The following is a 50,574-nucleotide window of genomic DNA, read 5'->3' as shown; positions in this document are numbered from 1 at the left end:
GCACGGCAAAGCCGGGCTCGGCATCGGCGTCGAGCACCGGCGACGCCTTGTCGACAACGGCTTGCTTGCCTTCGTCGATCAGCGCCGAGGCGCCCGATGGCGACAACGGACGCGGCAGATCCTCGAAGGGCGGCAAGGGCCGGAACAGCGTCGCCGGCAAAGGCCCAAAAGCGTCGGCCTGCCGTAGCTGATCGGCGGAACTTGGCGCGACGGGGGGCAGCTTGGTGACATGGAAACGGTGCACCGGCTCGCCGCCGGCGGGATGCGCACGCTGCTCGCTCTCCGGCGCACCGATCAGCGCGCGGCTGACGATTGAGTGCCAGGTGCCGGCGTTCGGCGCCCGCTTGCCATGATAGCCGCAGACGATCAGCCGGTCCTCGGCACGGGTCATGCCGACATAGAGCAGCCGGCGGTATTCGTCGTCGGCGAGTTCCCGTGCCCTTGAGGCCGCCGCTTTCGAAAAACCGTTGGCGACCTCGCTGGCCGAGCGCCAGAGATAGCCCTTGCCGTCCCAGTTCGCGCCGGAGCCATCGAAGGGCATCAGGCGCGGCAAATGCTGGTCGCTGAACGGCGCGGAACCGCCATCGACCAGGAACACGACGGGCGCTTCCAAGCCCTTGGCGGCGTGCACGGTCATGACCCGGACCTCGTCGCGGGTCTGGTCCATCTCGCGCTTGATCTCGGGACCGGCGTTTTCCAGCGTCGACAGGAAGGCTTCGAGCCCCGGCAGGCCGGTTCGCTCCTCGGCAAGACAGAAGCTCAGGAACTCGTCGAGAATATCGCCGGCTTCGGGCCCGAGCCGCGCGATCATCTTGCGGCGCACGCCATCGCGCGCCAGCAGGGCGGCATAGAATTCGAACACCGGCTTAAACGCGGCTTCGTTCGTCCAGATGTCGACCTGGGCGACGATCTTCGCCAGTCTCTCGCTTTCGCCGGCGTGCTGTCGCAGCGATGCGATCAACGACAGACCAGCCGGCCTCTGCGCGGCGAGCGTGAAAAGCGCCTCTTCCGGCAGATCGAAGATCGGGCTGCGCAACACGGCGGCAAGCGACAAATCGTCCTGCGGCTGGATGAGGAGGTGACCGAGCGCAATCAGATCCTTGACCGCGATGTGCCCGGGCAGGCTCAGCCGGTCGGCGCCGGCAACCGGAATGTCGCGGCGTTTGAGTGCGCGGGTCAGGGCATGGACGAAGCGATCGCGCTTGCGCACCAGCACCAGCACATCGCCCGGCCGCAGCCGCTTGCCGCGGCCTTCGATGATTTCGCCACTGCCGATCCAGCCGGCGATTGTGGCGGCGACGTTCTCGGCCACGCGCACCGCCGGCGCGTGCGCATGGTCGATGGCTTGTGTCCAGTCATCTGGCTCATCGACGGCTTCAGCGCCGACCGACGGCCACACCTCGACATAGCCCGGCGCGTCGGTGCGGATCGCCTGGTGGCGAAGCGGATCGGGATCATGACTGATGCCGCGCCGCACGGCTGGATCGGCGAAGACGCGGTCGACCGCGGTCAGAACATCGTCGGTCGAGCGGAACGACCAGGTCAGCTTGAGATCGGCGAAGGACGCCTCGGCGTCACGCACTCGTCCGGCAAACAACAGCCGGCTGTCGGCGAAGGAGTCCGGGGCCGCACCCTGGAACGAATAGATCGACTGCTTCTCGTCGCCGACGGCGAACACCGTGCGATGGACCCTGTCGCGTGCGCCAAAGCCGGCAAAGAATTCCTCCGCCAGCCGTTTCACCACTTCCCATTGGTCCGGACTGGTGTCCTGCGCCTCGTCGAGCAGGATGTGGTCGATGCCCTGGTCGAGCTTGTACTGCACCCAGGGGCCGGCGTCCGGCCGCGCCAGCAGGTTGACGGTGCGGGTGATCAGGTCGTTGAAATCGAGGAAGCCGCGGCTGCGCTTCAGCATTTCGTAGCGGGCGATCAGCCAGTCGGCGATGGTCAGCGCGGCAGCCGTGCCTTCAAGCATCCGGAACAGGGCCAGCCGATCGGTGGTTTCGACTATGGCGTTGGCGGCCGAGAGATAACGCTCCGCCAGATTCGGCAACCGGTCGACCAGGGCCCTCTTGAAGGCCTTTGCCGGGTCGTAAGCGTCGCCATCGGTCTTGAGGAAGGCTCGCGCGAGCAGTTGCAGGCGGCGAATGGGATCGCCCTCGGCAAAGGCCTGCCGCGCATAGGGCAGGATGTTGTTCAGTACCGATCTGGCGTCGGTGGCCTCGGCGGCGTGGGCGAAGCCGGCAAAATAGTCGGGCAGGAAGCCCGGCAACGGCCATACCGAAGCGGCTATGCCCTCGGCTGTCTGGCCTGGATGGAAATGGAATTCGTCGAACAGGGCCTGGAAGTGCGTGCCATCGCGCCCGACCGCGTCGATGAAATGGCGCAAGCCGTCGCGCTTGCGCACAATCTCACCCAGCAAGGCGTCGAGCCCGGCTTCGCCGCCCCGATCGAGAATGGCGGCAAAAGCCTCGGCCAGATCCCTGTCACCGGCGGACGTGCCCGAAATCATCTCGCGGCGCGCCGCGGCAAACAGCGATGCCTCCATCTGGCCGTCGAGCATCTCGAAATGGGCCGGGATGTTGGCCTCCAGCGGGAACTGGTGCAGCACCGATTCGCAGAAGGCGTGGATGGTCTGGATCTTCAGCCCGCCGGGCGTTTCCAGCGCCTCGGCGAACAGGCGCCGCGCCCGGCGCATGGTCTCGAGATCGGGCCGGCGCCCCTCCAGCGCCTCGACCTTTGCCGCCAGATCCACGTCACCAAGCGTCGTCCACTCCGACAGTGTCGAAAAGACCCGGTTCGACATGTTGGCGGCGGCGGCGCGCGTATAGGTCAGGCACAGTATCTTCGACGGATCGGTGCCGCGCAGCAGCAGCCGGATGACGCGCTGGGCCAGCACATGGGTCTTGCCGGAGCCGGCATTGGCCGACACCCAGGCGGAATTGCCGGGGTCGGCGGCGCGGGCCTGGCTGGTCGCGGTGTCGCTGGGAATGGGATAGGCCTTCTTCATGCCTCCCCTCCCTCGTCGCCGGCATCCCCGCCTGCCGACCATTCGAGCACGCGGGCAAGATGGTCGTAGTCGCCATCCGTCTCGCCTTCGCGGAACGGCAGCGCGCGCGACAGATACCCGGTCGCAGGGTCTGCATAGTGGATCAGCAGCTTTTCCAGCCGTGCCCAGGCCTCTTCGGCAAGATCGGTCGCGGTTCGCGGCTGGCGGTTGTGTTCGAGGATGGATTCCTCGAACACCTCGCCATTCGGCTTCAGCCTGATGAAAGCCAGTTGAGAGGGCTCACGCACGCCCAAATCCTTGAAGGCGCCGCGCCTGAGCAGCGCGCCCTCGAGCGCCAGTTGCGGCGCAAGCAGTGTGTGCGCCTGCACCTTGGACGGCGAGGAGCCGGTCTTGTAGTCCAGTATGTCGGCCATGCCGCCGGCCAGAAGGTCGACGCGGTCGGCGTAGCCGGACAGCGTCACGCCGGATTGGCCGACAACGGTCTTTCCGGCGCGCTCCTCGGCATGGCGCCTTGTCACAGCATCAGCGCGCGTGCGCTCCCACTCGATGATGTTGGCGGCGAGTTTTTCGAAGCGCGGCCACCACACCGCCTCGACGTCGGCCGGAAGGGCGGCTTCGGCAAAGCAGGCGCGGCCGGCGGCGATGAGGCCGGCAAGCGCATCGGGAGCGCGCGGATCGGCGACGCTGCCTGAGAACAGGTGCAGGATGGCGTGAAACAGCGTGCCGCGCTCGGCCGCACCGGGGTCGCGAATAACCGGATCGAGCGGCATCAGGCCGAGGATGCGTCTTGCATAGACGGCGTAGGGGTCACGGCGCAGGGTCTCGATCTCGGTGACCGAGAAATGCGTCGGGCGCACCGACAGCGGCGGCTGCGGCTGCGGCCGTGGCGCGAAATCCTGCCTTGGGCCGGCATCCAGCGCGCGCGCCCAGGCGAGCAGCTCGTCGCCACGCCGGCGCAGCTCCGCTGCCTGGTCGCTGCCGATGAAGGTCAGCAGCCGCTGAAGCCAGCGCGACGGCACGGCGGGTGCATCGCCGGCACGTGCCGAGCGGGACAGCACCACCTTCCCGGCGCCCATGGCCATCTGGAAATCATGCGCGGCAAGGCCGATACGCCGCTCGGGCGGTTCGAGGTCGATGCCGGTCTTCATCAGCCGCGACATGAAGCGGTCGCTCTCTGGCTTGCGCGGCCATACGCCCTCGTTGAGCCCGCCGATGACCAGCGTGTCGACCGTCTGCAACCGGGCTTCCAGCGCGCCCCAGATGGCGATGTTCCGGTCGGTGCCTTGTGCCGGCTTGACCGTTTCAGGCGCGATCAGCGCCGCCATGATGTCGGGCCACTCGGTCGCCGCGAAGGACAGCGAAGCCGAAGCCGCGACCAGCCCGCGCAGCAGTTCGGCAAGCTTCTCGCCGGCGTCACCGGCATAGAGTTCGCCAAGGCCGCCGTCGGCGGTGCGGCCGAGATTTTCGAGTGTCACGACACTGGCCCTGACAAGCGCGGCAAGGTCGGCGTCATCCCGGCCTCGGAAGGCTGCGAGCGGCGCCAGCGCCTGCTTGAGACGTTCGAGCAAATTCCGCGCAGTTTCGATAGAGCGCACGGTCAGCCGGGAAAACCAGAAGGGCTGCCGGCTGCCGCCGCCCAAGCCGGTGAGGCGGGCTTCGAACAGTTCCGGTAGCGAAACGATGTCGGGGCGGCCGGTCCCGCCGCGCAACGCCACCAGTTCGATCAGCTCCGCCGCGTGGCGCACATCGGCCCGTTCGAGGCCGAGGCCGAGCAGCGGATGCTTGAGCAGCGACAGCAGGCCAACCGGATCGCCTGGCCGGAACAGTGCCTCGAGCGCCAGCCTGAGCAGGCTGGCCGCCGGAGTGTTGGCGAGCGGTGTGCCACCGGAATCGTCGGCAACGACGCCGAAGCGCTGGAGCTCGATCGAGACGCGACGCGCCAGCGCGCGGTCGCCGGTGACGAGAGCCGCCCTTTGGCCGGGCTGTTCGACCGCGCGCCTGAGCGCGACGGCGATGGCGACGGCCTCATCACGTTCGCTGGCGGCTTCGAGCAAGGTCACCTCGGCGAAGGCGCCGGCAATGTCGGACGCCGGGAAACCGGCACGTGTCTCGGCCCAGAGTTCGGTGGTTTCGGCCGGCCGCAGCGCTTCGCCGACAAGGGCAGCGCGAAGCGCACGTCGCGGTTCGGCCACGCCAATCTCCTCGACGTCGCCGCGCAATACGCCGATCTTGCCGATCAGCCTGGCCAAGCCATATTGCGGGTGGCCGAGTACGGCTGGACGCGCGCCAGGCGCGGCAATCGCCTGGAACGACGCTTCGTCCAGCGTCCGGTCGAGACCCGGCAGCACGATGGCGCCGCCGGGCAGGCGCGCGATCGCGGCAAGCAATTCGGCCGTCGCTGGTATCGAGCCGGTCGAGCCTGCGGCGATGACCGGGCCGGCGGGCGGATTGCGCAGCAGCCGCGCCGCCTCGGCGCGGATCAGCGCACTGCGATGCGCGGCCGGATTGGAGCGGTCGCTTTCCGCGAGGAATTTCGGCCAGGCTTCGGTGACGATGCCGAGGAATTCGAGCGTCACCTGCCACCATCCGGCGAGATTGCCGGTCACCAGATCGGTGAGCTTGGCCCAGTCGGTGCCTTCCGTTTCGATCTCGTCCATCAGCCGGGCGAGATCGCGCGCCAGCCAGATCGCGTCGGCGGTGGAAGCCGGGATGACGATCTCCTCGGCGAAAAGGGCGGCGACATGCGCCGGCAGCCGGCGTTTCCAGGCGCGCACCAGCGGCGTCAGCAGCAACAGGCGTTCGGTTGCCGAAATCGGCGGCGCGAGATCGATGGCCGCCGATGCCTCGGTCTCGAACGCGGCCTCATCCTCGTCGAATTCGCCGAGTGGCCGGATGACCGGCAGGATCGCCGAGCCGCCGCCGCCGCGTGCCGCCAGGCTGTCGACGAAGACACCCCGCAAGGCACGCGCGGCACGGCGTGTCGGCACATAGATAGTGACATCGGCCAAAGCGAGCGGGTCGCCGTCGAATCGAAACCCCGGAACAAGACGGCCGGCAAGCAGCGCCTCGGCAAGCGTCGGCAGAAACGGCGCTCCGGGCGGGATCGAGAAGACGCGGCTGGAGCCGCTCATTGCGACTCGATGAGCGCACCGGCGACCGCCGCTTCCGCGAGCGGTACGGCATCGGGCGTGCCGACGGTGATCCAGTGGCCATGCATGGGCATGCCGAACAGGCGCCCTGAGGCGATGGCGGAATCGAAATAGGCGTTGAGCGAGTGCGGCCCGGCCGGTGCGCCCTTGAACAGGCGCGGATCGACGATCGCCGCGCCGGCATAGATCAGCCCCGCCGGATCCCCCTTTGAACGCCGCAAGCCGCCATCCGGCGCCACCAGGAAATCGGTGCTGCCGCAGTGTCCGGTCGCCTGTTGGAGATCCGCCAGCATCAGCAGAATATCCATTTTCGCCGCGTCCCATGCAAGGGCGAGGCGCTGGAGATTGAGAGGACCGTCATCGATCCAGAAGGTGTCGGCATTGAGGATGTAGAAGGGTCGCTCGCCCAGTTCCGGCAGCGCCTTGACGATGCCGCCGGCCGAATCGAGCAGTTGTTCGCTCTCGTCGGAAATGACGATTTTTGGCGCGCGGCGCGCGGCGACATGGGCGACGATCTGTTCGGGAAAATAGTGGACGTTGACCACGGCCTTCGCGACACCGGCGGCAGCCAGGCTGTCGAGGCTCCAGTCGAGCAACGTCTTGCCGGCAATCCTGACCAGCGGCTTGGGAATGGTGTCGGTAATCGGCCGCATGCGTTTGCCAAGGCCGGCGGCAAGTACGATGGCGGTGTCCGGTCCTGCTGTCACAGCGCTCGCTCCTCCAGCAAACCGTGGGCGTCGTAGAACTCGCGCAGGCTTGCCAGCGCCGGATGAGACAAGGCTCGGCGCAGATAATCGCGAATGCGCGGCAGGTGTTTTAGATAATAGGGCTTGCCGTCGCGCTTTTCGAGGCGGACGAAGATGCCGAGGATCTTGGAATTTCGTTGCGCCGCCATGATGGCGTAGGATTCCAGGAAGCTTGCCTCGTCGAAAGCACCGGCTGCGTGGCGCGCCGCGACATAGGCATCCAGCGTCTTTCTCTCGATCTCGGGCGACATCGTAACACGCGCGTCCATGGCCAGCGAGGCGACGTCATAGGCGGACGGGCCGATCAGCGCGTCCTGGAAATCGACGATGCCCAGCCGATCATGCCCTGAACGGTCGCCGCGCCAGATGATGTTGGGCGAATGAAAGTCGCGCAGCATCAGCGTATATTCGCGGCCGTGCAGCCGGTCGAGGAGCGCGCCCCATTGCTTGTGGTAGCCGGCGCGCAAGGCACCGCTTGCCGGGCTGCCCGTTATTGCCGGCACGTACCAGTCGACCAGCAGATCGGCCTCGATCATCATGGCCTCGCGGTCGAAAGGCGGGACATCGTGGAAGCCGCCATGCCCTGTTTCCAGGCGCTGCGGCCAGGTCCTGCCATGCATCATGGCCAGCAGCTCGGCCGCCGCCGCGCAGCGCTCGGGCAGCGGCTGGCCATCGCTGCCGAGGAACCCTTCCGAGCCAAGATGTTCGAGTAGCAGGAATCCCTGCTCCTGGTCCTCGGCATGGATTTCCGGAACGCTGACGCCGCCTGCCTTCAAGGCGCGGTCGATGGCGACGAAAGCGGAAACCGACTGGGCGGTGTGGGCGATCTCGGCATAGGGCTTGCCGTCGCGGACCGGCGGGCCGAGCACCAGCCGTGGCGAGTTCATCAGCACTTGCGGCTTTTGGCCCGGCAGCGAAACGATCTCGTAAGAGCGGGCAGAAGCATCGCCAATGAAATGGCGGCGCTGCGCTTGCGCCCAGCCGGCGCTCACGAGAAAGTCGCGCATGGCCAGCGACCGTGCGGCCCGATCGAAGGCAGGTCCCTGCCCCGACAATCGTGCCAGCCGGCCGTTGCCATGCTGGACGAGCTCGATCAGGACCGTGGTTTTCGGCAGATGGGCTTCCGCCCGCTCCGGCCATTCGACCAAAGCAGCACCTTGCGCCAAGGCTTCGTCGAACCCAAGCTCATCGATCTCGTCGGCCGAGGACAGGCGGTAGAGATCGAAGTGATGCACCGGAATGCGGGTGTCGTAGCTCTGCACCAGCGTGAAGGTCGGGCTCGGAACGTCGAGGCCGGCATCGTCGGCCAAGGTCCTGATCAAGGCCCGCGCCAGCGTCGACTTGCCGGCGCCCAGATCGCCCTTCAGGGCAAGCACGTCGCCTGGGCGCAGCGACAGCGCCAGATCTTCGCCCAGCCGCGCTGTCTGGGTCTCGTCGGCGAGTAATCGCTCCAGCACCAATCCGGTCATCGAACGCGCTACTCGGCCGCGGCACGGATGCCCGGCATGTCTGGAAAGGTGCAGATGACGGTCGTGCCCTTGTCCTTGCCGGTTTCGATGCGAACGCTGCCGCCATGCAGCTCGACGAAGCTCTTGACGATCGACAGGCCGAGGCCGGCGCCGCGCCGGCGGCCACCATTGGCGCGCGGCTCGAAACGGCGGAACACCGAATCGAGCACATCGGGCGGCATGCCGGGACCGTCGTCATGGACCGAGAATTCCACCCCGTCCGCCAGATGGCGGCAGGTGAGCCGGATGGTGCTGGCTTCCGGGGCGTAATTGGCGGCGTTGCTGAGCAGATTGTAGAGGATCTGGCGGACGCGGACCTCATCGCCGTGAAACGTCTTCGGCGCCGAGGCTGCTTCGACCTCGAGCCTGATCGAATGCTCTTCCAGCCGGTCGGCCACCAGTTCGGCCGCAGCGGCGATGGTGCGATCGACCTGCACCTCGGAAATATCGAGCTGCATGATGCCGGCGTCCACCGTCGCCAGGTCGAGTATGTCGTTGACGATGGTGAGCAGGACCGCGGAGGAGGAGCTGACATGCTCGACATATTCCCGCTGCTTCTGCGTCAGCGGACCGGTCGTGGGCTGTGACAGGAGTTCGGTGAAGCCGATGATGTTGGTCAGCGGCGAGCGCAGTTCATAGGAAACATGCTGGACGAATTCGTTCTTGAGCTGGTCGGATTTTTGCAGCGCCTCGTTCTTGTCCTTCAGCGCCCGCTCGACATGGACGCTGTCGGTGACGTCGACGAAGGTCATCATCACCTGCCCGTTGGGCAGCGGGATCATGGCGTAACTCAACACGTTGCCGTTGTTGAGCTCGGTCTGTCCGTGGCGGTCGCGGCGCTCGTCGTCGAAGCCGGTGACGGCGGCAACAAAGCCGGGCCAGGGGCTGTCCGCCGCCTGCCGGTCGCAAAGGTCGCGGATGGTGGAAACATGGACGCTGGGCTTGGCCGCTTCGCCGCTCAATCCCCAGAGCGTGGCAAAGGCAGGATTCGACAGCCGGAGCCTGCCGTCGGGTCCGAACACCGCTACGCCTTCGGCAAGATTGTCGAGCGTCTCGCCCTGGACCCGCACCGCTGTCTGGTAGCGGCTCTCGAGGTCCATCTTCTCGGTGAGGTTCTCGAACACCCAGGTGACGCCGCCCTTGGGCTGCGGGTTGGCGACGACGCGGATGGTCTTGCCATCAGGCAGATGCCACCAATGTTCCTGGGATTCCACAGCGCGATAGGCGCCGAGCAGGCCTTCCTTCCAGCGGCGCCATTCAGGCTGTTCGGCGATCTTGCCTTCGCTGCGCAGCCGGTCGAGCAGCAAGGCATTGTCTGGAGCGCTGTGCAGGAAGCCTGCGTCCAGGCCCCAAAGCTTCTGGAAGGCCTGGTTGAAGAACCGCAGCTTCTCGTCGGTGTCGAAAATGGCGACCGCCGTGTTGAGCTGGTCGAGCGTGTCGGCGTGGCTTCGCACCGTCCGTTCGTATTCGCCGCGAACGGCTTCGATGGCACTGGTGTCGCAGGCAAGGCCGGCCGAGCCATCGCTGCCGGCGAAATCGGTGACCGCGAACACACGGCGATCGCCTTCGATCACGGTGGACAGCGATTGCTCGAAAACCGGATGCGTCCTGTGCTGGGCGGCAATCGCATCGCGCGCCTGGCCGCCGAGGAACTCTTTCTTCTCCCGAACCGCGGCTTCGGCATTTTCGGCTTCGACGGCATCGGCATAGGCGCGGTTGACCCACCTCAGCCCGCCATCCTCGCCGCGGAGCCATGCCGGCATGTTCAGCGCGTCGAGCAGGCCGATCATCGTGTCGTGGTCGGCGGCCAGCCGCTGGTTCTCGATCTTCAGCCTGGCCTGGCTGCGCTGCGTCTCCGAGAGCGAGACGAAACGCACGAGCACATGCGCGGCACTCTTGCGGCCATGCACTTCGAGCGGCGCACCGGCCTGCGATTCGATGACCAGGTCGAAGGGTTTGGCCTTTTCGCGCAATCCCGCGACGGCATGTTCGAGTGCCGCCGCCGAACGCGGCATCAGCCAGCGGCCGAAAGCAAGAAAAGCGGCCCTATCCTCGGGAGCGCCGCTTTCGACGGGCAATGTGCCGATGAGCTCGGGCTTCTTGTTTTCCGCAGCCCAGACGACGACGCGCTGGTCGCGCAGATTGAGCAGCGCCTCGGAACGGCGGAGCGCCGCGTTGATGTCGGCGAGGCGGCTCCTGAGTTCGACATTCTCCGCCGAGGTGCGGGCTCTTTCGCGGATGAGAACGATGGCCGATATCAGTGCGGCACCCGTCACGCCGACGAACACTGCAAGCTGCATGACATCAATGGCACTCACCGACAGTCCGGCGACGCTGGCAACAGCGGTCTCGGCATGCGCGGCGGCGCCGGCCAAGGGCCCCGCGAGCGCGGAGGTGGCAAGGAATGTCGACGCGCGGGCGCGCCAGGACAGGCTCCCCCCTTCCAGGGCGGAGCCAGCAATCCCCGAATCGTCATGGCCGCCGGAAACGGCCCGTCCCGCTATGTGCGGGTGTTGCCCCGGCATGTCTTGGTCCTCTCCGCCGCCTGAATGCAAGACCGCCCTGATGCGTGCCTCTCTTGACCCTCTCGGGCTGGAAGCATCGCCGAATCACCTGACAATAACCCCTCGCCGAATCGGCGTGAAGGCTGATGGCGCGCAAAAATAAGGCCGGGCGAAAAGTCAATCGCCCGGCCTCAATATCTGGTAGTAATTTTAGCTTTGGTTAATAGCGGTAGTGTTCCGGCTTGAACGGACCCTGCGGCGTGACGCCGATATAGGCGGCCTGTTCACCCGACAGTTCGGTCAGGCGGGCGCCGAGCTTGTCGAGATGCAGGCGGGCGACCTTTTCGTCGAGATGCTTGGGCAGGACATAGACCTGGTTCTCGTACTGGCCGGGCTTGGTGTAGAGCTCGATCTGCGCCAGCACCTGGTTGGTGAAGGATGCCGACATGACGAAGCTCGGGTGGCCGGTGGCGTTGCCGAGATTGAGCAGCCGTCCTTCCGACAAAAGGATCATCCGCTTGCCGTCCGCGAAGGTGATCATATCGACCTGCGGCTTGACGTTGGTCCATTTCAAATTGCGCAGCGCGGCGACCTGGATCTCATTATCGAAATGGCCGATGTTGCCGACGATGACCATGTCCTTCATAGAGCGCATATGGTCGAGGGTGACGACATCCTTGTTGCCGGTGGTGGTGATGACGATATCGGCGGTGGGGGCCGCATCTTCCAGCGTGACGACTTCAAAACCGTCCATCGCCGCCTGCAGGGCGCAGATCGGATCGACCTCGGTGACCTTGACGCGGGCGCCGGCGCCCTTGAGCGAGGCCGACGAGCCCTTGCCGACGTCGCCATAACCGCACACGACAGCGACCTTGCCGGCCATCATCGTGTCGGTGCCGCGGCGGATGCCGTCGACCAGCGATTCCTTGCAGCCATACTTGTTGTCGAACTTCGACTTGGTGACCGAGTCGTTGACGTTGATTGCGGGGAAGGGCAGCAGGCCCTTCTTCTGCAGCTGGTAGAGGCGGTTGACGCCGGTGGTCGTCTCTTCGGTGACGCCGCGGATCGCCGCCTTCTGCTTGGTGAAGAAGCCGGGCGAAGCCTTCAGGCGCTTCTTGACCTGGGCGTAGAAATATTCCTCTTCCTCGCTCTGCGGGTTGGACAGCACGTCCTCGCCGGCCTCGGCGCGGGCGCCGATCAGGATGTACATGGTGGCGTCGCCGCCATCATCGAGGATCATGTTGGAGAGGCCGCCATCGGCCCACTGGAAGATCTTGTCGGTGTAGTCCCAATACTCCTCCAGCGACTCGCCCTTGACGGCAAACACCGGGATGCCGGCCTCGGCGATGGCCGCGGCCGCATGGTCCTGGGTCGAGAAGATGTTGCAGGAGGCCCAGCGGATATCGGCGCCAAGCGCCTTCAGCGTCTCGATCAGCACCGCCGTCTGGATGGTCATGTGCAGCGAGCCGGTGATGCGCGCACCCTTGAGCGGCTGCTTGGGGCCGAATTCCTCACGGCAGGCCATCAGGCCCGGCATTTCGGTTTCGGCGATCTCGAGTTCCTTGCGGCCCCAGCCGGCAAGCGAGATGTCGGCGACCACATAGTCCTTGCTACCCGTCATGGCAGTACTCCGATGCGAATGTTGTGCTTGCGAATTTGTTGCGGACACGCCCGCGCCGGTCGGCGCGTCCAAGGGCGCGAATTGCCGGCCTGACTAGCAGATCGGAGCAAGGACGACAATGGGATATAAAGAAATCTTTATCCCTGCATGTCTCTCGGACGCATATCGCGCTCTACCAGATCAGCATTCCTCGCCGAAGCGGGACGCCACCAGTTGCTCCAGGGCGTCGATGACCTGCTGGGCCTCCGGCCCGCTGGCGGTGACGCGGATCGAATAGCCGGGGCTTGCCGCCAGCATCATCAGGCCCATGATCGAGGTGCCGCCAACCTTGACGCCATCCTTCTCGACATGCACCGAGGCATCGAAGCCGCTGGCCAGCTGGACGAACTTCGCCGAAGCGCGCGCATGAAGGCCGCGCTGGTTGATGATGGGAAAATCCCGGACTATCTGATCTTTTTCCGGGGACAGCGCGGTCATTTGCTGCTCAGGAGCTGGCTGGCAACATTGATGTATTTGCGACCGGCGGCCTGGGCCTCATCAAGGGCGGCCGCCATGTTGTCGCCCTTGCGGATCGAGGAAAGCTTGATCAGCATCGGCAGATTCATGCCGGCGATCACCTCGGTGCGGCCGGACTCCATCACCGAGATGGCAAGATTGGAGGGCGTGCCGCCGAACATGTCGGTCAGCACGATGACGCCCGCCCCGGTGTCGACACGGGCAACCGCATCGACAATGTCGCGCCGACGCTGCTCCATATCGTCGTCGGCACCGATCGCCACGGTTTCGAAATTGTCTTGTGGCCCGACGACATGTTCGACGGCATGTCGGAACTCGGTGGCCAGTTGACCGTGCGTTACAAGCACGAGTCCGATCATTCTTTGGTGGCTCCCGTCATCGCCGCTTCACAGGCGCATTTTATGCTCGCCAGCCAATCCAGGCGGCGGGAGCGCTATCTTGTCGACGCGCGGCCCGTTGACAAGCCCAAAATTGCGCAGGCGCATGCCATTTTGACGCATTGCAGCAAAAAACCCGGAGCGGATCATAGAAAAGGCGCGATCGACAGCCGCGCCATCACGACCGGTAAGGCCGCCGGGATATTGCGTTCGACCACATCGACCTGTGGCACCAGACAACCCACGATGCTGCTTGCGGCATCCTCCTGGAAGCGCGGCGCTTCATCGGCCGGCACCAGGTGGACATGCAGGTCGACGAGGCCTGCCGGCTCGAATGGCAGAGGCCGGGGGCCGAGCCCAGGCACCTCGACGAGGCCTTCTATGGCGGCGGGAGCGCGGCACAGAAGCCGCCCGGCATGCGCCTCGACAAAGAGCTGATCGTCACCGACGAGCCGCGCGAACGATCCGCGCTGGCGACAATGATCTATGAGCGCCAGCGCCAGCGCCGTCTTGCCCGAGCCGGAGGCTCCGGTGATGAGAATGCCGCGCTCGCCGATCAAAACCATTGTCGCGTGAATGTTTTCAGGCTGCACGGCTGGACCAGGCATGGTTGGAATTCATGCTCTCAGCCTTCGGCCGGCAACGTCACCACAAAACGCGCGCCCTTGATCTCGCCGGGTTTGGTGCCGGGGATGTTCTCGGCGGTGAGCGTGCCGCCATGGGCCTCGACGATCTGCCTGGATATCGACAGGCCAAGGCCCGAATTCTGGCCGAACGCCTCGCCGGCCGGCCGATCCGTGTAGAAGCGCTCGAAGATGCGGTCGATGTTGTCGGCGCGGATGCCGGGGCCATTGTCGTCGATGGTGACGATGTTGAACTTGCCGGCACGCGCCAGCGACAGGCTGATGTGGCCATGATCCTCGGGAACGAAGGAACGGGCGTTCTCGATCAAATTGGTGATGACCTGGCCGATGCGCAGATCATGGCCGACGACGACATAGCCTTTGACGCCCTGCGGCAGTTTGGCGGCCTTGAACTCGATCTCGACCGCCTTCTTGTTGCGCGTCGCTTCGCGCGAAACGGCGACCAGATCGGTGATGAATTTCTTCAAATCGACCGTTCCCGCATCTTCACGCGCGAGTTCCGCGTCCAGGCGCGATGCGTCGGAAATATCGGTGATGAGCCGGTCCAGCCGCCTGACATCGTGCTGGATGATATCCATCAGCCGGCCGCGCGAATCGTCGTTCTTGGCCAGCGGCAGGGTCTCCACCGCGCTGCGCAGCGACGTCAGCGGGTTCTTCAGCTCGTGCGAGACATCGGCCGCGAAGCTTTCGATCGCCTCGATCCGGGCGTAGAGCGCGTTGGTCATGTCGCGTATGGCGATCGACAGATTGCCGATCTCGTCCTGGCGGTCGGAAAAGTCGGGGATCTCCTCACGGCTCTTGACGCCGCGCCGCACTCGCACCGCCGCCGCCGACAGCCGGCGCAGCGGATTGGCGATGGTCGAGGCGAGCAGCATCGACAGGATGGCGGTGACAAGGGCCGCGATGCCGAAGACGCGCAGGATCGCCTTGCGCTCGGCGGCGACGATCTTGTCGATGTCGCCGCCTTCGGTCGACAGCATCAGCACGCCCAGGACGGCACGAAAGCGCTGGATCGGCACCGCCACCGAAACGATCTGCTCGCCCTGCTCGCTGACGCGCACGATGGTCGAAGGGCTGCCGGTGAGCGCCTTGACCACTTCCGGGAAAGCGGCGCCATTGCCGCCCGGCTGCTCGTGATAGACCGGCAGCTCGGTGTTGCGGAAGAAGTCGAAGACAAATTTCTGGATGCGCTCGACCAGATCGGGCTCTTCTTCCTCGACCGGCGGCAGGTCGTAGCGCAGGATCTGGCCACGCGAATAGAGGTGGCGCGAATCGAGCAGCAGATTGGCGTCGCGGTCATAGATGCGGGCGCGGGTCCTGGTCGGCGAGATCAGCCTTCGCAGCACCGGGGCAACACGCTCCGGGTTGATGGGGAAATCGAGATTGTCGAGCTGGTCGGAGCCCGGCCCCAGGCTTTCGCCGGCCTGCAGTTCAAGCAGCTTTTCCGGGTCGATGCTGATCGAATCCGTCTCGACCGTCGCCGAAGCGGCGATGGCGCCGGCGATGATCTCGCCCTGGGTCATCAGGCTTTCGACGCGGGCGTCGATCAGCCCGTCGCGGAAGGTGTTGAGATAGAGGATGCCGGTCACCAGGACGGCGAGGCCGGCAAGGTTGAGGAACAGGATACGCCGCGTCAGGCTGGAAAAGATGTGATGGCCAAGGAAGCGGCGCATCGGCACCGTGATCTTCGAGACGAAGGACGGCATGATCCGCGACGGCCGCCTGGAGGCGCCCGCCGGTCTTGTTCGCTGTGCTTCCACTGCCATCGAATAGCAGGCCCTGCTACTTATGCTTCGCGGAACCGGTATCCGACTCCGTAAAGGGTTTCGATCATCTCGAAGTCGTCGTCGACGGCCTTGAACTTCTTGCGCAGCCGCTTGATGTGGCTGTCGATGGTGCGGTCGTCGACATAGACCTGTTCATCATAAGCCGAATCCATCAGCGCATCACGGCTTTTTACGACACCGGGACGCTGCGCCAGCGAATGCAGGATCAGGAACTCGGTGACGGTGAGCGTCACCGGCTCGCCCTTCCAGGTGCAGGTGTGGCGCTCCTGGTCCATGACGAGCTGGCCGCGCTCGAGAGAGCGGGCCTGCTGGCTGGGTGTCTTGGCGGCGGCCTCGCGGGCACTGGCGCGGCGCAGCACGGCGCGCACGCGCTCGACCAGCAGGCGCTGTGAGAAGGGTTTGCGGATGAAATCGTCGGCGCCCATCTTGAGGCCGAACAATTCGTCGATCTCGTCGTCCTTGGAGGTCAGGAAGATCACCGGCAGGTCGGACTTCTGGCGCATCCGGCGCAGCAGTTCCATGCCGTCCATGCGCGGCATCTTGATGTCGAGGATGGCAAGGTTCGGCGGGCGTGCCGCCAGGCCTTCCAGCGCCGACGCACCATCCGTGTAGGTCTCGACGCGATACCCCTCGGATTCCAGGGCGATCGACACCGATGTCAGAATGTTGCGGTCGTCATCGACAAGCGCGATTGTTGCCATTTCAAGCGGCTCCCTCATGAGCTGTCCCTTCTGTCGTAGAGAAGGGGCTTTTGCAGGACAAATTAGGTACAAAATGTGGCATAGGCCTTGTCCGCTGTCACGCGCGGCATGCCGGCGGCCACAATCCTACCTCGACAGGGATTGGACGAACGTACATCGCCAATCCTTTGGGCAACCGCCAAACTTTTTGCACATATAAACGATTTAAACAACTTTCAAAATATTTAAATCGATTAATGATTTGATATCATTCGTCTTTTCTGGTTCTGACCATCTCAGCCCGCGTAGTGGGCGTGCCGGGAACGTGCCGGCAAAGATGCGGCAAATCCAAGAGGGACACTCGATGTCGGAAGTCGGCAAACGCAATTCCGCCTGCGCGATCGATCATATCGGCCTGAAAACCACCGGCGTGGTGCGCTATAATTTCGGTGCGGCTGCTCTTTATGAGGACTCGATCCGGCGCGGCGAGGCCCGCTTGACCGCACATGGCGCGTTGGTCGCCGAGACAGGCCAGCATACCGGCCGCTCGCCCAAGGACAAGTTTGTCGTCCGCAACAGCGACACCGAACCGCATGTCTGGTGGGACAACAACAAGGCAATTTCACAAGCCCAGTTCGACACGCTGCTCGCCGATTTCCAGACGCATGCCGCGGACAAGGATCTATACGTCCAGGACCTGATCGGCGGCGCCGATGCGGAGCTGAAGCTGCCGACCAGGGTGATCACCGAATTTGCCTGGCACTCGCTGTTCATCCGCAATCTGCTCATTCGTCCCGATGCCGCCGAGCTCGAGCATTTCGTGCCTGACATGACGATCATCGACCTGCCGTCCTTCCGCGCCGATCCCGCCCGCCACGGCAGCCGCGCTGAAACGGTGATCGCCGTGGATCTCACGCGCAAGATCGTGCTGATCGGCGGCACCTCCTATGCCGGCGAGATGAAGAAGTCGGTGTTCACCATGCTCAACTATCTGCTGCCGGCGAAAGGCGTGATGCCGATGCATTGCTCGGCCAACGAGGGTATGGCCGGCGACGCAGCCATCTTCTTCGGCCTGTCGGGCACCGGCAAGACGACACTCTCGGCCGATCCCTCGCGCACGCTGATCGGCGACGACGAGCATGGCTGGGGACCCCACGGCATCTTCAATTTCGAAGGCGGCTGCTACGCCAAGACGATCAAGCTGTCGGCGGAAGCCGAGCCGGAAATCTTCGCCACCACGCAGCGCTTCGGCACGGTGCTGGAAAATGTCGTGCTCGACGCTGATGGCGTGCCGGATTTCAACGACGGAAGGCTGACCGAAAACACACGCTGCGCCTACCCGCTGGATTTCATCCCCAACGCCAGCAAGACCGGCCGCGCCAACCATCCGAAGAACATCATCATGCTGACCGCCGATGCGTTCGGCGTGATGCCGCCGATCGCGCGGCTGACCCCGGCGCAGGCGATGTATCATTTCCTCTCCGGCTACACCGCCAAGGTGGCCGGAACCGAAAAGGGCGTGACCGAGCCCGAAGCGACGTTTTCGACCTGTTTCGGCGCACCGTTCATGCCGCGCCATCCATCGGAATACGGCAATCTGCTGCGCGAGCTGATTGCCCGCCACGGCGCCGATTGCTGGCTGGTCAACACCGGCTGGACCGGCGGCGCCTACGGCACCGGCAAGCGCATGCCGATCAAGGCGACGCGCGCCTTGCTTGCCGCCGCACTCGACGGCTCGCTCAAGACGGCCGAGTTCCGCACCGACCCTCATTTCGGTTTCGAGGTGCCGGTGGCGGTTCGAGGCGTCGACAGCGCCATTCTCGACCCGCGCTCCACCTGGGCCGACAAGGCCGGCTATGACCGGCAGGCGGCAAGGCTGGTCGGCATGTTCGCCGTCAATTTCGAGAAATTCGAAAGCCATGTCGACGCCGTGGTGCTGGGTGCGGCGCCGCGCATGCAGGAAGCCGCGGAGTAATCGCGCCACAAGGTTCAGCTTCGTTGAAAGGCCCGGTTCGATCGGGCCTTTTCTTTTTCGATCCGCCGCGCCATGACTGCGGCATGGCGAGCGACGACAATATCTTCATATCAGGCGATGCGGTGATCCATCCGGGCGACCTGCACGAGGATTTCATCCGCTCGTCCGGTCCCGGCGGCCAGAACGTCAACAAGGTGGCGACGGCGGTGCAACTGCGCTTCGACGCCGCCAACGCAGCGGGTCTGTCGGAGCGCGTGCGCGAGCGGACGATCAAGCTTGCCGGCCAGCGTGCCACCAAGGACGGCGTCATCGTCATCGAAGCGGGCCGCTTCCGCACCCAGGAACAGAACCGGGCGGATGCGCGGGCACGGCTGACGGCATTGGTCGCCAAGGCCGCCGAGCCGCCACCGCCGCCGCGCAAGAAGACGCGGCCGTCGAAAGGTGCCGTGGAACGGCGGCTGAAGAGCAAGGCCGGGCGCGGCACGATCAAGAAGCTGCGCGGCCGGGTGGAGAACGATTAAGCACCGCGAAGCTGCAACGCGCGGGTGGCTTCCAATTCTGGGTTGCAGATGGCAAGCTGCGATCACCCACCACAGCAATGGAGACCAACGATGGGCATGTTCGATTTCGTCAAGAGTGTCGGCAAGAAACTGGGCATCGGCGGTGACGACGAAGCCGCACCCACGGCCGACACACTCAAGAAGGAGCTCGATTCGCACAAGCTCGGCACCGATGGCGTCGAGGTCGTCGTCAACGGCGATACGGCGGTGCTGAAGGGTGTGGTCAAGGACCAGTCGATTTTCGAGAAGGCGGTCATCGCCGTCGGCAACACGCTCGGCGTCTCCAAGGTGCAGGCGGACGAATTACAGGTCGCGCCAGCACCTGGCACGGCCGCCGCCCCCGCCAAGGAGCCCACCTTTTACACCGTGAAGAAGGGCGACAATCTCTGGAAGATCGCCGAGAAAAGCTACGGCAAGGGCCAAGGCGTCAAGAACACGGTCATATTCGAGGCCAACAAGCCGATGCTGACCCATCCCGACAAGATCTATCCGGGCCAGGTGCTGCGCATCCCCGACCTCGCCTAATCGAGGCTACTGCCAATTCGACAAGAGCGGCGGCTTTCGGGTCGCCGTTTTCATTTGATCGTGACATTTTACGGTTCCGAACCATCCAAAAGGCGATCGAATCCGTGCTCGTTCTGCCCAAAGGCGTCCGCCACATGCCGGCCTACCTGTCACGCACCGTGCAGGAAGAACTGGTCGACGAGGTGAGACGGATCGTGCAGCAGGCGCCGCTGTTCGTGCCGGCCATGCCGCGCACCGGCAAGGAGATGAGCGTGCGCATGACCAATTGCGGGCCGCTGGGCTGGGTTACCGACAAGGAGCACGGCTATCGTTACCAGCCGGCGCATCCGCTAACCGGGGAGCCTTGGCCGCCAATTCCGGATGCGCTGCTCGACCTGTGGCGCGAGGTCTCGGGCTATCCGCATCCGCCGGAAGCGTGCCTGATCAATTTCTACACGGCGGATGCGAAGATGGGCCTGCATCAGGACCGCGACGAGACCGATTTTTCGGCGCCGGTCGTCTCCGTCTCGCTCGGCGACGACTGCCTGTTCCGGGTTGGCCAGACCACGCGTGATGGCGCCACCAAGTCGTTCAGGCTGCAAAGCGGTGACGTCGTGGTGCTCGGCGGTGAGGGGCGGCTGTGCTTTCACGGCGTCGATCGGATCTATCCCTCGACCTCGGCACTGCTGAAAAACGGTGGGCGGATCAATTTGACATTGCGACGGGTGACGAAGCCGGCCGTCACAGCTTCCTGAGCGCCACTTCCTCGATCAGGTGGTCGGCCCCCTTGCGCAGGATCAAGTCGGCGCGGGCCCGCGTCGGCAGGATGTTCTCGCGCAGATTCTTCAAATTGATGTTGGTCCACAGCCCTTCGGCGATGGCGCGCGCCGAACCCTCCGACAGCTGCGAGTAGCGGTGAAAGAAGGAGTCCGGATTGCGGAAGGCGGTCTCACGCAGCCGCATGAAGCGGGAAATGTACCAGTTGTGGATCAGCTTCTCGTCGGCATCGATGTAGATGGCGAAATCGAAGAAGTCCGACAGGAAAGGCACGATCTTGCCGTCCTGCGGCAGCTTGCCGGGCTGCAGGACATTGATGCCTTCGAAGATCAATATGTCGGGCCGGTCGATGGTGACGAACTCGCCGGGAATGACGTCATAGGTGAGGTGCGAATAGACCGGCGCGCGGACATCGGGCAGCGCCGACTTGATGCCCGACAGGAAGCGCAGCAGCGCGCCGACATCGTAACTGTCTGGAAAACCCTTGCGCTCCATCAGGTTCTCGCGGCGCAGGACCTCGTTGGGCAGCAGGAAGCCGTCGGTGGTGATGAGATCGACCTTGGGGCTCGACGGCCAGCGCGCCAAAAGCTCCTTCAGCACGCGTGCGGTCGTCGATTTGCCGACCGCGACGGAACCGGCGATGCCGATGATGAAGGGCGTCTTGACCACGTCGACCGCGTTGAAGAAGGCCTGGCGTTGCCGAAACAGCAGCTGGCTCGCTTCGACATGAGCCGACAACAGCCGCGACAGCGACAGATAGATGCGCGTGACCTCTTCGAGATCGACCGGATCGTTGAGCGAGCGCAGGCGGCGGAATTCGTCCGCGCTCAGCGTCAGCGGCGTGTCGGCGCGGAATTGCGACCATTGCTCGGCGGAGAAGAAGCGAAACGGGGAATACTTCTCGGTCGGCGCGAGCTGATCCATCGAGATACCTGCCCTTCCTCGCGGTCAGCCCTTGGGCCGTGACGCCTTCTCGGCGATGCCCGAACGCCGGGTGCGGCCTTCGAGCTCCTTGAGCACGTCGCTCAGCGAAACCCCCGAGAGGCCGAGAACGACGAGCCAATGATATATAAGATCGGCACTTTCCGAAACGAGGGCCTGTTTGTCGCCCTTGACTGCGGCAATCACCGTCTCGACTGCTTCCTCGCCGAGTTTCTGCGCCGCCTTGTCGATGCCGCGCGCGAACAGTTTTGCCGTCCACGAGTCCGGGTCGCCGGAATGGGCGCGTTCCCTGATGGTTTCTTCAAGATCTGACAGCGAAAACTCAGCCATGGCGCCATCTATCTGCTTGTTTAGGCATGATCTTTTCCGAAAACCGGTTCCCACTTTTCGGGATCATGCTTTAGGGCCGATTATTCACAGAGTCCAGCCGCATCGGCAGCCCTGCGGCGGCCATATGCGCCTTGGCCTGCGCTATCGTGTAGGTACCGAAATGGAAGATGGACGCGGCCAGCACCGCGCCGGCATGGCCGTCGCGAATGCCTTCGACCATGTGGTCGAGCGTGCCGACGCCGCCGGAAGCGATGACCGGCGCACGCACGGCGTCTGATATCGCGCGGGTCAGCGCGATGTCGTAGCCGGCCTTGGTGCCGTCGCGATCCATCGAGGTCAGCAGGATCTCGCCGGCGCCGCGATCGACCATTTTCCGCGCGAACTCGACCGCGTCGATGCCGGTCTTTTCGCGCCCGCCATGGGTGAAGATTTCCCAGCGGTCGGCCTCACCGGTGGCGGACACTTTCTTGGCGTCGATGGCGACGACGATGCACTGGTTGCCGAACTTGTCGGCGGCCTCGGCAACGAAATCCGGGTTCTTCACCGCCGCCGTGTTGATCGACACCTTGTCCGCGCCGGCCAAGAGCAGCTTCCTGATGTCGGCGACCTGGCGCACGCCGCCGCCGACGGTCAGCGGCATGAAGCATTGTTCGGCGGTGCGTGCGATGACGTCGAAGATGGTTTCGCGATTGTCCGACGAAGCAGTGATGTCGAGGAAGCAAAGCTCGTCGGCGCCGGCCGCGTCATAGGCCTTGGCCGCCTCGACCGGATCGCCGGCGTCGACGAGATCGACGAAGTTGACGCCCTTGACGACACGGCCGTTCTTGACGTCGAGACAGGGGATGACACGGGCTTTCAGCATCAGCGGCCCTCTATCGTGGCGATGAGATCGTTCAGCAATTGACCGACCAGCGGCGGCACATCGGCCTGCGCGTCGAAAGCCGGGTCGTAGGCGGAGACGGTGATGCCGACGACCGGCACCGCAATCGCCATGGCGCAAGTGGCGTCGCGCAACTGCTCCGGGCTCGGGCCGCCCGAAGTGATATAGCGGTTGGCCTGCAACTCGCGGGGATCATGCACGTCCATGTCGAGATGCATGTGCACGCGTTTGGCGCCGGCGATCTTCAGTCTTTCGGTCGCCTGGGCCACCCCGGAGCATTCCGTCCGCACGATCGGCAATGTCTCCAGCAGCCGCTTCTCGTCCGGATCGAGATCGCGCGCGTTGACGAGCACGCAACGCGACGGATCGATCGGCTTGAAGCCGGGAATGGCCGAAGCCATCGGCCTCCAGCACAGGCCAAGCACCGTCGCCAGCGCCATGCCGTCGAGAAACCCGTACGCCGATGTCTCGGGCGTGTTGAGGTCGCCATGCTGGTCGGCCCAGATGATCGCATCGGCGTCCTCGCCGGCGACCGCACCGGCTGATGTCAGGCAGTTTCCCGCAAGGACGATGGGAAACCGGCCGGCGTCACGGGCAAGGCGAACCTCGGTCGCAACCGCGTTGCAGACAGCAAAGCCGGTGGCGATCTCGCGCTCCTGGATGTCTCCGACCCTGCCGATGTCTTCCACCGTAACGTCATGGCCGGCCATGGTCAGCGCGTCGACGAGCCCGCCTGATATCAGTGCGTCCGGGCCCTGGCCCATGCCGCCATGGTAATGGCCGCTGTCGTAGGAGGCCAGGATGATGGAGATTTTCACGTCCGCGTCTCCGCCCTGCCCTGCAGGATCGCCAGGGCCTCGGCCGGATCGATGCGGCCGTCATAGAGCGCGCGCCCGGAGATCGCCCCTTCGAGCTTTTGCGCATCGGGCATGGTCATGCGCACGATGTCGGCGATCGAGGCGAGGCCGCCCGACGCGATGACCGGGATCGATACGGCATCGGCGAGATCGATGGTGGCGTCCCAGTTGATGCCGGTCAAAACGCCGTCGCGGTCGATATCGGTGTAGATGATGGCGGCGACTCCGGCGCCCTCGAATTTCCTCGCCAGTTCGACGACGCCGAGGCTCGACGCCTCGGCCCAGCCCTCGACGGCGACCTTGCCGCCCTTGGCGTCGATGCCGACGGCGACCTTGCCCGGAAACGCCTTGCAGGCCTGTCTGACCAGGTCCGGGTCACGCACCGCCACCGTGCCGAGGATGACACGGGCCAGCCCGCGATCGAGCCAGTCCTCGATCTGCGCCAGCGTGCGGATGCCGCCGCCGAGCTGCACAGGGTTCTTCGTCGCCTTGAGGATGGCGCCGACCGCCGCGCTGTTGACGCTCTGGCCCTGGAAAGCGCCGTTGAGGTCGACGACATGCAGCCATTCGAAGCCCTGTTGCTCGAAGGCCCGCGCCTGCGCTGCAGGATCATCGTTGTAGATGGTCGCGGTGGCCATGTCGCCGTGCTTCAGGCGCACGCACTGGCCGTCCTTGAGATCGATGGCGGGGAAAAGGATCATCCGTTCAGGCGCCTTCCACAATGGCGAAATGCGATGTCGAATAGAGACGTCGGAACTTCAGCGCCGCCTGGTATTCGGGCGAATGGAAGCAGGCGAGTGCGACCGCGTAGCTCTCGAACTCGATGATGACATGGCGATTGCCCGACGACCCTTCCGGGCTCGACGACTGACCGCCGCGGGTCAGGAATTTTGCGCCATATTTGTCGAAAGCCGCTTTGTTGGCGGCAATGTATAGCGGATAGTTTTCCGGATCGGTCACCTCGACCATCGCCATCCAGTAACCCTTCTTGCTCATCGGTTTCCCCTTTGCTTGAGCATGATCTCGGGACAAACGGGACCGTTTGTCCGAGAAAACCGGGGTCCACTTTTCGGGATCATGCTCTAGGGCCTCCAGCGCAGGAAATTGGTGATCAGGGCGAGGCCCAGCGCCTGGCTCTTTTCCGGGTGGAATTGCGTGCCGACGAGATTGTCGCGGGCGACGGCCGCCGTCACCGGGCCGCCATAATCGGCGACCGCCAGCACTTCGTCCGGCTTGCGCGCATCGAGGTGGTAGGAGTGCACGAAATAGGCGTGCAGCCCGTTGGTCCCGGTGGGAATGCCGGCAAACAGTGGATGCTGGCGTTTGAGTTCGATCGTGTTCCAGCCGATCTGCGGGATCTTCAGCGCCGGATCGGAAGGCATGATCTCCTTGACGTCGCCCGATATCCAGCCGAAGCCCTCGGTAATTGTCTTTTCAAGGCCGCGCTGCGACATCAGTTGCATGCCGACGCAGATGCCGAGGAAAGGCCGGCCCTTGACGATGGCGACATCTTCGACGGCTTCCCGCATGCCTTCGACGGCCTGCAGGCCGGCCGCGCAATCGGCATAGGCGCCGACGCCGGGCAGGACGATGCGATCGGCCGTGCGCACCCGCTCGGCATCGGCCGTCAGGTCGATCTGCGCCACGATGCCGGCTTCGCGCGCGGCGCGCTCGAAAGCCTTGGTGGCCGAGCGCAGATTGCCCGAGCCGTAGTCGATGATCGCAACCCGCATATCAGCTTCTTCCCGGAATCATGTCAGTTTCTTCCCGGTATGTGGGTCAGCCCCAGCGCAATGCCCGGCTGCGCTGGCCGCGCGAAGGCAGCATCGGGGACCATGCGCGGCGCCGGCACAACCTCATCGGCAAGCGCTTCCGCCTCCAGCGCATAGCGTGTGTCGGCATCGTCGAGCCAACCGGCTTCGACCGCGCCCCACTCGTGCCAACCACGCCGGCGAAGTGCCGCGATGCGCAGGCCTTGCCCTTCCAGGCCGACATAGAGCGAAACCAGCAACGACAGCAGCGACCCAGCCAGACCAAGGCCGAGCTTCTGGCCCAGCATCGAAAGCAGGCCCATGACGACGAAGGTAAGTGCTGCTTCGATCCACAGCCGATGCCAGGCGAACCATAGCGGCGGCACCAGGAGGCCCAGCCAGGTGAAGCCATCGCGGACAAAGGCCGTCGCATCAGCCTTTTCGCTGCGGCCTGGCGGTTCCATCACGACGTAGGTGGCCATGGCCTTATCCCTTCAACGATCCCTTGGTGGAGGGAACCGCATCCGGCTGGCGCGGATCGCGTTCGAGAGCAGCGCGCAGCGCGCGCGCCACCGCCTTGAAGCAGGTCTCGGCGATGTGATGGTTGTTGGCGCCATAGTGGTTGGTGACATGCAACGTAATGCCGGCATTCTGCGCCAGCGCCTGGAAGAACTCGCGCACCAGTTCGGTGTCGAAGGTGCCGATCTTCGGCGACGAGAACGAAACGTTCCAGACCAGGAAGGGACGGCCGGAGACGTCGATCGCCGCGCGCGTCAGCGTCTCGTCCATGGCAAGGTCGATCGAGGCATAGCGCATGATGCCGCGCCGCTCGCCGAGCGCCTTGGTCAAGGCCTGGCCGAGCGCGATGCCGGTGTCCTCGACCGTGTGGTGATCGTCGATGTGCAGGTCGCCCTTGGCCCTGACCGTCATATCGATCAGGGAATGGCGCGACAGCTGGTCCAGCATATGATCGAAGAAGCCGACGCCCGTAGCGATATCCGACTTGCCGGAACCGTCGACATGGATCGACACGGAGATGTCGGTTTCCTTGGTCTTACGGCTCGCTTCGGCGGAACGGGGCGGCATCACTCTATCCTTGTCCAGAGGTTCACATCGTGACCGGCTCAGAGGCTTCAAGCGCTCGCAAGCTTGAAAACGAAAGCCTTCTAGCAGCATGATCCGGCGATTGCCAGTTGCCTCTGGCAGCGGTATCGGCCTTGCCAGAGAGCGATTTGCAATCACCGGCCCCATGCATACATATGGCCGATCAAAGTTACTCGTACCGCGCCAATCGCCTTATCGGGATGGCGCTGCTCGGAGCCCAAGAAATGTCCAATGAACTGACCATGCACGCCACGACCATCGTGACGGTGCGCAAGGGCAACAAGGTGGTGATCGCCGGCGACGGCCAGGTCAGCCTTGGCCAGACCATCATGAAGGGCAACGCCAAGAAGGTGCGCCGCATCGGCAAGGGCGGCAATGTGATTGCCGGTTTCGCCGGCGCCACCGCCGACGCCTTCACGCTTTTGGAGCGGCTCGAGGCCAAGCTCGAACAATATCCCGACCAGCTGACGCGCGCCTGCGTCGAGCTCGCCAAGGACTGGCGCACCGACCGCTATCTGCGCCGGCTGGAAGCGATGATGCTGGTGGCAGACAAGTCAGTCTCGCTGGCGCTGACCGGCACCGGCGACGTGCTCGAACCCGAATTCGGCGTCATGGCCATCGGTTCGGGCGGCAATTACGCGCTGGCCGCGGCCCGCGCGCTGATGGACAGCGACAAGGATGCCGAGGAGATCGCCCGCAAGGCGATGCAGATCGCATCCGACATCTGCGTCTACACCAACAACAATTTCGTCGTCGAAACGCTCGATGCCGCCTGAAGAGGTGGTGACCTATGATTTTCGGCCGGTGACGGAGAAAGACCTGCCGATGATCGCCGGCTGGCTTGCCCAGCCGCATGTTGCAGAGTGGTGGGACGATCCGGAGACGGAAATCGCCGGGATTAGCGATCATATCGACTCGATTTCCGTCGAGCCGCTGATCGTCGAGCTCGACGGCAAGCCGATCGCCTATCTGCAGAGCTACGATCCGCATCTGGAAGACGACCACCCCTACGCCGACCAGCCGTTCGGCACGCTCGGCATCGACGTGTCGATCGGCGTGCCGGAGCTGGTCGGGCGTGGCCATGGCTCGGCGATCGTGCGCCAATTCGTCGAACAGCTTTTCGAGGAAGGTGTTCCGCGCGTCATCATCGACCCGGATCCCGCCAATGTCAGGGCGATCCGCGCCTACGAAAAGGCCGGCTTTGTTGCCTTTGACACCAGAACATCGGAGTACGGGCCAGCCCTGTTGATGGCGCGCGACGCGACGCAGGAGCCCAATTGATCAGCGCCGAAACCCTCGACAAGGCAGTCGCGAAAGGTTTGATCTCGCAGACCTTGCGCGATCAGTTGGAGGCCATGGAACGCGCGGTCGCTCTCGCCCCCGAGGCCAGGCCCGCCGGTGACGAGGGTGACGAGGAAAACCTGCGGCTGGTCGGCGGCGGCAACGATCTGTTCGTCACCGTGGGAACCGTTCTGCTCAGCGCCGGCTTCTTCTTTGTCCTCACCACCTTGCTTCCAGGCCAGACATTCTGGATCGCCGGCATCCTCGCGGTTTTCGCCTGGGGGCTCGCCGAAATCGTCACGCGTCAGCACCGGATGAAGCTATCGTCGTCCGTGCTTGCCCTGATTTTCATGGCCGCCATTCTGGCCGCTCTGGCGCTGCAAGTGGAGGCCAGCTTCGGCATACGCAAGCCGGAAACCATCTGGCAGCTATTGGCGTTGCGCCAGACGGCGTCCCGGGCCGGATATCTGTTCCTGGGCGGAGGAATAATCGCGGCGGCGATCTATTTCTGGCGCTTTCGCGTCCCCATCATTGCCGGGACCATCGCCATCGCCTTCACACTGCTTGCCTTCCTGCAAACGGCGATAATCCTGTATGACAGTGTGACAACCGGCGCGATTGCGCCGCCGCGCCTCGAGGACGTTCCCGAATTGCTTCGCGCGGCCCTTTACATGCCGCTGATCTGCGGCCTGATCGTGTTCGCAACGGGTGTCGCTTTTGACATTTACGACAGGGATCGACGCAAGATCTGGTCCGATTGCGCTTTCTGGCTGCATGTCGTCTCGGCGCCGATGCTGGTGCATCCGCTCTTTATCATGGCAACCGGCCAAAACGTCGTATTCGGACATATCGCGCCGGATGCCAATGCAACCATCATGCTGACGATTCTGATCCTTGGCTTCCTCTATGTCGCGCTGGCCATAGACCGCCGTTCGCTTCTGGTTCCTACATTGGCTTACTTCGGCTCGCTGGGCATCTATTATCTGGTGAATTCCGCCTCCGATTCGACGGGCATCCCGCCTTTTGCCTTGATCCTGGTCGTTGTTGGCGCGCTGATTATTCTGTTCGGGGCCGGCTGGCAGCGTATCCGGCGGATTGTGGTCAACCCCACCTTGCCGGCGGCCGTGATCCGCCGGCTGCCGCCGCTGAAGGCGTGACAGGGCTTTGTGATGATCGAGACGGCGACGCGAAACGAGGGGGAATGAACCGATGACGACACCGGCCACGGAAAACAGCTATTCGGCCTACGAAGACAGCTGGCGGATGGGGCTTCTGCTGGTGCTTGCCCTGGTCATCTTCCAGGCCGGGGCGCTCTACGGCATGGGGCGGACGCCGATCTGCACCTGCGGCTACGTCAAGCTCTGGCATGGCGTGGTGAACAGTTCGGAGAATTCCCAGCACATTTCGGACTGGTACACGTTCTCGCACATCATCCACGGCTTCCTGTTCTATGCGCTGGCGCGGTTCCTGTTCCCGCGTTCGCCGATCGGCCTGAGGCTGGCGTTCGCCGTCTTCATCGAGGGCGGCTGGGAGCTGCTGGAAAACAGCCCGTTCATCATCGACCGCTACCGCGCCGGCACCATTTCGCTCGATTACTATGGCGACAGCATCATCAATTCGGTGTCGGACACACTGGCCATGGTGCTGGGATTTGTGATGGCGCGAAGGCTACCTATATGGGTGATCGTCAGCCTCGCCATCATCTTCGAACTCGGCACCGGCTACCTCATCCGGGACAATCTGACACTCAACGTGATCATGCTGCTGCATCCGTTCGAGGCCATCAAGCAGTGGCAAAGTGGAATTTAGTGATATGAGCACATTTTCTCCCCGCGAAATCGTTTCGGAACTCGACCGCTTCATCATCGGCCAGAAGGACGCCAAGCGCGCCGTGGCCATTGCCTTGCGCAACCGCTGGCGCCGCCAGCAGCTGGAAGGCCAGATGCGCGAAGAGGTGATGCCCAAGAACATCCTGATGATCGGGCCGACCGGCGTCGGCAAGACGGAAATCTCGCGCCGCCTGGCGCGGCTGGCCGGTGCGCCTTTCGTCAAGGTCGAGGCGACCAAGTTCACCGAAGTCGGCTATGTCGGCCGCGATGTCGAGCAGATCATCCGCGACCTCGTCGAGATCGCCATCGGCCTGGTGCGCGAGAAGATGCGTGAGGACGTCAAGGCGCGCGCCCACGTCAACGCCGAGGAACGTGTGCTGGAAGCACTGGTCGGCAAGACGGCGAGCCCGGCCACCCGCGACAGTTTCCGCAAGAAGCTGCGCGACGGCGAGCTCGACGACAAGGAAATCGAGGTCGAGGTTGCCGACACCGGCAGCGGCGGCATGCCCGGATTTGAAATCCCCGGCATGCCGGGCGCCAATATCGGCGTGCTGAACATCAACGACATGCTGTCGAAGGCGATGGGCGGCAAGAAAACCAAGATGCGCAAGACGACGGTGAAGGAGTCCTACGACCTGCTGGTCAATGACGAGTCCGACAAGCTGCTCGATCAGGACGAGGTGGTGCGCCGGGCGCTCGATGCCGCGGAAAACGACGGCATCGTCTTCCTCGACGAGATCGACAAGATCGCGGCGAGATCGGACATTTCCGGCGGGCCCTCGCGCGAAGGCGTGCAGCGCGACCTGCTGCCGCTGGTCGAAGGCACCACGGTGGCGACCAAATACGGACCGTTGAAGACGGATCACATCCTGTTCATCGCCTCCGGCGCCTTCCACGTCTCGAAGCCGTCCGACCTGTTGCCGGAATTGCAGGGCCGCCTGCCAATCCGCGTCGAACTGCGGGCGCTGGAGAAGGACGATTTCGTGCGCATCCTAACCGAGACCGAGGCCAGCCTGATCAAGCAGTATATCGCGCTGATGAAGACCGAGGGCGTCGAGTTGACCTTCACCGAAGACGCCATCGATTCGCTCGCCGGCATCGCCGTCGATCTCAACGCCAGCGTCGAGAACATAGGCGCCAGGCGCCTGCAGACGGTGATGGAGCGGGTGCTGGACGAAATCTCCTACGATGCGCCCGACCGCAACGGAACGAGCGTCACTATCGACGCCGCCTATGTCGAAAAGCATGTCGGCGATCTGTCCAGGAATACCGACCTGTCGCGGTTCATCCTTTAAACGACGGCGCCGAAACGTTCCGGCGCCGGTCCAGGCAACATTTTCCGGCAAGCAAAATCATGTGTGGCCAGATGGTACCATCTGGCCACCTTTCGTCCTGCCGGGTGAAGGGGCGCTCTCGACTCGACCAAGAGCTTTACCTAGTTTGCGCGGCAATTCTCGATCTCTTGGTTGACGCAATTCCGGAAAACCGTTTCACACTTTTCCTGGAATTGCTTGGGCGGCGGGTGCATGAAAAAACTGATCCTGGTCATTCTCGGCTTGACGCTGGCGGCGACGCTGTTCGCCGCCGAGGCAGCGACATTGGTGCCGCCGGGAAATCGCAATGCCGTGCAGCCCGACATTCCCGGCGCCTCCAGCCGGCGCACGCAGGCGACCAACACCAGCTTCCAGGCGAAGTACCGCAAGGTCTATGCCCTGCTGCAGAACGACGCCGAATTGCGCGGCAAGATCAGGAAGGCGGCGGCCGCCTACGGCATCGATCCCCTGCACATCGTCGGCGCCATCGTCGGCGAGCACACCTACAATGTCGATGCTTATGACCGGCTGCAGACCTACTATGTCAAGGCGATCTCCTATCTCTCCAGCAAGCTGTCCTTCGCCTATGACGGCGAGGACATCACCGACTTCGTCCAGCGGCCGGAATTCAAGAAATGCACGGGGATGTCCGACAGCTACGATCTGTGGGAATGCCGCGAACAGGTGTGGAACCGTTCGTTTCGCGGCAAGTCGGTCGGCGGGACCAGCTTTCCCGACGACCGCTTCGGCGCCACCTTCTTCCAGCCTTATTATGCCGGCCAGACCTTCGGCCTCGGCCAGCTCAATCCGCTGACCGCCCTGCAGATGAGCGATCTGGTGCACAAGGTTTCGGGCCTGCCCAAGCTCGACGTCGGCGATCCCAATTCGGTCTACAAGACCATCATGGATCCCGACCTGACGCTGCCCTACGTCGCCGCGACGATCAGGAAATCGATCGATGCCTATAAAAGCATTGCCGGCTTCGACATTTCGGGCAATCCCGGGCTGACCGCCACGCTCTACAATGTCGGCAATCCGGAGCAGCGCGCTTATGCCCTGAAGGCGGAGAACGACAGGCGCCGCGCCGCCGGTGAGCCCGAAAAGCTGCCGGAAGAGAATTATTATGGTTGGCTGGTGAACGACAAACTGCCGGAGCTGAAGGCGCTGTTTTAGGGCTGGGGTTCAGAGCCTTTACCTGCCCCTTGTAGGGCAGGTCGGACCGAAGGTTAGGGGCGGTGCCGCACTCCCATCCCGCAGCTGCGCAGCGGCCCCCAAAAAGGGGGAGCGTAGGCTCAGGCCGCCAACAACGACTTCAGCTTCACGTCCTGCGAGCCCAGCGCTTCCGGCGCCGGCTTGGCGCGCTTGGCGATCAGCATTTCGGCCAGCCTGATGTCGCGGGCGACCGCGTTGCCGGGGCCGATGCCGCTGGCCGCGACCAGCCTGCCGTCTTCAGCCAAATGGAAGAGGATGAAGGCGCCGTCGCCGAGATCGCGGCGCACGGTGTTTTTGCCCTCGTCGGAGAGCCCGGCGATCTGCAGGGACAGACCATATTGATCCGACCAGAACCACGGCACCGCCGCATGCGCCTCGCCGGCGCCGAGCATGTTCCTGGCCGCCAGCGCGCCCTGTTCCTGGGCGTTGCGCCAGGCTTCCAGCCGCACGCGGCGGCCGCCATAGACGGCGAGCGGAAACGAGCAGCAATCGCCGGCGGCAAAGATGTCGGGATCGCTGCTGCGCAGCTCGGCATCGACTGCAATGCCATTGTCGATCGTCAGCCCCGCTTCGGCCGCAAGCCCGGTCACCGGCACGGCGCCGATGCCGATGATCGCGAGGTCGGCTGATATCTCCCGTCCGCCGGCAAGGGTGACGCGAACCTCGTTGCCATCGTCGGCGATGGACGCGATGCCGTCGCCGCACAGGATGTCGACGCCCTCGGCGACATGCGCCTCATGGATGATTTCCGCGACCTCCGCCGGCACGCCGCGCATCAAGATGCGAGGCTGCGCCTCGATGACGGTGACCGCGGCACCGAGCTTGCGAGCCGCGGCGGCGAGTTCGAGGCCGATAAAGCCGCCGCCGATGATGGCGATACGGTTGCCGGGGGTGAGATGCGCGCGAATGGCGAGCGCATCAGCGAAGGTTCTGAGATAGACGCAGCGCGGACCCAGGCCCGGCATCGGCAGCTTGCGCGGCGTCGAACCGGTTGCCAGCAGGAGCTTTTCGTAAGGCAGGACCGATCCGTCCGACAGGCGCACAGTATGCGCCGTGCGGTCGATCGCGACGGCCTGGACGGAATGGACATGCCGGATCGACTTCTCGGTCAGAATTGCGTCGCTGGCGATCGCCTTGATCCCGGGCGCATCGCTGGCCATCGCCTCCTTGGACAGAGGCGGGCGCTCATAGGGCAGATGCGGCTCGTCGCCGACCAGCGTCACCGGCCCCTGATAATCGAGGTCGCGCAGCGCCAATGCCGCCCGCCCGCCGCATTCGCCGGCGCCGATGATGAGCATCCCCCCCGCCATATCGGTCATCCGATCTGGATCAGGACTTTGCCGGCATCGACCTTGACCGGATAGGTCTTGAGATTGACGCAGACCGGCGCACCGCGGGCGTCACCCGTCTTGTAGTTGAAGCGCCCATTGTGCTTGGGGCATTCGATGATGTCGTCCATCACCAGCCCGTCGGCCAGGTGCACCTTTTCATGCGTGCAGAGGCCGTCGGTGGCGAAGAACTCGTCGTCGGGGCTGCGATAGATGGCGAAGGTGCGGCCGCCATGGTCGAAGCGCATCACATCCTCCTCGTCTATGTCGCCGGTGGCGCAGGCCTCGACCCAGTCGCTCATTCAAGTCCTCCCAAAAGCAAAAAAGTGCGCAGCGGTTTTCCGTCCGGAATTGCGTTAAATAAACAGTCTAGATCGGATGGAAGCACGATCATTCCGCCGCGGCGGCGATAGTGTCGTTGTGGAATTCCTCGCGATATGGCCGTGCGGTCGGCGGCAGCTCGCGCTTGAGGAAATAGTCCTCGTTGCGCAGCTGGCGCAGGAAGACCGGGATCATCTCGCGGTAGCCGGCCAGGATCGACGGTGTCGGTTCCGGCAGATCGTGCTTGATCAGTTCGTGCAGCCTCGGCAGCGCATGATAGGGCACCATCGGAAACATGTGATGCTCGACATGGTAGTTCATGTTCCAGTAGATGAAGCGGCTGATCGGGTTCATGTAGACGGTGCGGCTGTTCAGCCTGTGGTCGGTGACATTGTCGGCCAGGCCACCATGCTGCAGCAGCCCGACCATGACATGGTGCCAGGCGCCGTAGAGCCTGGGCAGGCCGACCAGCATCAGCGGCAGGAACGAACCGGTGTAGAGCGCCAGCCCGACGGTGGCGGCATAGATCGCCGTCCAGATGCGGGCGACGCGGATCGCCTTGGGCTGCTCCTGTTCTGGAATGAAGGTCTTTTCGGCGGCGCTGACGGTGCCGGCGGCGTTGCGCAGCATATCGCTCATCGCATGCCAGGCGTCGAGCACGCCGACGAAGCCCAGCATGGCGCGAACCAGATCCGGCGGCCGCATCACCGAGATTTCCGGGTCGCGGCCGACGATGATGGTGTCGGTGTGGTGGCGCGTGTGGCTCCAGCGCCAGGTCACCGGATTGCGCATGATCATGAAGCAGGCGATCTGATAGACCGCATCGTTCATCCATTGCGTGCGGAAGGCGGTGCCGTGACCGCATTCGTGCCAGCGTGAATCCGTCGAGGAGCCGTAGAGCACGCCATAGACGAAGAAGAACGGCACGCACCACCATGTGCCCCAGAGCCAGGCGCCGCCGGCGCCACTGACGATCAGGGCGGCGAACCAGATCGCGGTATCGCGGATCGCCGGCCCGTCGGAGCGCTGCATCAGCTCCTTCATCTGCTTGCGCGGTATGTCGGTGTGATACCACTCGGCCGCCGACAGGCCGGTCTCGACGGCGAGCTTGGCGTCGCGGCCGATCAGGCTGTAGTCACGCCGGGACGGCGCAGTGGACATGATTGCCTCCCTCGGCAAAGGCATCCGCCAGAGCGAATGCCATGAAATCCCTTGGCTTCGGGCGTCAAAGTAACGCCGACTGATGATAGACTCAACATCATAAAGATAGTTTCTATCATTTCCCATCAGGATGATGTACGAAGGGCTCGAGCAAACCCGACGAGGCAAGCATGGTGAAGCGGCCGACAATATCCGATCTGGCGCGCATCTCGGGCGTCAGTGTCGCCACCGTCGACCGCGTGCTGAACAACCGGCTGCCGGTGCGCGAAGAGACAGCGCGCCGCGTCTACGAGACCGCTACCGACATCGGCTACCACGCCGCCGGCCTTATCAAGCAGCGCATGCGCCAGGAGTTGCCGGAGTACCGCCTGGGCTTCCTGCTGCTGCGGGGCAACGATGCCTTCTACGGTGACTTCGCGCGGGAACTCGAACTGGCCATCTCGCAATCGCAGCGCTTCCGCGGCGTTGCGAGCATCGATTTCGCCAGCTCCCTGGCTCCCGACGAGATCGCCTCCCAGATGCGCAGGCTGGCGGCGAAATCGAGGGCCATCGCCGTTGTCGGTCCGGACCATCCGACCCTGACAGCGGTCGTGGAAACCTTGAAGGCGAGAGGACAGCCGGTCTTTTCGGTGCTGTCCGACTTTGCCGCCGGCATCCGGGAGGGCTATATCGGCCTCGACAACCGCAAGGTCGGGCGCACCGCCGCATGGATGATCTCCAAGGCAGCCAAGCGGCCCGGCAAGGTCGCCCTCTTCGTCGGCAGCCACCGCTTCCACGGCCATGAGCTGCGCGAGATCGGCTTTCGCTCCTTCTTCCGCGAGCATGCGCCGGAGTTCAGCGTGCTTGAAACGCTGGTCAATCTGGAAGCCAACCAGGTGACCCATGACGCGATGATCGATCTTCTGGCGCGCTATCCGGATCTTGCCGGCTGCTACGTCGCCGGCGGTGGCATGGAAGGCGCGGTCTCGGCGCTGCGGGCAGCGAAGCCCGCGACCATGCCGGTGGTCGTCTGCAACGAGATCAACGCCGAGTCGCGCGCGGCACTCGCCGACAACATCCTCACCATGGTGATCTCGACCCCGCTCGCCGCTTTATGCCGTGAGCTCGTCGACCTGATGGCGCATGCCATCGAAACCGGCGCCGCCAACGCTCCGGGCCAGACCTTTCTGCCCTTCGACGTCTATCTGCCGGAAAACATCTAGCCAGCCGCCGCGCAAGGTGCCGAGGCAAATGATAGAATCCATCAGAGCGATGCGTAAATCGGCCCGCAGGCCGCGGAATCGCCCTTGACGCCCCGATGTGAAATGGAATAAATATTTCATCATCTGTATATTTTGGTTCTTTCGTTCCGGAATATCTGTTTCAAACAGAGGGTTTGACGTTCCAGCCAACGGCAAGCGTCACCCGGAATAGAAACGACATCAGGGAGAGATTCCCCGGGGAGATCGGGGATTCCGGATAAATCGGTGAAACCGGACACCAATATGTGGAGGAGAAACACAATGAAGAAATTGATTTTAGGCGTCGCCTTCGCGGCGCTGATGAGTTCATCCGCCCTGGCCGCCAAGGTTGGCGTGTCGATGGCCAAGTTCGACGACAACTTCCTGACCGTGCTGCGCAACGGCATGATCGAGCAGGCCAAGGGCATGAGCGGCGTCGAGTTGCAGGTCGAGGACGCACAGAACGACGTTGCCAAGCAGCTTGACCAGATCAAGAACTTCGCCGCTTCGGGCGTCGACGCCATCATCGTCAACCCGGTCGACACTTCGGCCACGCAGGCGATGTCGGATGCCGCCGCCGCAGCCAAGATCCCGCTGGTCTATGTCAACCGCGAGCCGGTCAACGTCGACACGCTGCCCGACAACCAGGCCTTCGTCGCCTCGAACGAAGCCGATTCCGGCACGCTCGAGACCAAGGAAGTCTGCCGCCTGTTCAAGGAAGCCGGCAAGAAGGAAGCCAATGTCTATGTGATCATGGGCGAGCTTTCCAACCAGGCCGCCGTGCAGCGCACCAAGGACATCGACGATGTGATCGCGACGCCGGATTGCAGCTTCATCAAGATCATCGACAAGCAGACGTCGAACTGGAACCGCGACGAGGCGCAGAACCTGATGACCAACTGGCTGTCGACCGGCAAGCCGTTCGATGGCGTCATCGCCAACAATGACGAAAGTGCCATCGGCGCCATCCAGGCGATGAAGGCCGGCAACATCGACATGAAGGCGGTTGTCGTCGGCGGCGTCGATGCCACCCAGGACGCGCTGGCGGCCATGCAGGCGGGCGACCTCGACGTAACTGTGTTCCAGGACGCGGCCGGCCAGGGCGCCGGCGCTCTCGATGCGGCGCTCAAGCTCTCCAAGGGCGAGAAGGTCGAGCACAAGGTCTACGTGCCCTTCCAGCTGGTGACACCAGCCAACATCGACAAGTTCCTGAAGAAGAACTGAGCCGCCAGCGGTTCGATACGGAGCGGCGCTCTCGATCAAGACAGCGCCGCTCCCCTCTCTCCCTCAGCGCCGGCACGGCGCGAGGGCGACCGCGGCTGATGGAGGACAGAATACGTGGCACAGACATCTCATGGCGTCGGCGGCGTCGGTTATGATGCGAAGAAGCGCACATGGCCGGCCGAGTTCAATGTTTTTCTGGCACTGGTCATTCTCGTCGTCATCTTCGAACTGATCGGCCGCATCTTTCTCGGCGACAGCTTTCTGTTCAACACACGCAGCGATGTCGGCGGCATCTTCAACGAAGCGCGCCTGCAGATCATCATCCTGCAGGTGTCGATCGTCGGCATCATCGCCATCGGCGTGACACAGGTCATCATCACCGGCGGCATCGACCTGTCCTCGGGCTCGATCGTCGGCGCGACCGCCATGATCGCCATGAGCTTCGCCCAGGTGGCGACGGTCAACGGCAACCCCAATCCCAAGGCGATGTTCCTGGCGCAAGGCTGGACCGACCTGCCTGTCATCGTGCCGCTGCTGGTGGCGATCGCCTGCGGCCTCTTCGCCGGCCTGGTCAATGGCGCGCTGATCGCCTACACGCGCATTCCGCCGTTCATCGCCACGCTCGGCATGATGGTGACCGCGCGCGGCATCGCCAAATGGTGGTCCAAGGGCCAGCCGATCTCGTTTCCCACCGAGAGTTTCGCCAGCATCGGCAAAGGCCTGATGCCGGTCGTCATCTTCCTGTCGCTGGCCATCCTGTTCCAGCTGATCATGACCTATACGAGGTACGGCAAGCACTGTTACGCGATCGGCTCCAATGAGGACGCCGCGCGCATGTCCGGCATCAAGATCGCCAATCACAAGATCCTGGTCTACGTCATCGCCGGCATTCTCGCCGCGCTCGCCGCCGTGGTGCTGAGCTCCAAGAACCTGACCGCGCAGTCCGGCATGGGCGTGATGTACGAACTCGACGCCATCGCCATGGCGGTCATCGGCGGGGTCTCGCTGTCGGGCGGCCGCGGCTCGATCATCGGCACGGTGATCGGCTCGCTGATCTTCGGCGTCATCATCTCCGGCTTCACCTTCCTGCGCCTCGACGCCTACTACCAGGAGATGGTCAAGGGCGTGATCATCGTCGGTGCGGTGGTTCTCGACCAGTGGCGCCAACGCCTGCGGGCAATGAGGGCATGACCATGTCAGACATCGTCCTGAAGACCGAAAACCTGACCAAGCGCTATGGCGGCGTGCATGCGCTGGAAGGCGCGAACTTCGAGCTGCGCAAGGGCGAGCATGTCGCCATCATGGGCGACAACGGCGCCGGCAAATCGACCTTCGTGCGCCAGATCACCGGCGTCGAGCAGCGCACCAGCGGCCAGATCTGGTTCGACGGCAAGGAAGTGAATTTTGCCGGGCCGATCGAGGCCCGCACGGCGGGCATCGAGACCGTGTTCCAGAATCTGGCGCTGGCCGACGATCTCGACGTGCCGTCGAACCTGTTCCTCGGCCGCGAGAAGGTTTTGTTCAACCTCGGCCCGTTCTCGATCCTCGACCGCAAATACATGCGCAAGGCAACCGAGGCGGCGCTGGTCCGCACGGCGGTGAAGATCCCCAATCTGTCCAACACCATCCGCCACATGTCGGGCGGCCAGCGCCAGTGCGTGGCGATCGCCCGGACGGCGACCTTCGCCTCCAAGCTGATCATCATGGACGAGCCCACCGCCGCCCTTGGCGTGCAGGAGACCGCGCAGGTCGAAAACATCGTGCGTACGCTCAAGGACAATGGCGAGCCGCTGATCCTGATCAGCCACAATATGCGCCAGGTGTTCGATCTCTGCGACCGCATCGTCGTGTTCCGGCGCGGCCGCATCGTCGCCAATCTGCGCAAGGAGAACACCGACGGAAACGACATCGTCTCCTACATCACCGGCGCCAAGACCGGGGAGGCGGAACTCGCGGCCTAAAACAGGATGGTCATCCTGTTTTCTGGCGCGCTCGAAACATAGCCTTGCCACCTTTCCCCAAAAGCAAGGTGCGGACAACTCTCTCCAACCCATCCCCCCAGAGGAAATACCCATGACCGTTCGCTTCGCTCTCCTCGGTGCCGGCCGCATCGGCAAGGTCCACGCCCGTGCCGTCGGCTCCAATCCGCAGGCCAAACTGGTTGCGGTTGCCGATGCGTTCGAGAAGGCGGCCACCGAACTGGCCAGCGCCTATGGCGCCGAGGTGCGCAGCATCGAGGACATCGAGAAAGCCGGAGATATCGACGCCGTCATCATCTGCACGCCGACCGACACCCATGCCGATCTGATCGAGCGCTTCGCCAAGGCCGGCAAGGCGATCTTCTGCGAGAAGCCGATCGACCTCGACGTCAAGCGCGTCGAGAAATGCCTGGCCGTGGTCGAGAAGACCAAGGCGACGCTGATGGTCGGCTTCAACAGGCGCTTCGATCCACACTTCGCCGCCGTGCGCAAGGCGATCGACGACGGCGCCATCGGCACCGTCGAGATGGTCACCATCACCTCGCGCGATCCCGGCGCGCCGCCGATCGACTACATCAAGCGTTCGGGCGGCATTTTTCGCGACATGACCATCCATGATTTCGACATGGCGCGCTTCCTGCTCGGCGAAGAGGTCGTGGCGGTCAGCGCCCATGCCTCGGTGCTGGTCGACAAGAAGATCGGTGATGCCGGCGATTTCGATAGCGTCAGTGTCATCCTCGAAACCGCTTCCGGCAAGCAGGCCGTCATCTCCAACTCGCGCCGCGCCACCTATGGCTACGACCAGCGCATCGAGGTGCATGGCTCGAAAGGCATGGTCGCGGCCGAGAACCAGCGCCCGGTGTCGATCGAGCTGGCCAACGAGAAGGGCTATACCCGCCCGCCGCTGCACGACTTCTTCATGACCCGCTATCTCGACGCCTATGCCAATGAGATCGCTGCTTTCATCGCCGCAGCGACATTAGGCAAGAAGGCCGCGCCGAGCGGCGCGGACGGACTGGTGGCGCTGAAACTGGCCGACGCAGCGCTGAAATCAGCAACGACCGGCAAGACCGTCCGTCTCGACAAGTAAGAGAACCCTTAGGAAAAACCACAGGAGCAGAGCGATGAGCGCATCAGCCGATCGCAATTCACAGACACGCGCCATCGTCACCGGCGGCGCGCAAGGCATTGGCTTTGCCGTCGCCGAGGCCTTGGCCGATGAAGGCTGCCGGGCACTGGCGCTCATCGGCCGCTCGCAGGAGAAGGGCGACAAGGCTGTCGCCCATTTCAAGAAAGCCGGCGTCGATGCGATTTTCATCAGCGCCGATGTGTCAAAAGTGGCGGACTGCAAGCGCGCGGTCGCCACCGCGATCTCGCATTTCGGCACCGTCAACGCGCTGGTCAACGCCGCCGCCACTTCGGCGCGCGGTTCGCTGGTCGAAACCTCCGAAGAGTTGTTCGATACGATTTTCGATACCAATGTGCGCGGCCCGTTCTTCCTGATGCAGGGCGTGGTGGCGCATCTCCTTGAGAAGAAGGCACCCGGCTCGATCGTCAACGTGCTGTCGATGTCGGCGCATACCGGCCAGTCGTTCCTGACGCCCTATTCGACCAGCAAGGGCGCGCTGATGACGCTGACCAAGAACGTCGCCAATGCTTATCGCTACAACCGCATCCGCTGCAATGCGGTGCTGCCCGGCTGGATGGATACGGAAGGCGAGGACATCGTGCAGAAGAAGTGGCACGACGCGCCGGACGACTGGCTGGCGAAAGCCGAAGCGACGCAGCCGATGGGCCAGTTGGTCAAGCCGGACCAGCTTGCCCGTCTGATCAGCTACATGGTCAGCCCGCAGTCCGGTGTCATGACCGGGTCGCTGGTCGACTACGATCAAAGCATTGCGGGGGCGTCACCGGAGTAACGCCGGCGAGTCTCAAACGCCCATCACTTCGTCATCCACGGGCGGAGCAAGGAGCGTAGCGACGCAGCGCAGACCCGAGGATCCATGCCGCGACTTCTGAGCGTTGCTGCGGTGCGGAATTCTGCTCCGCTGCACCATTCGGCCAAAGTCACGGAATGGATCCCAGGGTCTCCGCGACGGAGCTTCGCTCCTGCTCCGCCCAGGGAGGACGAAGTTTGGGTGCTTCGGCCATCCCGAATTGTCTCCGCATCAGGGCACGTGACAAGTGCCTCCGCATCGACTATATGAGCCTCATGATCAACCTGACCGCCACATATTGGTACTTTAGGAGCTCGCTGGCGGCGGGAGGATTGCGCTCGATCTGAAGATTGCAGCAACAAGATCCGAACAGCCGCCATACCTGGCGGCTTTTTTGTTTTCAGCCGGCAGGTTTCCTCTAAATCAAAGAGGAGCATGATGTCGTCCGAAAACCGCTTCACACTTTTCGGCATCATGCTCTCGACAGGAGCAGAAAGCCGTGTTGACCACCACAGACGACCTCCGGGTCAAGGAAATCCGAGAACTGAGCACACCGGACGAGGTGATGCGGGAGATACCGCGCACTTTGACGGCGACGCGCACCGTCAGCGCATCGCGCAACGCAACCCATGCCATCTTGAACGGGACCGACGACCGGCTGCTCGTCATCGTCGGCCCGTGTTCGATCCACGATCCGGTCGCGGCCGTCGACTACGCCAGCCGTCTGGCGGCGCTGCGCGAGAGCCTGTCGGACCGGCTGGAGATCGTGATGCGGGTCTATTTCGAAAAGCCGCGCACGACGGTCGGCTGGAAAGGCCTCATCAACGATCCCGACCTCGACGGCAGCTTCAACATCGACAAGGGGCTGCGGATGGCACGCAATGTGCTGTCGGCCGTCAACAATCTCGGCCTGCCGGCGGCGACCGAATTCCTCGACATGACCACCCCGCAATACATTGCCGACCTCGTGGCCTGGGGCGCGATCGGCGCGCGCACGACCGAGAGCCAGATCCACCGCGAACTGGCCTCGGGCCTCTCCTGCCCGGTCGGCTTCAAGAACGGCACCGACGGCAATCTGCGCATAGCCGCCGAGGCGGTGAAATCCGCCGCGCAGCCGCATCATTTCATGGCGGTGACCAAGGGCGGGCGCAGCGGCATCGCCACGACCACGGGCAATGAGGACTGCCACGTTATCCTGCGCGGCGGCGTTCAGCCCAACTATGACGCGGCGAGCGTCGAAGCCGCCGCTGTGGAACTCGCCCGCATCGGCGTTGCGCCCCGTCTGATGATCGACGTCAGCCACGCCAACTCGGCCAAGAAGCCCGAGAACCAGCCCAAGGTGGCGGCAGATGTCGCCGGCCAGGTCGCGGCAGGCGACGAGCGCATCATCGGCCTGATGATCGAGAGCAATCTCGTCGCCGGCCGGCAGGACGTGGTGCCGGGCAAGCCGCTGGTCTATGGCCAGAGCATCACCGATGGCTGCATCGACTGGGCGACCACCGAGACCGTGCTGCACGGCCTTGCCGGCGCCGTCGAGTGGCGCCGCTCGGCACGCCGCGCCATGATCGACAACCGGCAGGGAGCTGCCTGACAGGGCATAGGGAAGTGGGCGGCGGTGACCGGGATTACGCCGCCCTTAATCCTTCCCATGCCGTGAACACCGATACGGCAAAGAGCAGCAGTCCGGCCGCCCGGCCGGCAAAAATGGTCGCCCGCGGATTGGCGATCAGAAGGTTGCGGCTGCGGCCGGCCGTGATAGCCAGCCCGCCATAGATCGCAGCCTGCGTCACCACGGTCAGCAGCCCCATGACCGTCGCCTGCATCCAGATCGGACCGTAGTCCGGTTTCAGGAACTGCGGGTAGACGGCAAGCACGAACAGGTATGCCTTCGGGTTGATCAGGCAGGTCACAAACCCCTGGCGAAACGCCTTCCATGCGGAACGGCTGCCGGCAGGCCCCTCCTGGCCGACGATGATGGAACTGCGCATCAGCGTGATGCCTATGAAGGCCATGTAGGCGGCGCCGGCAAGCAGAAGCGGCTTGAACAGGATCGGCACGAAATGCATCAGCAGGCCGACGCCGATGGCGCCGTTCAGCGTATGCACCATGCCGCCGACCATGATGCCGCCGGTCGCGGCGAGACCCCTGTCGCGTCCGCCGGTCAGTGCATTGGCAAGCACGAAGAGCATATCCATGCCCGGAACGGCGATGATGCCGAACAGCAGGATAAAGAAAAGCCAGAGGTTTGCCGCGTAGTCCATGTCAGTTGCCTATCGCCTCGCCCGGCCAAGCCGCAGCGGAACCTGTTGATTTTCAATCCGATAGGCGCTCCTATAGGTCAGCCCAACTGACAATGGTGTGTCAGTTGGGCGCGCAACCTGGGGTAAAAAATGCGCAAGGCGTCGCGCCTGTTCGAGATCATCCAGATCCTGCGGCTGGCGCGGCAGCCGGTGACGGCGGCGACGATTGCCGAGCGGCTGGAAGTGACGGTGCGCTCGATCTATCGCGACATCGCAGCGCTGCAGGCGATGCGCGTGCCTATCGAAGGGGGCCGCGGCATCGGCTACATCCTGCGCCCCGGCTTCGACCTGCCGCCGCTGATGTTTTCGATCGAGGAGATGGAGGCGATCGTCCTGTCGCTGGCGCTGCTGGAGCGCACCGGCGACAATGAACTCAAGCAGGCGGCCAAGCGCGTCAGCGCCAAGATCGCCGGCGCGGTGCCGCCACCCTTGCGGCAGGCATTCGACGCCAATGCGCTGCATGCCTGGGGTTTCGCCGCGCCCTCGACCGGCGCGATCGACCTTGCGCTGGTGCGACGCGCCATCCGCGACGAGGAGAAGCTCGACCTCTCCTATCGAGACGAAATGGGCCGCGCCTCCGAGCGCCTCATCCGCCCGATCGCGCTGATCTACTACGCCGAAACCGCCAACATCGTCGCCTGGTGCGAGCTGCGCCAGGCGATCCGCAATTTCCGCAGCGACCGGATCGAGGATTGCCAGGCGACGGGGCTACGCTTCAAGGGCGAAGGCGACCGGCTGCGGCAGGTCTGGGTGAGCGGGTGGGAGACGAACGTCGCTGCCACCGTAGTCTGAAGCGAGCGGAGGTCACCTCACATCGACCCAGCGCTTTGCCTCGAACGAACGCGCCATGGCGTGCACCGTGCGCTCGATCTCCAGCCCCTCGGCGAATTCGATGAGTCGCGCGGGCTTGCCGGCCAATCGCGTCAGCAATTCGTGGCACTCGATGATCTTGAGATCGTTGAAGCCGAGGCCATGGCCTGGCGCCGGCACAAAGAGGTCATAGGGCTTGTGGTGCGGCGCCACCAGGACGGTGCGGTAGCCCTGTTCGGTGGGGCGGTCTGATGTGAGATAGAGCTGGAATTCGTTCGAGCGTTCCTGGTCGAACAGGATCGACCCCTTCGAGCCGAATATCTGGACGGCGATGCGGCCCTTGCGGCCCCAGGCCGAGCGGTTGACCAGCAGCGTGCCGGCAATGCCGTTTTCCAGATGCATCAGCACGCTGGCGATGTCGTAGGTCTCCACCGCGCGACGACCGCCGCTGGCCAGCTTGCGATCGGCATAGGGTTTAGCCATGTCGCAGATGACACTGGCGACGCGGCCGAACAGGGCTGAGACCAGAGACAGCGGATGCACGGCGAAATCGTCGAGCGCGCCATAGCCGGAAGCTGCTTCGTGCTTCCAGAAGAACAGCGCTTCGGGGTCGGCCATGAAGTCCTCGTCCATCTCGATGCGCAGATGGTTGACCTCGCCGATGATCTTCTCTTCCAGCAGCGCGCCGATATGGCGGATGGCCGGGCTCTGGATGTAGTTGTAGCCGAGCGCCGCGACCTTGCCGGACTTTTTCGCCGCCGCCGCCATCGCCTCGGCCTCGGCAAAGCTCGGCGCCATCGGCTTTTCGCACCACAGATGCTTGCCTACCTGAAGAACCGCGATGGCCATTTCCGGATGGAACTGGTTGGGCGTGGTCAGCGAGACGATGTCGACTTCGGGATCGTTGACGACGGCGCGCCAGTCGCCCGACGCCTTGGCGAAACCGAACTCGCCCGCCTTGCGCCGGGCAAGCTCTTCATTGACCTCGCCGAGATGGACCAGCCGTGGCTTGGCCACGTCGGGAAAGACGGCGCTGACGGCACTCCATGCGATGGCGTGACACTTGCCCATGAAACCCGTACCGATGAGACCGACGCCGACCATTTTCCGTTTCTCCACTGCTTGAAGCGCTGCGTGGATGAATTAGTCCATTTTCTCCTGAAATGGAATGTCTGCCTCATTTTTTATGGTGTTCTTGCGCAGGCTCGCTATGATGAGGCACAGAGGATGCTTCACGCATGAGCCTGGACAGAGCGACGATGGACGAACGGATACCTCGCGATTTCGAGACGCTGCGCACCACCATCCTGGAGCGACGCGAAAGCCTGCCGAAACGCATCGCCCAGATCGCTGCCCATGCGCTCGACAATCCAGACGATATCGCCTTCGGCACCGCCGCCAGCATCGCCGCTTCGGCCGGCGTGCAGCCTTCGACCCTGATCCGATTTGCCCAGCAGCTTGGCTTCGATGGTTTCACCAGCCTGCAGCAGGTGTTTCGCGAGCGGCTGCGCGAGCGCAACTCATCCTATGACGAAAGGCTGCAGGCGCTGCGCGTCAAGGCTGAGGGAGGCGCCGGCCACCGGGCGATCTTCGACGGCTTCGTCGCCGCCGCCTCGACCTCGCTCAACGATATCTCGCGCACGCTGGACGAAGCGCATCTGGAAGACGCTATTTCCCTGCTGGCAAAGGCGGAAACCATCTATGTGCTGGCCAAGCGGCGCTCCTATCCGGTGGCGTCCTACATCGCCTATGCACTGGGCAAGCTGAAGATCCGCAACCAGCTGATCGAATCGGCGGCCGGGCTGAATGCCGAGATGATCGGCTTCGCCACGCCGGCGGATGCCGTCATCGCCATCTCCTTCTCGCCCTACGCGCCGGCCACGATCGAGGAGGCGCGCAGCATCTCGGAACAGGGCGTGCCGATCGTCGCCATCACCGACAGCTCGTTTTCGCCGCTCGCCCAGTTCGCCAAGGTCTGGTTCGAGGTTGCCGAGGCCGATTTCGCCGGCTTCCGCTCACTGTCGGCGACAATGGCGCTGGCCATGGCGCTGACCGTCGGCGTCGGCGAGAAGCGGCGCGGCACGGGCAGGAAGCGCAAGGCCTGATCCACCGCCGAAAAGGTACTTTTCACCGAAGGAATGCTCATTCCATATTGACTATGGATTGGAATTATTATTTCATATTCCCGGCGCCACGCTGCCGCTCGCGCGTGTACCCCAACACAACAAGGCCGACGGGAGGTTCCAATGAGCGAAGCCGTGGACGCTGAATACGCGCCGCTCGACGTCATCACCATCGGTCGCGCTTCCGTCGACCTTTACGGCCAGCAGATCGGCTCGCGGCTGGAGGACATCACCTCCTTCGCCAAGTCGGTCGGCGGCTGCCCGGCCAACATCTCGGTCGGCACCGCCAGGCTCGGCCTGCGCTCGGCGCTGCTCACCCGCGTCGGCGACGAGCAGATGGGCCGCTTCATCCGCGAGCAGCTGACGCGTGAAGGCGTCAATGTCGACGGGCTCAAGACCGACAAGGAGCGGCTAACCGCACTGGTGCTGCTGTCGGTCGAGGACGAAGGCGTCTCGCCGATGATCTTCTATCGCTCGGACTGCGCCGACATGGCGCTGGCGCCGGAAGACATCGATGAGGCCTTCATCGCCTCGGCGCGCTCGATCGTCGTCACCGGCACGCATTTTTCCAGGCCCAACAGCGATGCCGCGCAGCGCAAGGCGATCCGCATCATGAAGGCCAAGGGCGGCAAGGTGGTGTTCGACATCGACTACCGGCCGAACCTGTGGGGCCTCGCCGGCCATGCCGAAGGGTTCGAGCGCTATGTGAAATCGGACCGGGTCTCGGCGCAGCTGAAGACGGTGCTGCCCGACTGCGACCTCATCGTCGGCACCGAGGAAGAGATCATGATCGCGTCGGGCGCCGATGATTGCCTGAGCGCCTTGAAGACAATCCGCTCGCTGTCGTCCGCCACCATCGTCCTGAAGCGCGGCGCGATGGGCTGCATCGTCTATGACGGACCGATCAGCGACGATCTCGAGGACGGCGTCGTCGGCAAGGGGTTTCCGATCGAGATCTACAATGTGCTCGGCGCCGGCGACGCCTTCATGTCGGGCTTCCTGCGCGGCTGGCTGGGTGGCGAAGACCATGCGACGGCGGCGACCTGGGCCAATGCCTGCGGCGCCTTCGCCGTGTCGCGGCTGCTCTGCGCGCCGGAATATCCGACCTTCGAGGAGCTGCGGTTCTTCCTCAAGAACGGCAGCAGGCATCTGGCGTTGCGCAAGGACGAGGCGATCAACCACATCCATTGGGCAACGACGCGCCGGCGCGACATTCCCTCGATGATGGCGCTCGCCTGCGACCACCGCGTGCAGCTCGAGGATGTGGCGGCGAAGGCCGGTGCCGATCCCGCACGCATCCAGGATTTCAAGGTGCTGGCGGTCAAGGCGGCGGCGAAGGTTGCCGCCGGCCGCGACGGCTACGGCATGCTGATCGACGAGAAACACGGCCGCAAGGCGATGTTCGAATTCGCCAGGCATTCCTTCGCCTGGCTCGGGCGGCCGGTGGAGCTGCCGGGTTCGCGGCCGCTGCGCTTCGAGTTCTCGCAGGACATCGGCTCGCAGCTCACCGAGTGGCCGGTCGACCATTGCATCAAATGCCTGTGCTTCTATCATCCCGACGATCCGGCGGCGCTCAAGGACGAACAGCAGCAGAAGTTGCGCGCGCTGTTCGAAGCCGCGCGGAAGGTCGGCAGGGAACTTCTCATCGAGATCATTGCCGGCAAGCATGGCAAGCTCGACGACACGACGATCCCGCGCGCGCTGGAGGAACTCTATGCGCTCGGCATCAAGCCGGACTGGTGGAAGCTCGAGCCGCAGGCGTCGAGCGGCGCCTGGGCGAAGATCGAGGCCGTGATCCTGAAGCACGACCCCTGGTGCCGCGGCGTCGTGCTGCTGGGCCTGGAAGCGCCGCAGGACGAGCTGGAAGCGGCGTTCGCCGCCACCGCCAAGGCACCCATCGTCAAGGGTTTTGCCGTCGGCCGCACCATCTTCGTCCATGCGGCCGAACAATGGCTGGCCGGCAGGATGTCGGATGACGAGGCGATCGCCGACATGGCGCAGCGCTTCGAACAGTTGACGGATGCGTGGCTTGCCGCGCGCGGCCGCAAGGCGGCATAAGAAGGCGCGGAATAGGACTGCGGAGGAAAACACCATGAGCAAGACAATCCGCCTGACGATGGCGCAGGCGCTGACCCGCTTCCTGTCGCGCCAGATGACTGAGATCGACGGTAGCAAAGTCCCGATCTTCGGCGGCGTCTGGGCGATCTTCGGCCACGGCAATGTCGCCGGCATCGGCGAGGCGCTCTATCAGGTGCGCGACGAACTGCCGACCTTTCGCGCCCACAACGAACAGGCGATGGCGCATGCGGCAATCGCCTACGCCAAGGCCAATTTCCGCCGCCGCTTCATGGCCGCGACGTCCTCGATCGGCCCCGGCGCGCTCAACATGGTGACGGCGGCGGCGCTCGCCCATGTAAACAGGTTGCCCGTCCTGTTTTTGCCAGGCGATGTCTTCGCCAACCGCATCCCCGACCCGGTGCTGCAGCAGGCCGAGGATTTTTCCGACGGCACGGCGACGGTCAACGACTGCTTCCGTCCGGTTTCGCGCTATTTCGACCGCATCACCCGGCCGGAGCAGATCATTCCTGCGCTGAGCCGTGCCATGGCCGTGCTGACCGATCCGGCCGAATGCGGCCCGGTGACGCTGTCGCTCTGCCAGGACGTCCAGGCCGAGGCCTATGACTATCCCGAGAGTTTTTTCGCGGAGCGGGTCTGGCACCAGCGCCGGCCGCGCCCGGATCGCCAGGAACTGGCGGCCGCGGTCGCCGCGCTCAAGGGTGCAAAAAAGCCGTTGGTGATCGCCGGCGGCGGTGTCCTCTATTCGCAGGCGTCGGACGAACTGGCGAAATTCGCCGAGGGCGCCGGCATTCCTGTCTGCGAGACGCAAGGCGGCAAATCCTCGCTGCCGGACAACCACCCGCTCAACATGGCGGCGGTCGGCGTCACCGGCACTTCTGCCGCCAACCGGCTGGCTGAGGAAGCCGATGTCGTGCTGGCCATCGGCACGCGCCTGCAGGATTTCACCACCGGTTCGTGGGCGCTGTTCAAGAATTCGGGCAAGACCATCATCGGGCTCAACGTGCAGCCCTTCGATGCCGGCAAGCACCGCGCCCTGCCGCTGGTGGCCGATGCGGCCGAGGGCCTGGGGGAACTCGGTGCTGCGCTGAAGGACTGGAAGGCGCCGGCAAGCTGGACCGACAATGCGTCCTCCGGCAAGAAGGCCTGGGCGGTCGAGGCGGCCAAGGTGACGGCGTCGACCAATGCCGCCTATCCGTCCGATGCGCAGGTGATCGGCGCGGTGCAGCGCGCCATGGGCTCCGGTGTGACGCTGCTGAATGCCTCCGGCGGGTTGCCGGGCGAATTGCACAAGCTTTGGCAGGCGGGCGCGCCCGGCTCGTACCATGGCGAATACGGCTTCTCGACCATGGGCTATGAGATTGCCGGCGGGCTCGGCGCCAAGATGGCGAAGCCCGGCGAGGAGATCGTCGTCATGATCGGCGACGGCTCCTACCTGATGATGAATTCGGAGATCGCCACCTCGGTGATGCTCGGCCTCAAGCTGACCATCGTGCTGCTCGACAACCGCGGTTACGGCTGCATCAACCGGCTGCAGATGGCGACCGGCGGCGCCAACTTCAACAATCTGCTGAAGGACTCGCGCCACGAGGTTCTGCCCGACATCGACTTCGCCGCGCATGCGGCGAGCATGGGGGCGATTGCCGAGAAAGTGCCGTCGATCGCCGGGCTGGAAAACGCGCTGGCACAAGCCAGGAAGAATACGCGCACCACGGTGCTCGTCATCGACACCGACCCGCTGGTTTCCACCGATGCCGGCGGTCACTGGTGGGATGTGGCGGTGCCGGAAGTGTCAGTGCGGCCGCAGGTCAACGCGGCGCGCAAGGCGTATGACGAAAAGCGGCAGATGCAGACCATCGGCGATTGATAGAGGCGCCGAAGCTCCTCCTTCTCCCTGTCTCTACACGGGGAGAAGATGCCGGCAGGCAGATGAGGGGCGGCGCCAACGAGCAAGAAACTGTTTTAGGACCGGAGTGACGACTTGAAAGCCAAACTGGGCATGTCCCCCATTGCGTGGTGGAACGACGATCTTGCGGAGCTCAGCGATGACGTGTCGCTGGAAGAATGTCTGCGCCAGTCGCGCTCGGCCGGCTTCACCGGCATGGAGATGGGCCGGCGTTTTCCCAATGACCCCGAAATCATGCTGCCGATCCTGAAGGCCGCCGACGTCACGCTGTGCGGCGGCTGGTTCTCGGGCACGCTGGTCGATGGGGAGATGGCCGACAACAAGGATCGCATCCA

The 50,574-nt window shown here is 64.0% G+C and carries 47 protein-coding genes (1 of these 47 cut by a window edge); 22 read left to right on the top strand and 25 right to left on the bottom strand.

What is annotated here, in order from left to right; all coding sequences use genetic code 11:
- The 11 genes from addA to EN990_RS05055 form a co-directional block, all read right to left on the bottom strand.
- On the bottom strand, nucleotides 1-3,007 hold a 3,007-nt coding region (gene addA / locus EN990_RS05110), incomplete at its 3' end, for a double-strand break repair helicase AddA (protein WP_127388251.1).
- On the bottom strand, nucleotides 3,004-6,138 hold the full coding sequence (addB, locus tag EN990_RS05105; protein ID WP_127388250.1) for a double-strand break repair protein AddB: 3,135 nt from the start codon (nucleotides 6,136-6,138) through the stop codon (nucleotides 3,004-3,006). The genes addA and addB, both read right to left, overlap by 4 nt.
- Nucleotides 6,135-6,863: a nucleotidyltransferase family protein gene (locus EN990_RS05100; RefSeq protein ID WP_127370282.1), complete on the bottom strand. Its 729-nt coding sequence runs from the start codon at nucleotides 6,861-6,863 to the stop codon at nucleotides 6,135-6,137. The genes addB and EN990_RS05100 overlap by 4 nt, the downstream gene beginning before the upstream one ends.
- On the bottom strand, nucleotides 6,860-8,371 hold the full coding sequence (gene tsaE, locus EN990_RS05095) for a tRNA (adenosine(37)-N6)-threonylcarbamoyltransferase complex ATPase subunit type 1 TsaE (RefSeq protein WP_127384676.1): 1,512 nt from the start codon (nucleotides 8,369-8,371) through the stop codon (nucleotides 6,860-6,862). The genes EN990_RS05100 and tsaE overlap by 4 nt, the downstream gene beginning before the upstream one ends.
- 8 nt (nucleotides 8,372-8,379) lie before the next feature.
- Complete coding sequence (locus EN990_RS05090) at nucleotides 8,380-10,935, bottom strand: PAS domain-containing sensor histidine kinase (RefSeq protein WP_127384675.1); 2,556 nt, start codon at nucleotides 10,933-10,935, stop codon at nucleotides 8,380-8,382.
- Between the two features lie 199 nt (nucleotides 10,936-11,134).
- Nucleotides 11,135-12,535 carry an adenosylhomocysteinase gene (gene ahcY, locus EN990_RS05085; protein WP_013528332.1) on the bottom strand — a complete coding sequence of 467 codons (1,401 nt, stop codon included), beginning with the start codon at nucleotides 12,533-12,535 and terminating at the stop codon, nucleotides 11,135-11,137.
- A 180-nt stretch (nucleotides 12,536-12,715) separates the two neighbouring features.
- Nucleotides 12,716-13,012 (bottom strand): HPr family phosphocarrier protein, encoded by a 297-nt coding sequence (locus tag EN990_RS05080; protein ID WP_013528333.1) that lies wholly within the window; start codon nucleotides 13,010-13,012, stop codon nucleotides 12,716-12,718.
- Nucleotides 13,009-13,410, bottom strand: coding sequence for a PTS sugar transporter subunit IIA (locus EN990_RS05075; protein ID WP_010912939.1), 402 nt, complete (start codon nucleotides 13,408-13,410; stop codon nucleotides 13,009-13,011). The genes EN990_RS05080 and EN990_RS05075 overlap by 4 nt, the downstream gene beginning before the upstream one ends.
- A 164-nt stretch (nucleotides 13,411-13,574) precedes the next feature.
- The gene (locus tag EN990_RS05065) at nucleotides 13,575-14,036 is read right to left on the bottom strand and encodes a hypothetical protein (RefSeq protein ID WP_013528335.1); all 462 of its coding nucleotides are present in this window, start codon (nucleotides 14,034-14,036) and stop codon (nucleotides 13,575-13,577) included.
- A 17-nt stretch (nucleotides 14,037-14,053) separates the two neighbouring features.
- Nucleotides 14,054-15,838: a sensor histidine kinase gene (locus EN990_RS05060; RefSeq protein WP_024501992.1), complete on the bottom strand. Its 1,785-nt coding sequence runs from the start codon at nucleotides 15,836-15,838 to the stop codon at nucleotides 14,054-14,056.
- A 20-nt stretch (nucleotides 15,839-15,858) separates the two neighbouring features.
- A complete protein-coding gene (locus tag EN990_RS05055) occupies nucleotides 15,859-16,560 on the bottom strand; it encodes a response regulator transcription factor (RefSeq protein WP_013528337.1) in 702 nt (233 codons plus the stop codon).
- A gap of 343 nt (nucleotides 16,561-16,903) precedes the next feature.
- Here EN990_RS05055 and EN990_RS05050 point away from each other — a divergent pair, with 343 nt between their 5' ends.
- The 4 genes from EN990_RS05050 (at nucleotide 16,904) to EN990_RS05035 (ending at nucleotide 20,333) form a co-directional block, all read left to right on the top strand.
- Nucleotides 16,904-18,514: a phosphoenolpyruvate carboxykinase gene (locus EN990_RS05050; protein WP_127384674.1), complete on the top strand. Its 1,611-nt coding sequence runs from the start codon at nucleotides 16,904-16,906 to the stop codon at nucleotides 18,512-18,514.
- An 83-nt stretch (nucleotides 18,515-18,597) separates the two neighbouring features.
- Nucleotides 18,598-19,035: an alternative ribosome rescue aminoacyl-tRNA hydrolase ArfB gene (gene arfB / locus EN990_RS05045; RefSeq protein ID WP_027161031.1), complete on the top strand. Its 438-nt coding sequence runs from the start codon at nucleotides 18,598-18,600 to the stop codon at nucleotides 19,033-19,035.
- Between the two features lie 90 nt (nucleotides 19,036-19,125).
- A complete protein-coding gene (gene lysM / locus EN990_RS05040) occupies nucleotides 19,126-19,599 on the top strand; it encodes a peptidoglycan-binding protein LysM (RefSeq protein ID WP_013528340.1) in 474 nt (157 codons plus the stop codon).
- A gap of 104 nt (nucleotides 19,600-19,703) precedes the next feature.
- Nucleotides 19,704-20,333, top strand: a complete 630-nt coding sequence (locus EN990_RS05035; protein WP_127369979.1) for an alpha-ketoglutarate-dependent dioxygenase AlkB — start codon at nucleotides 19,704-19,706, stop codon at nucleotides 20,331-20,333.
- On the opposite strand, the gene coaA is transcribed toward EN990_RS05035, so the two are convergent.
- From coaA to hisB, 9 genes are all read right to left on the bottom strand, one after another.
- Nucleotides 20,320-21,279 (bottom strand): type I pantothenate kinase, encoded by a 960-nt coding sequence (gene coaA / locus EN990_RS05030; protein ID WP_013528342.1) that lies wholly within the window; start codon nucleotides 21,277-21,279, stop codon nucleotides 20,320-20,322. The two genes, EN990_RS05035 and coaA, sit on opposite strands and share 14 nt — an antisense overlap.
- A 24-nt stretch (nucleotides 21,280-21,303) precedes the next feature.
- Entirely contained in the window at nucleotides 21,304-21,627 is a 324-nt protein-coding gene (locus EN990_RS05025; protein WP_063170995.1) for a phosphoribosyl-ATP diphosphatase, read from the bottom strand.
- 70 nt (nucleotides 21,628-21,697) lie between these two features.
- On the bottom strand, nucleotides 21,698-22,492 hold the full coding sequence (hisF, locus tag EN990_RS05020; protein WP_024501998.1) for an imidazole glycerol phosphate synthase subunit HisF: 795 nt from the start codon (nucleotides 22,490-22,492) through the stop codon (nucleotides 21,698-21,700).
- Complete coding sequence (locus EN990_RS05015) at nucleotides 22,489-23,325, bottom strand: arginase family protein (protein ID WP_063170994.1); 837 nt, start codon at nucleotides 23,323-23,325, stop codon at nucleotides 22,489-22,491. Before EN990_RS05015 ends, hisF begins: the two co-directional genes overlap by 4 nt.
- Entirely contained in the window at nucleotides 23,322-24,065 is a 744-nt protein-coding gene (gene hisA, locus EN990_RS05010; RefSeq protein WP_013528346.1) for a 1-(5-phosphoribosyl)-5-[(5-phosphoribosylamino)methylideneamino]imidazole-4-carboxamide isomerase, read from the bottom strand. Before hisA ends, EN990_RS05015 begins: the two co-directional genes overlap by 4 nt.
- Before the next feature lie 4 nt (nucleotides 24,066-24,069).
- Complete coding sequence (locus EN990_RS05005) at nucleotides 24,070-24,360, bottom strand: DUF1330 domain-containing protein (protein WP_013528347.1); 291 nt, start codon at nucleotides 24,358-24,360, stop codon at nucleotides 24,070-24,072.
- 86 nt (nucleotides 24,361-24,446) lie between these two features.
- Nucleotides 24,447-25,097: an imidazole glycerol phosphate synthase subunit HisH gene (gene hisH / locus EN990_RS05000; RefSeq protein ID WP_127369472.1), complete on the bottom strand. Its 651-nt coding sequence runs from the start codon at nucleotides 25,095-25,097 to the stop codon at nucleotides 24,447-24,449.
- Nucleotides 25,098-25,120: 23 nt separating this feature from the next.
- Nucleotides 25,121-25,597, bottom strand: a complete 477-nt coding sequence (locus EN990_RS04995) for a DUF2628 domain-containing protein (RefSeq protein WP_127369473.1) — start codon at nucleotides 25,595-25,597, stop codon at nucleotides 25,121-25,123.
- Between the two features lie 4 nt (nucleotides 25,598-25,601).
- Nucleotides 25,602-26,201 (bottom strand): imidazoleglycerol-phosphate dehydratase HisB, encoded by a 600-nt coding sequence (gene hisB, locus EN990_RS04990; RefSeq protein WP_024502002.1) that lies wholly within the window; start codon nucleotides 26,199-26,201, stop codon nucleotides 25,602-25,604.
- Nucleotides 26,202-26,443: 242 nt separating this feature from the next.
- Here hisB and hslV point away from each other — a divergent pair, with 242 nt between their 5' ends.
- The 6 genes from hslV to EN990_RS04960 all read left to right on the top strand — a co-directional run bounded on the left by hslV (nucleotide 26,444) and on the right by EN990_RS04960 (nucleotide 31,815).
- The gene (gene hslV / locus EN990_RS04985; RefSeq protein ID WP_013528351.1) at nucleotides 26,444-26,995 is read left to right on the top strand and encodes an ATP-dependent protease subunit HslV; all 552 of its coding nucleotides are present in this window, start codon (nucleotides 26,444-26,446) and stop codon (nucleotides 26,993-26,995) included.
- A complete protein-coding gene (locus tag EN990_RS04980) occupies nucleotides 26,985-27,500 on the top strand; it encodes a GNAT family N-acetyltransferase (protein ID WP_127369768.1) in 516 nt (171 codons plus the stop codon). The genes hslV and EN990_RS04980 overlap by 11 nt, the downstream gene beginning before the upstream one ends.
- A complete protein-coding gene (locus EN990_RS04975; protein ID WP_127369767.1) occupies nucleotides 27,497-28,657 on the top strand; it encodes a hypothetical protein in 1,161 nt (386 codons plus the stop codon). Before EN990_RS04980 ends, EN990_RS04975 begins: the two co-directional genes overlap by 4 nt.
- Nucleotides 28,658-28,763: 106 nt before the next feature.
- The gene (locus tag EN990_RS04970) at nucleotides 28,764-29,309 is read left to right on the top strand and encodes a DUF2585 domain-containing protein (protein WP_224618702.1); all 546 of its coding nucleotides are present in this window, start codon (nucleotides 28,764-28,766) and stop codon (nucleotides 29,307-29,309) included.
- Nucleotides 29,310-29,313: 4 nt separating this feature from the next.
- Nucleotides 29,314-30,624: an ATP-dependent protease ATPase subunit HslU gene (hslU, locus tag EN990_RS04965; RefSeq protein WP_024502005.1), complete on the top strand. Its 1,311-nt coding sequence runs from the start codon at nucleotides 29,314-29,316 to the stop codon at nucleotides 30,622-30,624.
- A 231-nt stretch (nucleotides 30,625-30,855) separates the two neighbouring features.
- Nucleotides 30,856-31,815 carry a DUF1402 family protein gene (locus EN990_RS04960; protein WP_127388249.1) on the top strand — a complete coding sequence of 320 codons (960 nt, stop codon included), beginning with the start codon at nucleotides 30,856-30,858 and terminating at the stop codon, nucleotides 31,813-31,815.
- A gap of 119 nt (nucleotides 31,816-31,934) precedes the next feature.
- Here the strand turns inward: EN990_RS04960 and EN990_RS04955 are convergent, their stop codons facing one another.
- From EN990_RS04955 to EN990_RS04945, 3 genes are all read right to left on the bottom strand, one after another.
- Nucleotides 31,935-33,173, bottom strand: coding sequence for an FAD-dependent oxidoreductase (locus tag EN990_RS04955; protein ID WP_164766082.1), 1,239 nt, complete (start codon nucleotides 33,171-33,173; stop codon nucleotides 31,935-31,937).
- Nucleotides 33,170-33,484 carry a MocE family 2Fe-2S type ferredoxin gene (locus EN990_RS04950; protein ID WP_027161041.1) on the bottom strand — a complete coding sequence of 105 codons (315 nt, stop codon included), beginning with the start codon at nucleotides 33,482-33,484 and terminating at the stop codon, nucleotides 33,170-33,172. Before EN990_RS04950 ends, EN990_RS04955 begins: the two co-directional genes overlap by 4 nt.
- 88 nt (nucleotides 33,485-33,572) lie before the next feature.
- Nucleotides 33,573-34,664 carry a fatty acid desaturase family protein gene (locus tag EN990_RS04945; protein ID WP_024502008.1) on the bottom strand — a complete coding sequence of 364 codons (1,092 nt, stop codon included), beginning with the start codon at nucleotides 34,662-34,664 and terminating at the stop codon, nucleotides 33,573-33,575.
- Nucleotides 34,665-34,834: 170 nt separating this feature from the next.
- On the opposite strand from EN990_RS04945, the gene EN990_RS04940 reads away from it, so the two are divergent.
- The 7 genes from EN990_RS04940 (at nucleotide 34,835) to EN990_RS04905 (ending at nucleotide 42,615) form a co-directional block, all read left to right on the top strand.
- Nucleotides 34,835-35,866, top strand: coding sequence for a LacI family DNA-binding transcriptional regulator (locus EN990_RS04940; protein WP_127388247.1), 1,032 nt, complete (start codon nucleotides 34,835-34,837; stop codon nucleotides 35,864-35,866).
- A gap of 300 nt (nucleotides 35,867-36,166) precedes the next feature.
- Nucleotides 36,167-37,108: a sugar ABC transporter substrate-binding protein gene (locus EN990_RS04935; RefSeq protein WP_024502009.1), complete on the top strand. Its 942-nt coding sequence runs from the start codon at nucleotides 36,167-36,169 to the stop codon at nucleotides 37,106-37,108.
- 114 nt (nucleotides 37,109-37,222) lie between these two features.
- On the top strand, nucleotides 37,223-38,299 hold the full coding sequence (locus EN990_RS04930; protein ID WP_013528362.1) for an ABC transporter permease: 1,077 nt from the start codon (nucleotides 37,223-37,225) through the stop codon (nucleotides 38,297-38,299).
- A 2-nt stretch (nucleotides 38,300-38,301) separates the two neighbouring features.
- Entirely contained in the window at nucleotides 38,302-39,069 is a 768-nt protein-coding gene (locus EN990_RS04925; RefSeq protein WP_023810655.1) for an ATP-binding cassette domain-containing protein, read from the top strand.
- Between the two features lie 112 nt (nucleotides 39,070-39,181).
- Nucleotides 39,182-40,177 (top strand): inositol 2-dehydrogenase, encoded by a 996-nt coding sequence (gene iolG / locus EN990_RS04920; protein WP_013528364.1) that lies wholly within the window; start codon nucleotides 39,182-39,184, stop codon nucleotides 40,175-40,177.
- Nucleotides 40,178-40,211: 34 nt separating this feature from the next.
- Nucleotides 40,212-41,006 (top strand): SDR family oxidoreductase, encoded by a 795-nt coding sequence (locus EN990_RS04915; protein ID WP_013528365.1) that lies wholly within the window; start codon nucleotides 40,212-40,214, stop codon nucleotides 41,004-41,006.
- 517 nt (nucleotides 41,007-41,523) lie between these two features.
- Nucleotides 41,524-42,615, top strand: coding sequence for a 3-deoxy-7-phosphoheptulonate synthase (locus EN990_RS04905; protein ID WP_127384666.1), 1,092 nt, complete (start codon nucleotides 41,524-41,526; stop codon nucleotides 42,613-42,615).
- A 34-nt stretch (nucleotides 42,616-42,649) separates the two neighbouring features.
- Here EN990_RS04905 and EN990_RS04900 read toward each other — a convergent pair whose 3' ends face one another.
- On the bottom strand, nucleotides 42,650-43,285 hold the full coding sequence (locus tag EN990_RS04900) for a LysE family translocator (RefSeq protein ID WP_013528367.1): 636 nt from the start codon (nucleotides 43,283-43,285) through the stop codon (nucleotides 42,650-42,652).
- A gap of 129 nt (nucleotides 43,286-43,414) precedes the next feature.
- Between EN990_RS04900 and EN990_RS04895 the strand changes: the two genes are divergently transcribed.
- The gene (locus EN990_RS04895) at nucleotides 43,415-44,116 is read left to right on the top strand and encodes a YafY family protein (RefSeq protein ID WP_127368113.1); all 702 of its coding nucleotides are present in this window, start codon (nucleotides 43,415-43,417) and stop codon (nucleotides 44,114-44,116) included.
- 12 nt (nucleotides 44,117-44,128) lie between these two features.
- Here EN990_RS04895 and EN990_RS04890 read toward each other — a convergent pair whose 3' ends face one another.
- Complete coding sequence (locus tag EN990_RS04890; protein WP_127368112.1) at nucleotides 44,129-45,238, bottom strand: Gfo/Idh/MocA family oxidoreductase; 1,110 nt, start codon at nucleotides 45,236-45,238, stop codon at nucleotides 44,129-44,131.
- 155 nt (nucleotides 45,239-45,393) lie between these two features.
- Here EN990_RS04890 and EN990_RS04885 point away from each other — a divergent pair, with 155 nt between their 5' ends.
- From EN990_RS04885 to iolE, 4 genes are all read left to right on the top strand, one after another.
- Nucleotides 45,394-46,239: a MurR/RpiR family transcriptional regulator gene (locus tag EN990_RS04885; protein WP_164753509.1), complete on the top strand. Its 846-nt coding sequence runs from the start codon at nucleotides 45,394-45,396 to the stop codon at nucleotides 46,237-46,239.
- 141 nt (nucleotides 46,240-46,380) lie between these two features.
- On the top strand, nucleotides 46,381-48,315 hold the full coding sequence (iolC, locus tag EN990_RS04880; RefSeq protein ID WP_063169770.1) for a 5-dehydro-2-deoxygluconokinase: 1,935 nt from the start codon (nucleotides 46,381-46,383) through the stop codon (nucleotides 48,313-48,315).
- Between the two features lie 34 nt (nucleotides 48,316-48,349).
- Nucleotides 48,350-50,200, top strand: coding sequence for a 3D-(3,5/4)-trihydroxycyclohexane-1,2-dione acylhydrolase (decyclizing) (iolD, locus tag EN990_RS04875; protein ID WP_127368110.1), 1,851 nt, complete (start codon nucleotides 48,350-48,352; stop codon nucleotides 50,198-50,200).
- Between the two features lie 114 nt (nucleotides 50,201-50,314).
- Nucleotides 50,315-50,574, top strand: the beginning of a protein-coding gene (iolE, locus tag EN990_RS04870; protein ID WP_127368109.1) for a myo-inosose-2 dehydratase. Its footprint extends 658 nt past the window's final position; the window shows 260 of its 918 coding nt (coding positions 1-260); the start codon lies at nucleotides 50,315-50,317; its stop codon lies beyond the right edge, outside the window.

The sequence above is a fragment of the Mesorhizobium sp. M7A.F.Ca.US.005.03.1.1 genome (assembly GCF_003997975.1).
In the GTDB taxonomy this organism is placed as follows: Bacteria; Pseudomonadota; Alphaproteobacteria; order Rhizobiales; family Rhizobiaceae; genus Mesorhizobium; species Mesorhizobium ciceri.
The sequence above is the reverse complement of the archived record's forward strand: the minus strand, read 5'-3'. Positions and strand labels throughout refer to the sequence as shown.

Coding starts and splice junctions, on each gene's coding strand:
- EN990_RS04950 (WP_027161041.1), bottom strand. CDS start 33,484: ATGAGCGACTGGGTCGAGGCCTGCGCCACCGGCGACATAGACGAGGAG.
- EN990_RS05075 (WP_010912939.1), bottom strand. CDS start 13,410: ATGATCGGACTCGTGCTTGTAACGCACGGTCAACTGGCCACCGAGTTC.
- EN990_RS05060 (WP_024501992.1), bottom strand. CDS start 15,838: ATGGCAGTGGAAGCACAGCGAACAAGACCGGCGGGCGCCTCCAGGCGG.
- tsaE (WP_127384676.1), bottom strand. CDS start 8,371: ATGACCGGATTGGTGCTGGAGCGATTACTCGCCGACGAGACCCAGACA.
- EN990_RS04925 (WP_023810655.1), top strand. CDS start 38,302: ATGTCAGACATCGTCCTGAAGACCGAAAACCTGACCAAGCGCTATGGC.
- ahcY (WP_013528332.1), bottom strand. CDS start 12,535: ATGACGGGTAGCAAGGACTATGTGGTCGCCGACATCTCGCTTGCCGGC.
- hisH (WP_127369472.1), bottom strand. CDS start 25,097: ATGCGGGTTGCGATCATCGACTACGGCTCGGGCAATCTGCGCTCGGCC.
- EN990_RS04915 (WP_013528365.1), top strand. CDS start 40,212: ATGAGCGCATCAGCCGATCGCAATTCACAGACACGCGCCATCGTCACC.
- addB (WP_127388250.1), bottom strand. CDS start 6,138: ATGAGCGGCTCCAGCCGCGTCTTCTCGATCCCGCCCGGAGCGCCGTTT.
- coaA (WP_013528342.1), bottom strand. CDS start 21,279: ATGGATCAGCTCGCGCCGACCGAGAAGTATTCCCCGTTTCGCTTCTTC.
- iolD (WP_127368110.1), top strand. CDS start 48,350: ATGAGCAAGACAATCCGCCTGACGATGGCGCAGGCGCTGACCCGCTTC.
- iolG (WP_013528364.1), top strand. CDS start 39,182: ATGACCGTTCGCTTCGCTCTCCTCGGTGCCGGCCGCATCGGCAAGGTC.
- EN990_RS05025 (WP_063170995.1), bottom strand. CDS start 21,627: ATGGCTGAGTTTTCGCTGTCAGATCTTGAAGAAACCATCAGGGAACGC.
- EN990_RS05080 (WP_013528333.1), bottom strand. CDS start 13,012: ATGACCGCGCTGTCCCCGGAAAAAGATCAGATAGTCCGGGATTTTCCC.
- EN990_RS04960 (WP_127388249.1), top strand. CDS start 30,856: ATGAAAAAACTGATCCTGGTCATTCTCGGCTTGACGCTGGCGGCGACG.
- EN990_RS04935 (WP_024502009.1), top strand. CDS start 36,167: ATGAAGAAATTGATTTTAGGCGTCGCCTTCGCGGCGCTGATGAGTTCA.
- EN990_RS04885 (WP_164753509.1), top strand. CDS start 45,394: ATGGACGAACGGATACCTCGCGATTTCGAGACGCTGCGCACCACCATC.
- EN990_RS05090 (WP_127384675.1), bottom strand. CDS start 10,935: ATGCCGGGGCAACACCCGCACATAGCGGGACGGGCCGTTTCCGGCGGC.
- EN990_RS05055 (WP_013528337.1), bottom strand. CDS start 16,560: ATGGCAACAATCGCGCTTGTCGATGACGACCGCAACATTCTGACATCG.
- EN990_RS05065 (WP_013528335.1), bottom strand. CDS start 14,036: ATGCCTGGTCCAGCCGTGCAGCCTGAAAACATTCACGCGACAATGGTT.
- iolC (WP_063169770.1), top strand. CDS start 46,381: ATGAGCGAAGCCGTGGACGCTGAATACGCGCCGCTCGACGTCATCACC.
- EN990_RS04945 (WP_024502008.1), bottom strand. CDS start 34,664: ATGTCCACTGCGCCGTCCCGGCGTGACTACAGCCTGATCGGCCGCGAC.
- EN990_RS04940 (WP_127388247.1), top strand. CDS start 34,835: ATGGTGAAGCGGCCGACAATATCCGATCTGGCGCGCATCTCGGGCGTC.
- EN990_RS04900 (WP_013528367.1), bottom strand. CDS start 43,285: ATGGACTACGCGGCAAACCTCTGGCTTTTCTTTATCCTGCTGTTCGGC.
- hisA (WP_013528346.1), bottom strand. CDS start 24,065: ATGATCCTTTTCCCCGCCATCGATCTCAAGGACGGCCAGTGCGTGCGC.
- arfB (WP_027161031.1), top strand. CDS start 18,598: ATGGCGAGCGACGACAATATCTTCATATCAGGCGATGCGGTGATCCAT.
- lysM (WP_013528340.1), top strand. CDS start 19,126: ATGGGCATGTTCGATTTCGTCAAGAGTGTCGGCAAGAAACTGGGCATC.
- EN990_RS04980 (WP_127369768.1), top strand. CDS start 26,985: ATGCCGCCTGAAGAGGTGGTGACCTATGATTTTCGGCCGGTGACGGAG.
- hisB (WP_024502002.1), bottom strand. CDS start 26,201: ATGCCGCCCCGTTCCGCCGAAGCGAGCCGTAAGACCAAGGAAACCGAC.
- EN990_RS04970 (WP_224618702.1), top strand. CDS start 28,764: ATGGGGCTTCTGCTGGTGCTTGCCCTGGTCATCTTCCAGGCCGGGGCG.
- hslU (WP_024502005.1), top strand. CDS start 29,314: ATGAGCACATTTTCTCCCCGCGAAATCGTTTCGGAACTCGACCGCTTC.
- EN990_RS04995 (WP_127369473.1), bottom strand. CDS start 25,597: ATGGCCACCTACGTCGTGATGGAACCGCCAGGCCGCAGCGAAAAGGCT.
- hslV (WP_013528351.1), top strand. CDS start 26,444: ATGTCCAATGAACTGACCATGCACGCCACGACCATCGTGACGGTGCGC.
- EN990_RS04895 (WP_127368113.1), top strand. CDS start 43,415: ATGCGCAAGGCGTCGCGCCTGTTCGAGATCATCCAGATCCTGCGGCTG.
- EN990_RS04890 (WP_127368112.1), bottom strand. CDS start 45,238: ATGGTCGGCGTCGGTCTCATCGGTACGGGTTTCATGGGCAAGTGTCAC.
- EN990_RS05005 (WP_013528347.1), bottom strand. CDS start 24,360: ATGAGCAAGAAGGGTTACTGGATGGCGATGGTCGAGGTGACCGATCCG.
- EN990_RS04955 (WP_164766082.1), bottom strand. CDS start 33,173: ATGACCGATATGGCGGGGGGGATGCTCATCATCGGCGCCGGCGAATGC.
- EN990_RS05050 (WP_127384674.1), top strand. CDS start 16,904: ATGTCGGAAGTCGGCAAACGCAATTCCGCCTGCGCGATCGATCATATC.